This window comes from Pseudoalteromonas sp. SANK 73390 (assembly GCF_054966645.1).
Map to the genome: position 1 here is coordinate 1 of NZ_ARPN01000107.1, position 57671 is coordinate 57671.

The following is a 57671-nucleotide window of genomic DNA, read 5'->3' on the forward strand; positions in this document are numbered from 1 at the left end:
ACTTGGGGCCCTTGCTAACTCAGCTTCAAGACGTGTCGTTTCATCGGCTCTGGGCTTGGTAAAACGCGCCAAACCCAAATAAATAACGGGTGTTAAGAATAAAGTATAAAGCACTGAGATTCCTAACCCTCCAAATACAACCCAACCAATTGCGTTACGCGCCTCAGCGCCAGCGCCCGTGGATAAAATAAGAGGTAACGCACCCAGTAAAGTCGAGAATAATGTCATAGCGATTGGACGAAAACGCACTATAGCAGCTTGTAAAATAGCCGACTCAACATCACTGCCCCGATCTCGTAACTGATCTGCAAATTCTACCAATAAAATTGCATTCTTAGCCAACAGTCCAATCAACATTACCAAGCCAATCTGCGAGTAAATATTTAAGCTCGTGCCAGATAGCTTTAACGCTAAAATTGCAGCCGCTATACCAAATGGTACAGTAAGCATCACAACGACCGCGCTATTGATACTTTCAAACTGAGCAGCTAATACAAGCAGCACAATGACAAATGCAAGCACATAAGTTAACAAAACTTCATAAGCCGTTTCTTGATAAGTGAGCGCTTCGCCTTTAAAAGCTAGATCAATACCTTGTGGTAGCTTTTCATGAGCAACACCTCTAATTATTTCAACCGCTTCACTCATCGCCATGCCTACTGGCAGCTCTAAATCTAATTCAATTGCCCGCCGCTGTGCATAGCGCTCTAGCTCAGCAGCAACACCCTCCTCTGCTAAGCTGGCAATACTTGACAATGGCACTAGCGCACCAGTATCGCTTTTAACATACAAGTTTGCTAAATCAGATGGAGTTTGGATCATATAATTCTGTGCTTGTAGAATAATGGGGATAGATTGATCGCCCACATTTAGATCCGCAATATCATCGCCATTAATTGCCACCCTTAATGTGGTAGCAATGTCGCTCAACTGTACACCTAAATCTTCTGCTCCTCGACGGTCTATGTTAACTCGCAATTGTGGTTGCGAAGGCTGATAAGAAATATTGGCTTTACCAAATTGCGGATAAACCTTTTCAAGCTCGGCACTAAACAACTGAGCCGCCTTAAATATATTTAAATAATTATCGCCCAGCAATGCCAGCTCTATACCGCCTCCTTGCCCTCTTAGGTTCAAACTGTTTGAACCAAACGCTCTCGCTGGAGCACCTGGAACTTGCCCCAAAGGTCCACGTATCTGATTAATAATCTGCTGTTGAGATAGTGCCCGTTCAGACCAGTCTTTTAGTGGTACAGTAATAAATACAATATTTGGATCCCACTGGCCTACAACCGTATAAATGGAGTCTATCTGCTGTTGCTCTACATAAGGTAGTAGCACGTCTTCCATAGCTTTTGCTTGTCGGTCCATAAAGTTCAGCCCTACACCATCAGGGCCCCGAGCGAAGATGCGAATACTGCCTCTATCCTCTTGCGGTAATAACTCACTTTTTATTTGCGTATACAAAACACCTGATGCGGTGGCCAAAATAGCGCATATAAACAGAGTCAACCATGCATGCTTCAAAACCCAGCTAATCATCACACCATAACAATCAACGCATTTGTTACCAAAAGTACTGAATAAATGCGTTCCAGACTTGACTTTTTTAGGCAAACGAGACGTTAGTGCTGGTACCAATGATAGCGCGACGAATGATGAGATGATCACAGCACCAGCGAGTACGCCCCCAAACTCTCGAAATAATCGACCCGCTGTTGATGGCAAAAATGCGATGGGAACAAATACCGCAACTAACACAGCTGTGGTGGCAACTACGGCAAAAAACACTTCTCTTGTTCCTAGCACCGCAGCGGCTCGACTGGCTAAGCCTTGTGCTTTGCGTCGTTGGATATTTTCGCTAACAACAATGGCATCATCCACAATTAGCCCTGTCGCTAAAACCAAGGCAAGTAACGTTAATATATTAATGGAAAAACCAAGTAACCAAATAATAGCGACCGAGCCCATTAACGACATCGGAATAGCTATTGCGGGTACAATTGTCGCCCGCCATGAACCAATAAACACCCATAATGTAATGACCACGAGTAAGATTGTGATAAGCAAAGATTGCAACACTTCATCCACCGAACCTCGAATAAACTGTGCGTCATCTTGGGTGATACTGATGTTCAACTCTGGAAACCGCAATGCTTGGCGTGCAACTAACTTTAATACTTCATCTGAAATTTCGATAGTATTTGAGCGTGCTTGTCGGATCACTTCTAACCCAATTACCGGCTGCCCGTCTAACCGTACCATATTACGTGAGTCTGCTGGGCCAAAGTAAACCGACGCCACATCGCCTATGCGCGTACTTCCTTCAACAATCATCGCACTAACTTGTTCAGCGGTAATAGAAGTAGCATCCGCTCTGACAATAAGCTGTTGATCTTCAGACTTCAAACTCCCTGCTGGCACATCAAAAGGGGCTTGTTCCAATACTTTGGCAACTTGTGCCACTGATAAGCCGTAGCTTGTGAGTTTCAAAGGTTCAAGCGCAACCCGCAACACTCGCTCTCTATCGCCATTGAGCCTAACATCTGCCACACCAGGGATTGTCAAAAATTGCGGCGCTAAATCTCGCTCGACCCGCGCTGTGAGTGATTCCATATCTAAAGTGTCACTACTGACCGTAAGGCTCACCACAGCTTGTGCATCATTGTCCGCTTTAATTATCGACACCCGCTCTACCTCTTGAGGTAACTCACGTTGCACACGACTCACAGCTTCTCGGGTTTCGTTCGCAGCATATTCAATATTGGTACCAGGTCTAAACTCGACCACAATGCGGCTAGAGTTTTCCTCGCTTTGAGCACGAATAGACTGCACACCTGATACTCTCGCCGCAGCTCCTTCGAGCTTGCTTGTAACTTCCGTATCGATTGTTTCTGGTGAACCGCCAGGAAAGGAAGCACTAATAGTTAAGCGTGGCCTGTCAACATCAGGGAGTTCTCTTACTTCAACGCCACCAAGAGCTGCCACACCTGCGATAATAATCAATAAATTCAGTACTACAATAAGCACTGGTCTGCGTATAGCAAGTGAGGGTAAGTCAGATAAGTTGCTACTTGATAAATGTTTATTAGACATTAGTTTACCTTCGCTAATTGCGGACTAACTTCTTGGCCTTCACGCAGGCGTTGCACACCCTCTACAACCAGCATTTGTTGATGTTGTATATCACCATCCACCAGCACTTGGTTGTTTTGACGCTGAATCACTTGCACATTAACACGTTTCGCAACCCCTTGTTTCTCAACCCAAATATAAGGCCCTATTGGGCCCCACATCAATGCTGCTTCAGGAATAGCAGCATAGCGTTGCCCTAAGTTATTTAGTACAACTTTAAAGCTCATGCCTGGTAGGTATATATCTTGCTCATTATTTAGTTCAGCTCGTATTCGAATAGTACGCGTATTCGCGTTCACCCTTGAGTCAATCTGACTAATAGTGGCTTGCAATTGATTTTGATTTTCTTGCCAAGGTGATACTTGTACTTGCGTACTATCTTTGAGCATTTCAAGTGCAAGTTCAGGCGCTTTAAAATCGATATAAAGTATGGACCTATCATCTAAAGAAACTAACTGTGTTTGATTTGTTACCCAGTCACCGACTTCAATATCACTAATTCCAACAACACCTGAAAAAGGCGCAACAACTCGGTGATCTTCAATATCATTTTGTGCTTGAATTAATGCAACTTCAGCCAAGGCAACCTGTGTTTTAGCGTCATCAAGAGCGCTTTGTGTTGTGGCACCATTTTTGATGCTATCTTGTAAGCGTGTTAGTGCTCGTTGCGCGTTTCCTAATTGAATTTTTGTTTGTAATGCTTGAGCTTGCTCTTTTCGATCGTCAAGCTGAAATAGGGTATCGCCTTTGGCTACTTTGTCTCCACTTTTAAAAGATACTTGTGTCACTCTATCTGCAACCGTTGGAAATAAAGTAACTGAGCGCTTTGCTTCTGATGTACCTACAGCAGTTATTTGTTGCTGTGTTGCAGCAAACTGCACAGGGGCTGTGATAACAACAGTAGCTGGACGCTTATCTTGACCCTGTACTGCTGTTGCTATGGCGCTAAGTAAAAGGGCTAATATTAATGAGCGTGACTGCATGTGCTTCCCTAAATGATGATGCTTAAAAATATAATACGTTTAAATGCGGTAGTTTAGATCTGCCACTAGGTAGCTTTATAGCTGAGCAACCTGTTCAAAAACAAATGCTTTTACACTACTTTACATAGCATGTAGGCCTGAAATTTTAATCATAACGCCGCTCTATCACTCACTCGATAAAGTGCTACCATAAAATAAATCACTGTCACTGAGTCAAAAATAGAGCAACCTCACTAAAAGTCACAAAAAAACTGTTCTGCTTTTTTAAGTACTCAGTCACTTAATTACAACGAAAATATAACCGTAAAAGCGTACCAGACAACCAATTAAATCAGTCATTAGTGCTATTTAAAAAACTAATCAATAAGGCAAAGTCAATTCTCAAGACATTTCCTATACCAAACAAATTGGTCATTACTAAATCAACCATTGATAGGTAACAAGCTTGTTACATAAATATGTGATGCAATTTAATCTAACTGTTTAAAGTTTTGCGATATCTGGTACATTAAAGCAAAACTAACATTGCAAGTTTTTGTTAATGTTTTACATTTATATGATGTCGGGTGTTGGAGATGTGCTGTGAAGTTCAAACACAAAATTGTTATTGTATCCTCGTTGGTCTTGTTTGTTGCGCTTAGCGTTTTATCTATTAAACAATACTTTTCTATTAAGCAAAATCTAGAACTTCAAGTCAGTCAAAGTGTCAACGAAATAATTCAGGGGATTAGTAATACAGTTACTGCGCAAATGCAAGGTAGTATGGACTTAGCATCATTAGCAACTTCACTCATTTCAGAAACTGACTCCTTGCAAAGCGCCTACCCTATTTTGTCTCAGCCGAAACTCACTGAACAATTCTTATTAATTGGATATGGCCAAGAGAGTAATGGCAAATATATAGCAAGTGATCCAAATTGGAACCCAGGCCCCACATGGGACCCTCGAAAGCGGCCTTGGTACACCGACGCTAAAAATGCAGGCAAGTTAATCGTCACAGCCCCATATGCCGACTCAGTTAGTAAAGAAATAGTAGTGTCAGTGGGTACACCCGTAAACAAACAAGGTCGCTTTCACGGCGCAATCTTTTATGACGTTAGCTTGGCCAAGCTTGGTGATATGATAAATTCATTTAATTTATTTGATGCTGGTTTCGCATTTATGGTCAGCACAGACGGAACTATTATCTCGCACCCTGATGTTAGTTTAAATGGAGATGAAGCCAGCAAGTTTTTGGGTGATACGGCATTTAGCCAAGATTTACAATACATTACACTCGATAATACCGAGTACTTAATTGATTTTCAAAAAGTTGATGGTTTTGATTGGCTGGTTGGTATTGCGCTGGAAAAAAAGAAAGTGTTTGCTGCTGTATCTGAAGTGACACAAGACTCTATCACATTTACTGCATTGTTCGTCTTTATTAGCGTTGTTGTCCTGTCTTTTGTGATCAATTTATTACTTAAACCACTTTCAGAAATTAATGATGCCATGGCCAATATTGCCAAAGGCAATGCGGATTTAACTGTAAGACTCAATACTAATAGCGACCCTGAGTTTGCTTCATTGGCAGAAAACTTCAACCTGTTCGCCGCGCGCTTACAACAGTTGATCGCTGATATTCAAGTCCTCGGCCACGAAATTCTTGAAGATGCCAAACAAACGTCCTCTGGTGCTAACCAATCTAGTAACGCTATTTCAAGGCAATTAGAGTCTTTAACTTCTTTGGCTACAGCAACAGAGCATATGTCAGAGACAGAACAACGCGTCGCTAACTCAGCGCAAGAGGCCGCTGAAGCAATCCAAAATACAGATAGCGCAGCCGTCGAAGGTCAGAAAATCGTCACGCAAACCACTGATACAATCGCACATCTATCTGAACAAATTTCTACCGCAGTTGAAGTAGTAAATGCTTTGGAAGTATCCACCAGCGGAATAGAGCAAATACTTTCTGTTATTAATGGCATAGCAGAACAAACCAACCTCCTTGCGTTAAATGCCGCTATTGAAGCTGCTCGTGCCGGTGAGTCTGGTCGAGGTTTTGCAGTAGTTGCAGATGAAGTACGAACGCTCGCACAACGTACACAAGAAGCAACGACTGAAATTAAAACTATGATTGACCAATTACAAGCAGGTGCCGTGAACGCGGTACAAGTAATGAAACAAAGTCAGAGTCTGGTTGAAAAAACTGTAGGTAAAGCAGATGAAACTAGCGACTCTCTACAAGCTATTCGTGCCGCTATTGAGCATATCGTGCAACTTAATTTGCAAATTGCTGATATGCTCAATGAACAAAGGCAAGTAGTCAGTGAAGTCAATAATAATGCAATGGAGATCCGCAACATCTCAGACATGGTGTTTAATGAGGCGAAAACGGTTGATCATACAATGAAAAGTCAAGTGGAAAAAATTGCCGAACAAGAAAACATGCTAGAACAATTCAAAGTTTAGTTTCCTTATTTAACGATTAATTCAACAGTCAGGTTTGATAAATGACACACATTCAACCTGACTAATGGAAAACACGCTATAAACTTAAGCATGTTGAAAATCTTAGAAATAGAAATCATCGCAGACATAAACTAGGCTAATAATACTGACTATAAACGTTCCAATTCACAATAGACTTAAAAATAATTTATGAATAGATTTTTAGTTGTTGCATTTTTACTATTGGTTACTTTATTTCCAAGTTACATTTTTGGTCAAATACCCTTACTGGCGAACGAGTACTCAGTTAAAAAACTGACTGCTGAAGACGGTTTCGTTTCTTCAGAAATATACTCCATCATTCAAGATCAACAAGGGTTAATTTGGTTTGGCACTGCTGAAAATGGTGTCATGCGTTTTGATGGCCGTAAAGTCACATTATTTGAATTTGATAGTATGAGCAATAATGGCCTATCCCATAATGATGCAGGCAATCTCCTCTTAGACCATTATGGTAATATTTGGATTGGAACTTGGGGTGGTGGGGCCAACCGTTACAATCCACAAACAGGCCAATTTGAAAACTTTATCAATGACCCAAAACGGCCTAGTTCAATTTCAGCGAACCGTATTCAATCTCTGCATCACGACAAAGAAGGCATAATTTGGTTAGGCTCATATGACCAAGGATTAAATCGCTTTTTGAACAACAATCAATTTGCGCATATCAAAAAAGGTAATACTGACATACCTGGACTTTCTCACAACCGCGTCTGGGACATAGAGAGTCACGACCGAAACTCACTTTGGGTGGCTACCAGTTATGGTCTGAATTTATACAATAAGAAAACAAACGCATTCACTTACTTCTTTCCAGAACCAACTAACAAAACCCCTACAGGTGCCAACGAAATTCGTCATATTTTAAAAAGCCGTGATGGAAAAATTTACATAGGCACTCAACAGGGCCCCTTTCTTTTTGACCCACAAACACAAGAGTTCAGTCCAATTGGCATAGTTAAGAATGAAAACTTAGGCCAAGTTAACTCGATGATAGAAGATCAAGATGGCTTTATTTGGTTTGTTACAAGTAACGGTGTTTTTAGACTCTCAAGCACGAATCAAGAATTGAAACAACTTGACCTAGAGCACAATAACGGATTACGAATTATTTTTGAAGATAATGCTCGTACACTGTGGATAACAAATGAAGTACAAGGTATATATAAACTTGTACGTCATAGAAAATTTAAATCACTCCAACATCCTGAATTAAGTGCACCCAATGGTATTTTATCCGACAAAGACGGAAACTTATTAATTGCGAACTCTAAGTCAGAAATATTCAAATGGCTCGTATCCACACAAAACCTAATTAAGCTATCTGGGGCTATTTTTTCCGAAGAAAATGGCTTTGATAATAACCGATTGTTAGAGCGGCCGGTGCTGTTTTTAACTAATGATAACGTTTTGTGGGTTGGCCAAGACGAAGGACTTGCCAAATTTAACCTTGATACTAATCACGCAAAGATAATTACTTACCCAACTACGAATCCTAATCTCAAAGAGTTTAGAGAGATCAGAGCACTAAATGCAGACAAGCATGGAAAGCTTTGGATAGGTACTTATAAAAATGGCGTTTATATTTATGACCCATTACAAAACTCGTTCCAGCATTTAGGGGCCTCTTATGGACTATCACACCCAGAAGTCCTTGAAATATTTAAAGATAAAAATGAAAATATATGGGTCGGTACTGGTGATGGGATAAACCTGTGGCAAGCGCATACAAAATCTTTTTTAGCATTGAAAAGTAATCGATATAAACAAGACAGCTTGTTAGGCAATATCGTGCAAGATATTCATCAATCTAAAGATGGTAAAATTTGGATTGCAACACAAAAAGGGCTCAATTTATATCAACCTGAAACACAAAGCTTTAAACATATCAGCAAACAAAATGGCTTGCCCACCAACCTTATTCGCGCGGTTTCCGATGACAACGAAGGAGAGTTGTGGTTAACAACAAATAAAGGAATATCTAAATTTTCACCCACCAAAGGAAAATTAAAAACTTTGATAGTCAAGATGGTTTACTCGGCCTAAATTATTATTCTGGTAGTTTAGTTAAGGGCAGCGACAATATATTATTCACAAGCAGCCAAAGGGGCATTGAATATTTCAGTACTCACTCTTTAAGCTCCAACCAAGCCGACCCAAATATTGTCCTAACTGGTTTCAATATTCTGGGCCAACCAGTTAAACTTGATGTGCCCTACTCTTACGTTACTGATATTCAAATTTCTTACTTAGACTATGTATTTTCATTAGAGTTTTCTGTATTGGATTTCATCTCCCCTCAAAAGAATCAATATGCATATAAACTAGAGGGCTATGATGAGCACTGGATAGAGATTGAGAATCGTAATGTAGCAACATTTACAAATTTAGATGGTGGCTCATATCGATTTTTAGTTAAAGCAACAAATAGCAACGGTGAATGGTCAAAAAACATACTTTCCGTAAATTTACATGTTGCTCCTCCATTTTGGCAAACTTGGTGGGCATACTGCTTATATATTTTAGCTTTTACATCTATCATTGCGACTGTGATTTACCTCAGAACTCGATTACAACGGTTAGAAATAACAAGGCAAAAACAATTTGTTTCCCAACTCGAGCAACAAGTGTCACAAAAAACAGCTTCACTGGAAGCTCAAGCAGAAGACTTAGCCGCAGCGCTGGAAAAAGCTGAAGAAGCAACTCAGCTTAAATCTGACTTTTTAGCAAATATGAGCCATGAGATCCGCACCCCAATGAATGGCGTAATCGGTATGCTAGAACTACTCAAAGCAGGCCAACTTAGCGCCGAACAAGCTCATGCCGTCAATGTGGCTAGTACCAGTGCCAGCTCACTCCTAACGCTGATCAACGATATTTTAGACTTTTCAAAAATAGAAGCAGATAAACTTGAAATTGAGTATATCGATTTTGATTTTAGAGAGCTTGTGGAACTACTTGCAGAGTCAATGGCATTAATAGCGCAAAGTAAAGGCGTTGAAATAGTACTTGATTTGGCGGATATTAATACGCCCATAATACGTTCAGACCCTAATAGGATCAGGCAAATTCTGAGTAACTTATTAAGCAATGCCGTCAAATTTACTGAACAAGGCGAAATCGTCATTGTCGCAAAGCTTAAACCAATGAATGATACTGAGCAGTACCTTTTGAGTTGTCAAGTTTTCGATACAGGTATCGGTATCCCCGATAATAAGCTAGGTACTTTGTTTGATACCTTTAGCCAAGTAGATGCTTCAACAACACGCAAGTATGGTGGTACAGGTTTAGGGCTTAGCATCACTAAACGTTTATGTCAGTTACTCAATGGCGATGTAACGGTGTCAAGTGAAGTAGGTGTGGGTAGTTGTTTTACTGTGACATGTGTCGTCAAAATTTCAGAACCTAAAAAGCCATATAATATAGAAAACCTCAGACTAGAAGTGCTCATCATCGACGCCAATCAATCAAGTCGACATGCGCTACGAAAACAACTTAAGCTGTGGGGTGTTTCAGTCACTGAAGCAATTACCTCTAAGGCTGCATCTCAAATACTTAAAGAGCGTAAAATATCAAGCTCAACACCTTTTGATATTGTTTTGCTTGATAGGCACTTAATCGCGTTAGAGAATGACAGCTTTGCGCAAGAGCTTAAAGTGAATAATCCGTTAAGTAAAACTAAGTTAATAGTAATGACTCAAGTTGAAGAATACTATACACAAGGTAAAGCAGTGCCATTAAATATTGCATCCTACCTTTGCAAACCGATAACTCAACTCGCTTTATTGAACGCTTTAGCGGCTGCCTGCCCAAATTTAAAAGCTTTACTTAAACAACATCAGTTAATAAGCAATGATAGTAAAAAATCAACATTGAATACCCTCAGTGCAGATTGGGCCAACGATATCAATGTGCTACTTGTAGAAGACAATAAAATTAATCAACTGGTGGCGTTAAAAGTGCTCAATAATATAGGCGTCGAGGTTAAAGTTGCAGAGAATGGATTGCAAGCAATCGAATTAATTGGTAAATCTGCAGACACAAAACCATTTCATGCGGTACTAATGGATTGCCAAATGCCAATCATGGATGGTTATCAAGCGACTCGTAATATTCGCGATGGGCAGGCTGGACAGAGAAATAAATCTCTACCAATTATAGCTATGACCGCTAATGCTATGCAAGGCGATAGACAAAGATGCCTTGATGCAGGAATGGATGATTACATTACTAAACCTATTTCCGCAAAGCAAATACAAGACAAGTTAAAAGAATGGGTAACAAAGTAGCGTGATGAAATTAGGTGATAATTAGTCCATCCTGAAACCAACTTAATTGTTTGAAGATTTAAACGACCTTACTACCCTGAAATTGTAACTTTTCTGAATCACGCAGCCAAAACATTACAATTTTAGTATAAAAATGAAACCAAAATCGCCCCTCACACACCACAAAAATGATGATATGAAATTGAACTCGTTGATATTTTTCCATCGAGTCTTGAGTGAATGAAACTTGCAAAACTCATTAATTGGCAACGGTTGAGGTCGAATTTAAACAACACTATAGCGATAAAGGCTTCATACCTAAAAGGTCACATGCGCTAAACAGTGCCAAATATTTTATCACCCGCGTCTCCTAAACCAGGCACAATGTAGCCGTGCTCGTTAAGATGACTATCCAGTGAAGCAGTATAAATTTCAATGTCAGGATGCGCATCTAAAGTCGCTTTAACTCCCTCAGGTGCCGCGACTAACACAATTGCTTTAATATGGGTGCAACCCGCGCTTTTTAGCATGTCAATGGTGGCAATCATTGAGCCTCCAGTGGCTAGCATTGGATCTATTACCAAACTTAAGCGTTGCTCAATTTTACCAACTAACTTTTCAAAATATGATACTGGCTCTAGCGTCTCTTCATTTCTTTGTAGTCCCACTACACTCACTTTTGCAGACGGTATTAGCTCCATCACGCCATCCATCATGCCTAATCCAGCGCGTAAAATTGGTACAACGGTTATTTTTTTACCTTGCAATTTATTGACTTCAATATTGCTGCCCTCCCAGCCTTTTATAACACTGGCTTGTAATGGCAAGTCTTTAGTCGCTTCATAAGTAAGTAACGTACCAATTTCACTAACTAACTCACGGAAGCTTTTTGTACTAATTCCATATTCTCGTAGTAATGCTAATTTATGTTGTAACAATGGATGATCAATAACATGTAGTGACATAACAGCGCCCTCTTATAGCTCTTTGAAAAATGTTTCAGGTTTATGGCGTACAGGTTTTGTACAATCAACAGTTGGAGTACCTAAGTAAAGATAACCAATAATTTCATCTTGCTCATTTAAACCTAGTAAAGATTTAACCTTAGGGCTTTGCGCATAATAGCCTGTTCGCCAAACACCTGATAAGCGTTGCGCAAATGCCGCTTGCTGCATGGCAAGGACACTACATGCTGCACTTTGTATTTGCTCAATACGGGGAACTTTTGGATGCTCTTTATAAGGCGATATAGCAATAATGATCATCGGTGCCCGCTGTGGTAACGACTTAGCACGGCTGATCGTGCGTTCACCTTGCTGCTCTTCCACAGCTGCTTGGTGGTATATTTCGCCGAGCTTATCACGAGCCAGCTCATCCACAACAATAAACTGCCACGGGGTTAAGCCACCATGATCAGGCACTTTAAGGGCTGCTTTTTTTATTACTTCTAGCTGCTCCGTTGACGGACCAGGAAAAGATAAGTTACTGTCTGATTGACGTGTAGTGAGTAATTCGATGGCATCCATGTGTATATACCTTTCATTCATTATTTCAATTGTGAATGAGAATACCATCGTAAACGCTTATCATCTATTGTAGATGTGTTTTTTCTTTAACTTTCAACCCTGTGTTTATTTAAATAGCGCTTTAGCCAATGATCAACGCTGACAAATCGCCCCCCTCCTGTAAACAATAGGCTTAATAACATAGCAAAATATATCGCGGCAAATTCAATACCGTTATTTAAAATAACCACACTGCCTTTTTCATATAAATAGTCAGGATAGCCGTGAGTATCGACTAAAGCCTTAATTCTATCTAGGCGCAGTGCTACTTGTTCGCTATTTTCTAAACTTTGCTGTGCTGCAGGAACTCCAAACCAATCAAACACCTGTGCAGCACTCGTTTGCGGATTGCTAGGTGCAACCGAAAACCAACCGTTGTCCCAATGCACCGTCGTTGCTGCAATAAACATGGTAAATAATAAAGGAATTGATACAAGACGAGTAAGAAACCCAATTAGCAGTAACCAACCACCTAAAAACTCACTCCAACCAGCTAAAAAGGCCAATAAATCAGGAAATGGTAGCCCTAACCCCCACTGTTCATTACCAAACCAAGCAACGACATTTTCATCTGCTAGTAGACTACTAGGAAAGCTGACATCACTATTGGCAATATTGAGTTTGTTGTAGCCGGCAATGATCATTACTGGTGCAACAATCAACCTCAAAATTAATGCTGGTGCGCCATCTAAAAAGCGCATTTTGGAAACTATCGAGCTATAAGTTTTATAAAGTGTACAAAGCATGAACGGCCTTTTCTATAAATCAAAAATAATATCAATTACTAGTCTAGACCGCTCTATTGTTTTATTCATTGCAAACTTAATTGCAAAACTTAGTGTTAAATCAATCGCGCAGCTTGTAATGCTTCGTAAATAGCACGTTTGGCATCGATTGCACTGGCTAGTTTCGCACCGCCAATTACATGGTGATGACTAGGCAAACTCTCTTTGTCAAACAGCTGATCATTGGATACCTGGCCAATACACGCGATGACAGTGTCTACATCTAACCATTTCTCCTGACCAGCTTGCTTGATAAGCAAACCTTTATCTGAAAAAGCGATATATTCACACTCTGAAAGTTGCTCAACATCATGTTGCTTGGCAACTTGGCGATGGATCCAGCCTGTTGTTTTACCCAAATCACTACCAAAACGACCGGGGCTACGTTTGAGCATGTAGAGTTTTCGAGGGTCTTTAATCGGGTTAGCATCGCACTCTATTCCCCAGTGGTGTTTAAACTCTTCGATTGACTGCTCAGGCTTTTCAGCCAAAAAAGCGACCATATCGAAGCCTATACCACCAGCACCTAAAATAGCGATTTTATTACCTAGCTCAACTTCCTTGCGGATCACTTCATCGTATGCAAATACGCGTCGACCATCGCTGCATTCAATGTTAGACATTCTAGGGCTCACACCTGTCGAAAACACAACATCGTCATACTGCTGTGACATCGTGTCTTCATATGCTGTATTCAGTTCAATATCTACATTTAAACGTTTTAATTCAGACAAATAATAAGCCAGCGTCTTTTTAAAATCTTCTTTGCCAGGTATTTGCATTGCCAAATTAAACTGACCACCAGGGTGACTATTTTTATCTATTAATTTAACTTCATGCCCTTTATCCGCAAGGTAATAACTTGCAGACAACCCTGCAGGACCGGCTCCAACAACTAGAACGCGTTTTTTCTTAGCTGTTTTTTCAAGTGGGTAATCAAGCTCAAAACCTGCTTGTGGATTAACCAAACAAGTTGCTCTTTTACCCTTAAAAACATGATCTAAGCAACCTTGGTTGCAGCCAATACAGACATTTATTTGTTCACTATGATTGGTGGCATATTTATTAAAAAAGTCAGGATCGGCTAATAACGGGCGTGCCATCGAGATTAAGTCTGCTTCTTGGTTGTGCAAAATATCATTTGCAATATCAGGTGTATTGATACGGTTTACAGCAATAACTGGCACATCAACAACATCTTTGAGGCGTTTAGATGCTTCCTTAAAAGCACCAGGAGGAACCATGCTGGCAATCGTCGGCACTCTCGCCTCATGCCAACCAATACCTGTGTTTAAGATATCAACGCCCGCAGCTACCAGTGCTTTTGCTTGTTGTGTCACTTCCTTAGCCGTCGAGCCATTAGGGATCAAATCCATGACAGATAGCCTAAAAATAATCAAAAACTTATCTGAAACAACCGCACGCACCGCCTTAACAGTCTCAACAGCTAAACGCATACGATTTTCTAAAGTACCACCATATTCATCAGTACGTTTATTAGTATGATTTGCCATAAACTCATTAATCAAATATCCTTCTGAGCCCATGATTTCTACGCCATCATATCCTGCTTTTTGGGCCAGCTTAGCTGAATGAGCAAAGTCTTTAATGGTACTTTTAATCATCCCTACAGACATTGCTTTAGGTTTATATGGATTGATTGGTGCTTTGATTGCACTTGGTGCTACATTAAATGGATGATAAGCGTATCGGCCAGCATGCAACAGTTGCAGGCAAATTTTAGCGCCGTGTTTATGCACGGCCTGAGTATACGCTTTGTGCTTAATTACATCATAAATTGAATTAAAAGAAGATGAGATAGGCGTTAACTTACCACGTAAGTTTGGGCTATAACCGCCTGTTATAAGTAACCCAGTTCCCCCTTTTGCACGTGCTTCATAAAATGCACTTAATCGCTTACGATTATGCCAACCTTCTTCTAAGCCTGTATGCATCGAGCCCATAACCAAACGGTTTCTAAGCTCGGTGTGTTTTAATTCTAATTGTTTTTCTAACATTATTTGCCCCAACTAACTGGTCTAACCTGTGCAACATTAACAATTTTCTATAAATTAGCAAGCATCACCTCAAAGTAAATTAATTGTTGACATAATGGACCAGTTGATCAATTAAATTTCTTTATAGATTTTATGCGCATTTTCCACCCAAAATGGAATGTATAAATACTTCGTTACGTTTTTGTGGTAACACCCAAATACAATCTGAGTTATCATAATTATATATATGGTAGGCAGTTCTTTTTTATGAGGATTAATTTTGAATCTGATTAGTAAATTTTTTAAAGCCTTATGGCATGGCCTGAATTTTTCACGCCGTTTAATTTTAAATTTGATTTTTTTCGTGATAATTGTTGCTGCACTTGTCGCGCTATTTAGTAGTGATGAAAAGATCACCGTTGCCGACAATAGTGTGTTAAAGCTCAATTTAAATGGCTTTTTAGTAGAAGAGCTCACATACATAGACCCTATAGACGCTGCATTTCAAGATATGCGTGATTCAGGTGACCAACCAAAAGAAATATTACTAGATGATGTTTTACAGGTGATCAACCGAGCAACGACAGATGAGAGCATTCAAGTCTTACTTTTGGATATCGGCAATTTATATGGTGGGCACTTAGATAAGCTTGAAGTAATTGCTCAAGCTATTGATGAATTTAAAGCTGCTGGCAAAAAAGTTATTGCGCATAGTGCTTACTATAATCAAACGCAGTACTACTTAGCGGCACATGCTGATACTATCTCACTACACCCATACGGTGGAGTAAAAATAAAAGGTTTCGCATCTTACCCCATGTATTTTAAAGACGCACTGGATAAACTGAAAGTTACCCAGCATATATTTCGCGTTGGGACATATAAGTCAGCCATCGAACCGCTTATTCGTAACGATATGTCTGATGCAGCCAAAGAAGCTAATCGCTTATGGCTTGGTGAACTTTGGCAACAATATAAAGTTCAAGTAAGCGAAGCTCGTCAATTTGGCTTAGACAATTTTGACGAAACACTTGATGCCTATCAGTCTAAAATACAATCTGTGCATGGCGACTTTGCCCAATACGCATTAGCTAATGGTTGGGTTGATGAACTTAAAACTGACCAACAACTTCAAGCTGAACTTATTGAACTCGTTGGTTTGAACGACAGCGGTAAAACATTCAAGCAAGTGTCTTTTTATAAATATTTAGAAATGATCAAACCGCCTGTGCAGTTTGACAATCCAGTGACTGAAAAAGTGGCAGTTATCGTCGCGCGCGGAGCTATTGAGGATGGTAAGCGCAAAGCAGGTACAATTGGGGGGGACTCAACCGCAGCATTACTAAAAAAAGCGCGTCTTGACGATAAAGTAAAAGCTGTAGTGCTTCGTATTGATTCTGGCGGTGGTAGCATGTTTGCGTCAGAAACCATCCGCAATGAAGTACTTGCAATTAAAGCAGCAGGTAAACCTGTTGTTGCCTCCATGGGCTCGGTTGCTGCATCAGGTGGTTATTGGATTGCGGCCTCTGCAAATGAAATTTGGGCTGCCCCAACGACTATTACAGGCTCTATCGGTGTCTTTGGGGCGCTGTTAACTTTAGAGAACTCACTCAAAGAACTTGGCATCTATTCTGATGGTGTGTCAACAACTGAACTTAATGCTATTTCCATAACCCGTGGTATCGACCCTCAACTGGCTGACATCTATCAATTGAGCGTAGAAAACTCATACGACAAGTTTATTTCTATGGTAGCAATGGAAAGAAGTATTGATAAGGCGGCTGTTGACAAAGTGGCTCAAGGGCGTGTGTGGACTGCAACACAAGCTAAAGAATTCGGCTTAATTGACAAGCTTGGCTATAAAGCCGATGCCATAAAAGCTGCGGCTAAACTTGCTAATCTAGACTTTTATGATGTGATAACAATACAGCAAGAGTTATCTGAAAAAGAGCAACTCATACGCGAGGTATTTGGATCCGCTATGGTACAATCTGCTTTGTCTGATATAAAGTTAACTACACCTATTAGTGTATTAACAAATGGCTACCTTGCACCAATCACCTCACAGGTAGAGAAAAACCTATCTATTTTAAACCAATTTAACGACCCAAATGGCACCTATGTACGGTGCTTGGTGTGTGAAGTGAGTTTCTAACTGCCAAAGTGATGCTGCAGTTGATATACTTAGCCCAGAACATATTCTGGGCTTTTTTATGAAAAGAAAAAAAATATACATCGCATATACTGGTGGTACTATCGGTATGAAGCAATCGAGTCGTGGTTATATCCCTGCAGAAGGCTATCTAACCGAAACGGTAAAAAATAATGCTGAGTTTACCCGTGAGGAAATGCCATTATTTGATATTCATGAATATTGTCCGTTAATAGATTCTTCCGATATGTCTCCCCTTCACTGGCAAATGATTGCTAATGATATTCAAGATAAATATGAGCAATATGATGGCTTTGTTGTATTACACGGCACCGATACTATGGCTTATACCGCTTCAGCGCTGTCATTTATGTTTGAGAATCTAACTAAACCAGTAATTGTTACAGGCTCACAAATACCTTTATCTCAACTTCGTTCTGATGGTCAGGTTAACTTATTAAATGCTATGTATTTAGCAGCCAACTACCCTATTGCTGAGGTAAGCCTATTTTTTAATAACAAATTGTTTAGAGGTAATCGTGCTACCAAAGCCCATTCAGATGGGTTTGACGCGTTTGCATCACCGAATTTACAACCACTGGCGCTGTCTGGAATAAATATTCAACTAAAAGAAGGTAAGCTGAGCCCGTATGTAGAACAAGCACTGCAAGTGACTCAGGTTGTTCATCAGCCAATTGGCGTTTTATATTTATATCCTGGGATCAGCAACGACATCATAAATAGTGTAATTACCAGCACAATCAAAGCGCTTATCATACTTAGTTTTGGCGTTGGTAACGCACCACAACAACCTGATTTCCTTGCAATGCTAAAAGCAGCAAGTGATAAAGGTGTTGTGATAATAAACCTAACACAATGCATTAAAGGCCAAGTCAATATGGGTGGGTATGCAACCGGAAATGCACTACTCAATAGCGGTGTATTAAGTGGGTTTGATATGACATTAGAAGCCTGTATTGCAAAACTCCACTATCTATTTAGCCAAAATTTAGAGTTAGAAACCGTCAGGCATTTGATGCAAGACAACTTGCGAGGGGAACTCACACGCTAATTAATCCCAACTTTGGATAAACGAATTTACCCAATAAAGCTATTTTGCTCACTCTTTGCGCTGCTTTCTTTTTAAACCTCTTATCCAAGCCTGAGGTTAAATAAACAGCCGGCTTTAAGCTGACTGTTTATTTTCGCTACTCACTGAGAATACAATCAGCGTACTTTGGACTCCAGCTCGACCAAGTCAGTTAAATGGCATGTTTCGCCACTGTGGGTTTTAATCCCGTGTTCACCAAAGTAGTCGCGTTGTGCTTGAACTAAGTGTCCATTGCTTGGTGTGCTTAACGTTGCAATATAAGTTTGTGTTGAAGCCAGTACTGGGAATGCCAGGCCACTGGCAATCGCGATACCTGTAACTTTACGAAGTGCTGATGCTTCCTTTGTCAACGTATCAATAAACTCAACTCCTTGAGCAATATCATTTAGATAGTCCGCACGAATTATGCAACCAGCTCGCCAAGTCTGTAATGTTTTTGCCAAGTCGACTTTCCATTGATGTGCGCGTGAAGCGCCTTTTATCAACGCAAGACCTTGTCGATAACACAATAAGCTTGCTAAATAGAACGCATCTTTTAGCTCATCCAAGTCAACATCTATCGATATAATCCCTTTGTCTGCATATGTCATTTCTTTGGCAGCATGAGTATCTATCGTATTAGTCAAATGCCTTGCCTGTACTGCCGCAACTAACGACGGCACTGCAATGCCTAATTCAAGTGCATTTTGTGCAGTCCAAAGGCCCGTTCCCTTAGCACCAACTTTGTTATCAATTAAATCCACTAAAGACTCTGCTTGCTCTGTTTCTAAACTAAGGATATGGCTTGAAATAGAGAGTAAATAACTATTTAAAGTACCTTCTGACCATTGCTCAAATATTGCAGCTACTTCTTTAGGACTGCGGCCTGTGCCATGACGTAACAGCTGATACATTTCTGCAATAAGCTGCATTAACGCATATTCAATACCATTGTGGACCATTTTTACGAAGTGGCCGCTAGCAGATTGCCCCACACGAGCAAAACAAGAGTCGCCATTGTAACTTGCTGCAACTTTTTCAAACCATGGCTCGACACGCTCCCAGCCACCTTCTGAACCACTTGCCATCATTGCTGGACCATGACGAGCTCCTTCTGCTCCTCCTGATATTCCCATTGTGGCAAACTCAAATTTATTCTGATATTTAAGTTTTCGTGCAATACCATCTTTGTAATTACTGTTGCCGCAATCAACAATAATATCTTCTTTGGCAACACCCGCTTCAATTAAATCACTACACACCCTATCAACTAGCTCACCAGCGGGAACTAACAGTAAGATAGAACGAGGCGACTCTAAGCGTCTGACCATATCACCGAGATCTGAAACTATGTGTAAACGCTCGGCTAATCCCAAAGATTGAGCACAGCTTATCAGCTCTGCGCCTGCGTCAGGGTTTGTGTCATAGGCAACAAGTGTTAACCCCTTTTCAATAAGGTTCAGTGCAAGGTTTTTCCCCATCACTCCCAAACCAACTAATGCGACTTGCATTTAGTTTCCTCCTCGGTAACTACAATATTGTGAGTATTTGAATTTCTCAGCCATTATACCCCAGCAGCTATCAGATGCTAAGCACAGCGAAACAGCTCAATGCATAGGTGTAAATTTATGCCACTTTAAAAACAAAGATCACTTGTTAATTTACTATAATGACGCATAGCACATACTTACCAAAATAAGTACAAAAAGCGCCCATAAGTAAACTTTTTGGTAACGGTATCAGTGATTGACCCCAGCTGACACCGGTGTCATAATGACGTAATACAGATCATATAATTTAATCTAGTCGTTAAACAGTCTTTTGAGTTAATTCTTTACAAACTAGAGAGTAATTTATAGCAAATATATCTATAAACAGATTTATTAGTGAACGATAATGTTGTAATAGATTAAGTATAAATAACACAGCCCTATGGATATAGGTTTACAGGAGATCCTGATGCTTAGACGCACAAAAATAGTCGCCACACTCGGACCGGCAACTGATAGAGATAATAATTTAGAAAAAATAATCTTAGCTGGCGCCAATGTGGTCAGACTTAACTTCTCCCATGGTGTTGCACAAGATCATAAAGACCGTGCGCAAGCGGTTCGTGAAATAGCACAACGATTAGGTAAACATGTCGCCATTTTAGCTGACTTACAAGGTCCAAAGATTCGTGTCTCTACATTTAAAGAAGGTAAAATAACACTAGATATCGGTGCTAAATTTACCTTAGATGCAAAAATGGAAAAAGGTGAAGGTACAGTCGAGTCGGTTGGTATCGATTACAAAGAGCTCCCACAAGACGTTACCAAAGGTGACCTATTACTGCTTAATGATGGACTAATTCAACTTGTCGTCGACGGCGTTGATGAGCACCTTGTGCATACCACCGTCACTGTTGGAGGCGTACTTTCAAATAATAAAGGTATCAATCGTTTAGGTGGAGGCTTAACGGCTCCTGCATTTACTGATAAAGACAAAGAAGACTTGATCACAGCCGCAGAAATAGATGTGGATTACATTGCAGTCTCATTTCCTCGCAGTGGTGATGATATGCGTTATGTACGCTCTTTAGCTGAACAAGCGGGCTCTAAAGCTCAGTTACTTGCCAAAATTGAACGCGCGGAAGCAGTGGCAACACAAGAAGCTGTAGATGACATTATACTAGCGTCAGATGCTGTTATGGTAGCACGAGGTGACCTCGGTGTTGAGATTGGTGATGCTGCATTAGTAGGCAAACAAAAGCTCATCATTAGACGAGCACGCTCTTTGAACCGTACCGTTGTTACTGCAACACAAATGATGGAATCAATGATTGACAACCCCATGCCAACACGCGCAGAAGTCATGGACGTGGCAAATGCTGTGCTAGATGGTACTGATGCCGTGATGCTATCAGCCGAGACTGCTGCAGGAGACTATCCAGAAGAGACTGTCGCTACGATGGCTCGAGTGTGCTTAGGCGCTGAATCTCAGCCTGAAATTCACGTTTCAAAGCACCGTTTAGATAGCATGTTCTCTGATACATCTGAAACATTGGCATTATCAGCAATGTATGCAGCCAACCACCTAGACAGTGTTAAAGCAATTGTAGCATTAACCGAGTCTGGTAAAACTGCTAAATTAATGTCTCGTATTAGCTCAGGTTTACCTATTTATTCGCTTTCTAGACACAAGTGTACTCTTGGCCAAAGCGCTTTGTATCGTGGTGTCTACCCTGTCTATTTTGATTCAACTAGATGCTCAGAGCAAAGCATGGTTCGCGATGCGCTCAATACCTTAGTTGAAGCAGGTTCTCTAAAGCAAGGTGATACAGTGATCCTCACACACGGTGACGCAATGGAAACCGTAGGTGCTACTAACACCATGAAAATTGTGACCGTTTAAAAACACGTCAAGCAAGCTGGAGTGCACTCTAGCTAGCCAGAGCTGCTTTTACTTTATCACGGTAACTGCGGCTCACTTTAAGCTCTTGACCATTTTCTAATACAAGCAAATACTCTCCACTACTTTGAGTCACTAATTTACTAATCTGCTTAGTATTAACAATCGCTGAGCGGTGAACGCGTACAAATAATGCTGGGTCTAGTTCTTGCTCAAGCTCTTTCATGGTTTTACGCAATATATGAGTTTGTCCATCACTACAATGCAAACACATATAATCACCCGCGGCGTCAACCCACTGAATTGAGGCTGCTGCGACACGAATTATTTCGCCCTGCTCTTTTACCGCTAGCGACTCAGGGTACTTTTTATTTACTAAGGTATCGCCCGTTGCCAACTTTTTTAAAATTTCTTCGCAATTGTTCCCTGTAATTCCAGCTACAAAGCTAGCTAGCTTTTTCTTATGAATATTGTCTTGTTGCGTTTTTAAATAACTTTGCACTTTCTCCACCGCCTTTTCTAGTCTGTTGTCATCAACGGGTTTTAAAATGTAATCCAATGCATGGATCTCAAACGCTTGTACTGCGTACTGATCAAAAGCAGTCACAAATACAATTGCTGGTAATGGCTTTACACTCTCACTCAGTGCTCTTGCCACTTCAAACCCATTCATCCCTGGCATTTGAATATCTAAAAAAACTAAATCTATATCTTGCGTTTGACACACATCAATTGCTTGCTGTCCACCTGCGCATAATTCTACAACTTCAATTTGTGAAAATGATTTCAAACGAACGGCCAAGCCTTTTCTGGCCAACGGTTCATCATCAACAATTAATGCTCTAATTTTGCTCATTACTTCTTAGCCTTTTCAAATGGAACGCGAATATTCACTTTCAAACCACTCGGTTTGTTATCTGATAATACAAATGAATAATTGTTCTCATATAGCGTTTTAAGCCTATCAATTGTGTTGGCTATACCCACACCTTGAGCATTTTGTAACTGCCCATTATATACTTCTGCGCCTGGGCCATTATCACCAACCTCCAGTAATAACTCATTGGCGAAAACTTGCGCTTTTATTTCTAGCTTACCGCCTTCTGTCAAATGAGCAATGGCATATTTGATTGAATTCTCGATTATAGGCTGCAATATCAAACTTGGGACCAGCGCTTGCTTGGCTTCCTCACTCACATCTATATCAATCGATAAGCGTTCATCAAAACGAACTTTCTCAATTTCTAGATAGAGTTGCAGCGCATGTAACTCTTGTTCTAAGGCGACCTTTTTTATTGGATCTGTATTTAAGGTGTAGCGTAAAAAGTCACTCAAACGAGCAACCATTTGATTTGCATCTTTATTTTCTTCAACCAGTATTAAAGTCGATATTGCGTTCAAGGTATTAAAAAGAAAGTGCGGATTAAGTTGATAACGAAGCATTTTTAATTGTGCTTCATGTGCCATCGTATTCGCTTTTAATGCTTTTTGTCTCTCACTTTGCAATAGTTGGTAATATTTAACACCAAAATATAGTCCGCTCCAACATAATATAATGTAGACAGAATCTAGCCCTTGCTGAAGATAATAAAACCACTCTTCTGGTCGGTAACCATGGCGGTATATTTCCCATAAATTAAATTTTTGTACAACCGCCCACAATGTACCAGTAATGTATGATGCGCCAAATACGACCAGAATTAAAACCCAGGGTGCAGCGTTCCATATTTTGCGGTACAAATACCTAAGAGGCACTGTCATCAAACAACCAGCATACGCGTTAAGCACGATCACAAACACGTAGATATCACGCATCTCAAATACTTTTGAGCCAATATAATTAACCAGTGCATAACCAAGCCAACCAGCTATTTGTAATACCCAAAAAAAACGTTGTCGATTATCGACCAATGCTTGCCATTTCAAAAGTTTATTCAACTCCTCATTATACAGTTTGATTATATCTCAGTGCGAGTTATGTGATCACTGTAAATGGTCTTAGTTTTTTTACATTCCAGCGCAAATGAAAAAAGACACCGAAGTGCCTTTTTTAATATTATACCGTATGGGGTTTATGCTAGTTTATCTGAAGCCACTTTATATTTGGGGTCTTCAATTACATTTACTTCTACTAAGTCTTTTGCTTTTTCTAGTAAGTCTCGGCAATCTTGACTCAAATGACGTAAATGAAGCTTTTTACCTGCTTTTGTATAACGCTCAGCAAGGTTATCAATTGCTTCAATTGCACTGTGATCAGCCACACGGCTATGTTTAAATTCAATAATAACATCACTAGGGTCACTATTTACATCAAACAAGTCTGCAAAGTTTTTCACTGAGCCAAAGAATAATGGACCATGTAATTCATACACTTTTGAGCCTTCATCATCAATATAATTACTAGTGTATATGTGTTTTGCATGTTCCCATGCAAATACAAGTGCTGAAACAATCACACCAACACATACCGCAATTGCAAGGTCAGTGATCACTGTTACCCCAGATACGAGTACAATGACAAAGGCATCCGTTTTTGGTACACGATTCATCAATCTAAAGCTTGACCACTCAAACGTACCAAGTACAACCATAAACATAACACCAACCAATGCTGCAAGTGGGATCATTTCAATCAAGCCAGCTGCAAATAAAATAAAGCCCAGTAATAAAAGTGCTGCAGTGATACCTGATAAACGACTACGGCCACCTGAATTAATATTAATCATAGATTGACCAATCATTGCACAGCCACCCATTGCGCCAAACACACCACAGGTCATGTTAGCTGCACCTTGGCCGATACATTCTCGGTTACTATTACCTCGAGTTTCTGTTATTTCGTCAATCAGAGTTAAAGTTAACAATGACTCAATCAAACCTATTGCTGCTAATACTAGAGCATATGGGAAAATGATCGTAAATGTTTCCCAGTTAAACGGTACCATTGGGATATGAAACTGCGGGAAACCACCAGCAATAGTTGCATCTACGTTGCCTGACATATCTTTTAAGTAATCTAATACACTGCGTGTATCTAGATCAAAACCAATTACCAAGCCCGTTACAACTAAAATAGCAGCAAGAGATGAAGGAATAGCGGTTGTTAATTTCGGTAAAAATTGAATGATAAACATAGTTAATGCAACTAAGCCCAACATAATATACATTGGACTGCCTTGCATCCATTGTAACTCACCTTGGCTATCTGCAACTTTAAATTGCCCAAGTTGAGCTAAAAAGATAACAATTGCCAGACCGTTAACAAAGCCCAGCATTACTGGGTGGGGAACCATTCGAATAAACTTACCAAGCTTAAATACTCCAGCAATCACCTGCAGTATCCCCATCAGCAGTACCGTTGCAAACAGGTATTCAACACCATGCTCAACAACTAAGCTCACCATCACCACTGCTAAAGCACCTGTAGCACCAGAGATCATGCCAGGACGGCCGCCAAAAATTGACGTAATCAAACCAACAATAAACGCAGCATATAAGCCGACTAAAGGATCTACTTGCGCAACAAACGCAAATGCAACCGCTTCTGGAACCAAGGCGAGCGCCACAGTTAAACCAGATAAGATGTCATTCTTAGCAGAGCTCGGCGCCTTGCTGATTAAATTAAACATTCACATCCTCTTGTTATTTTTACAACATACAGAAAAGCGCTGGATCTTAACAAAATGCAGCGCCTTTAACAAATTAGATGTCAATATTATAGACTAAGCTGATTAGGACTTTATGACAAATGCTTAGGGTATGTAGAAAGCCTTTAATCTGAACAAAATTCATAGCTTGACGATCTACACTTTAAGTCTTTTATAAAGGAAGTGCCGTTGTTCTTTTCACACAGGTCATTGTTACATTTGAATGCACCTCTTGAACATACTCAAGGTTGAGCAAGTTATCTCTAACAAACAACTCATACCCCTCAATACCCCGTGAGATAATACGTAACATAAAGTCCATTGTGCCTGCCATGGTGTAGCACTCTGTTACTTCATCGTAACTCATTATCAGCTTTTCAAACTCTGCCAAATTGTTACGACCATGATTTGATAAACGAACATGCGCATAAACCAACATATCAAAACCAAGTTGCTTTTCATCCAATAAAGCGACTTTTCCTTTGATATATCCATCTTGTTCTAATTTAGCGATACGACGCCAGCATGGTGATTGTGAGAGTCCAACTTTATCTGCAATTTCCGCAGTGGAAAGACTCGCGTCTTGCTGTAATAGTGCCAATATTTGGCGATCAACTTGATTTAATGACATTGTTTTTTCTTTAAATTTTAGTCAGTGGAAAAAATTATACATGCAGACAACGAATTTGTCCGCCCCTTTAGTTAGCCAAATCGCCCACTCATAAATGGGTTGTGCTGTTTCTCATAACCAATCGTGGTGTTTTCACCATGCCCTGACAATACCAGCGTATCACCTGGCAGTGTAAATAGCTGCTCAAGTATAGACTGCTTAAGCTGAGCTGCGTCCCCTTTGGGGAAATCTGTACGCCCTACCGAACCTTTAAATAAGACATCACCCACCAATACTTGAGATGATGGCTTATGATAAAACACTACATGCCCTGGTGTATGACCTGGGCAGTGTCGAACCTCTAACTCTAGCTCTCCAACGCTAAATTGCTCATCTGCAGTGACCCAGCGGTCGGGGTAAAAAGTGTTTTTTGTTGCAAAGCCAAACATTTTTGATTGCATTGGAAGCGCATCAAACCAAAACTTTTCATCGATGTGAGGCCCAATAATGTCAACGTCGAGTATAGCTTTAAGTTCATCTGCTGCACCCACATGGTCTAAATGACCATGCGTTAACAAAATACATACTATATCTAACTGCTGTTGCTTTATTATCGTTAACAATTTATCAGTATCACCACCTGGGTCAACAACTGCACTTTTACCAGTACTGTTGCAGGTAATAAAACGTGCATTTTGCATAAAAGGTGTAACTGGAACCGTGATTACATGCACCTTACTTCTCCTTAAATGACATGAGAATTGGATACTTTAAGTAAGCTTGGTCATAGTAGGGAGTTTGTGCATATAACCAATCCATACGAGCTGCTGGATCGCTTGCAAACTCCTTATCCTCGCGAATTTTACGATCAAACTCTAACGCCATCGCTGGATTCTCTTTTAACATAGAACGGGCAAAAGGTTCTAATGCATAATTTTCAACATACTCTGTACGTTGAAAAATTGTATTAAACTCACCCCAACTAAAAAATGAATCAGGGGCCTGCGGATGCAATAGGTGAGTTGCAAGTTCACCCTTGGCTTGCGCAGTTGCAACCTCATACCACCCGGTTAAATCTACTGAATTTTTAACATCAAAATTAAAGGTTGCATCAACTCTAAATCGCCCTTCAAAAGGCTGTTTTGCAAAAGTATAATTCGTAACTCTCGCCTGCTTTAACGTGTCACTCTTTGAGTATGTTTCATCAAGCTTCGTTACTTTTATTCCTTGAATTGTCAGTTTCTTTACGATACCTGGATATGCAGGTGGAATATAAAACTTATCAGGCACATCGACTTTAACCGCCACTTCTTTTTGCCAATAAATAGGGAGCGCATCATATTGTTGTAGCTTACCCAAATATTTTGCTTCAGTTTGTCCAGAAATCGCACTTTTAAAATGTTTATAGGCAACCCCTTTAAAGCTAATCAAATCGGGCTGTTTTGCATAGTTTCTTTTTACAACAAGCTGCTGCGGGAGGTGCTTATGCTCTTTAATGACTGCTTTTTCAAGTTCAACATAATGTCTAGATAACGCAGAGATCAACCCATCATAAAAAATATACGTACCCAAAACTCTTTGCTTATAGGGTTTCAAAGAGTGATTTTCTACCAAAATAGTAGGCACAGCGGCTAAATCCCCCCAACCATTTGAAAAACGAGGTGATGCAACCCACCCTGCAATTCCTTTTTTAAAATCACGCTTATCCATTGCAAACACTAAAGGCCCTGGTATATGACCTTGCTTTGCCAGTGTGGTATCTATGACAGGCTTTATTTTTGTTTCAAGTACCTGCGCTATCGCGGGCGACTCACTAGCAAATTCAGGTGTAAAGCCATAAGTAATATCATATTGATAATCAGCACCATCTGTCACATGTACATCTAGGTATAAGTCTGGTTGATATTCTTCGATAACTTTCAAGACGGCACGCACTTCAGGTGTATCAAGTTTCGTGAAATCTCGATTTAAATTTAAGTTATTTGCATTAGTTCGAAACCCCATTTCAATGGGGCCACGCTGGTTAATTCGGTTATATTGACTGCTGCGCTCATGACCATCAACATTTAAAATAGGTATAAATAGAATATTAACTTTGCTCAGTAAATCGCGACGTTTACCTAACGCAATGTCTCTTAACATCATAAAAGCGGCATCTTTACCATCAATTTCACCGGCATGAATACCGGCTTGAATGAGTAAAGTAGGCTTACTGTTATTTTTTAACATAGCAGCTGAAAACTGACTTTGCTCAGATGCTACTAACATCTTTATCGCTCGCCCTGATTGACTAAAACCAATGTCACGTGCTCTGAATTGAGTTGGATTTGCTGCAACCAATCTCTCTACAAACGCTACGGTTTGCTGGTAATTTGGAGACCGCTCCCCTTCACTCAACTCAAAATCAGTTGTTAAAGGACCTGTGGTTTGCAGCAATTGTTCACTTTGTCCTTGCCATGGTATTAATGGTGGTAAATGTCCATTTAATGACAAGCCTGCAGTTAACATAATCATGCTTGCAATCATTTTTATTTCTCAACTTTAAGCGTAGATAGCACAATTATATCAATATTTTAGTTAACATCTTACAATGTGCGGTGATTCAACAAAAATATGCAGCTAATCACATATTGATCACACAAAATTAGGCTAAATAATCTTAGAAGACACAATATGAAAAAAAATATACTCATCACCGGATGTTCAAGCGGCATAGGTTATTACTGTGCTCATGCCTTACAAAATGCTGGGTTTAAGGTTATAGCTTCATGCCGAACACAAGCAGATGTCAATAAACTTAACGACGAGGGGTTACCTTGTATATTGCTTGACTTAAGTGACGAACACAGTATTCAAACAGGCTTCGCCGAAGCACTCACATTGTGTGATGGACAATTAGACGCACTATTTAATAATGGTGCTTATGGTCAACCTGGTGCCGTTGAAGATTTGCCAACTTACATCTTAAAAAAACAATTTGAAGTTAACTTTTTTGCTTGGCATACGTTAACCAACCTTGCAGTTAAACATATGCGTGCACGAGGACATGGCCGCATTATACATAATTCATCAGTACTTGGCCTTGTCGCACTACCTTTTCGTGGTGCTTACAATGCCAGTAAGTTTGCCTTAGAAGGATTAACAGATACAATGCGTATGGAGCTTAACGACACTAATATTCAAATCAGTTTAATTGAGCCCGGCCCAATCACTTCAAGATTCAGAGCAAATGCCAAAGATGCATTTATTGAAAATATTGATATTCAATCAAGCCCACATAAACAAGATTATTTAGCCCAGCTAAAAAGATTAGAGGCTGAAACAGCGCCACAGCCTTTTACACTTGAACCTGAAGCCGTCTACAAAAAACTCTACCATGCATTAACGGCTACGCAAGCAAAGCCAAGATACTATGTGACTTTTCCAACTTATTTTATGGGGTATTTGAAGCGCATACTCAGTACTCGTTGGTTAGACAAGCTGCTAATTAGAAATCGCTGAGCTATTAGGTAATGAAATAATAAGATCAAAAAAAGGAGCCTGAGGCTCCTTTTTTAGGGAATAAGCTTATTAAGCAGCTAGACCATCTTTTGCTTTTGCAACTAATGCTGCGAAAGCAACCTGATCGTATACTGCGATATCAGCTAAGATCTTACGATCGATTTCAACAGATGACTTTTTAAGGCCATTGATGAAACGGCTGTAAGAAAGGCCGTTTTGACGTGAAGCAGCGTTGATACGTGCAATCCATAATTGACGGAAAGTACGTTTCTTAGCGCGACGGTCACGATAAGCGTATTGACCTGCTTTAGTTACTGCTTGGAAAGCTACGCGATAAACACGTGAACGTGCTCCATAGTAACCTTTAGCTTGCTTTAATACTTTTTTGTGACGTGCACGTGCGATAACACCGCGTTTAACTCTTGCCATTTCTGATAACCCCTATTAAGCGAATGGTAACATACGGTCGATAAGACCAATGTCGTTTTTGTGAACCATAGACTTAGCACGTAAGTGTAGTTTACGCTTAGAAGACTTTTTAGTCAGAATGTGACGTAAGTGCGACTGTTTACGCTTATAACCGCCTGAAGCAGTCTTTTTGAAACGCTTAGCGGCGCCTCTGTGTGATTTTAGCTTATAAGCCATTGCAATAACTCCAAATGTATTGCTTTAAACCAATGTAAGTAGGCGGATGTTACCATCACTTTGAGGCCTAAATTACAACCAAATCCGGTGAAGGGTTCCTATAAGGCGTGCCCTTTCTTCAGTACCGGTTAATACAGGTGGCCAAAGACACTTTAAACCTGTATTAAATTCGCGCGTATTATGCCGTCTTTATTACTTTTTAGCAATAGGTGACATCATCATCACCATCTGACGACCTTCAACTCGATTTGGGAATGACTCAACAACTGCTATATCTTCCAAATCAGCTTTAATACGATTAAGTAATTCGATACCAATTTCTTGGTGAGCCATTTCACGACCACGGAAGCGAATCGTGATTTTAGCCTTGTCACCCGCTTCTAAGAACTTTCTTAGGTTACGTAACTTAACTTGGTAATCACCTTCATCAGTGCCAGGACGGAACTTGATCTCTTTAATTTGGATCTGCTTTTGCTTTTTCTTTTGTTCTTTTTGCAACTTTGCTTTTTCAAAAACAAACTTACCGTAGTCCATCACCTTACAGACAGGCGGTTCAGCATTAGGACTAATCTCAACTAGATCCACGCCGGCTTCATCAGCAATCGCTTGAGCTTCTTTTAACGACATAATGCTCGGTTCCTGGCCTTCTAGGCCAGATAAGCGAACTTCTTTCGCAGTTATTTCTTCATTGATACGATTTTTTTGAGCTGTAGTTTGCCCTTTTTTTCCGCCTCTAATGGTACGTTCCTCCAAGAAAATCAAAATAGTTGCGTGTGTCAGTTGTATTATTTATGCCACACGCAGGTTTGTTATTGTCGATATTTAATTTCTTCGCTGATTTTAGCGATAAAATCTTCGACTGAGAATTTGCCTAGGTCTTCACCTTTACGCGTTCTCACTGCTACTTCCTGTTGTTCAACTTCTTTATCTCCAACAACAAGTAGGTATGGTATACGTTTTAAAGTATGCTCACGAATTTTAAAGCCTATCTTCTCATTTCTCAAGTCAGCACAGGCTCTAATTCCAAGTTTATTTAATTTTTTTACTATTTCATGCACATAATTAGCCTGTTTGTCGGTGATATTCATGATCACGACTTGCTTAGGCGCTAACCAGGTTGGGAATAAGCCAGCATACTCTTCAGTTAAAATGCCAATAAAACGCTCAATTGAACCTAATATTGCACGGTGGATCATAACTGGTGTTTTACGCTCGTTGTTTTCTGCCACATAAGTAGCACCTAAACGACCTGGTAAAGCAAAATCTAATTGTACTGTACCACACTGCCATGCACGTTCTAAGCAATCATACAAAGTAAATTCAATTTTAGGACCATAGAACGCCCCTTCACCCGGTAAATACTCAAATTCAATATCATTAATTTTTAATGCTTCAGCAAGCGCTAATTCAGCCTTGTCCCACATTTGGTCTTCACCGATACGCTTCTCTGGACGAGTCGAAAGCTTAACAACAATCTTTTCAAAGCCAAATGTTTCGTAAGTATCATACACCATCTTAATACATGCCGAAACTTCATCCATGATTTGCTCTTCAGTACAAAAAACATGCGCATCATCTTGAGTAAAACCACGTACGCGCATCAAACCATGTAATGCACCAGATGGTTCATTACGGTGACAACAACCAAACTCAGCCATACGCAGTGGTAAGTCACGATAAGACTTTAAACCTTGGTTAAAAATCTGAACATGCCCAGGGCAGTTCATTGGCTTAATCGCATACTCTCGTTTTTCAGACTCTGTGGTAAACATTGCCTCTGAGTATTTATCCCAGTGACCTGATTTTTCCCACAAAGCACGATCCATCATCATCGGACCTTTGACTTCTTCGTAGCTATATTCACGTAGCTTTTCACGTACGAATTCTTCTAGCTCGCGATAAATACTCCAGCCATCATTATGCCAAAACACCATACCTGGGGCTTCTTCTTGCCAGTGCCAAAGGTCAAGTGCTTTGCCAATTTTTCGGTGATCACGTTTTTCAGCTTCTTCAAGGCGTTTTAAATACGCTTTTAATTGCTTTTTATCAGCCCAAGCTGTGCCATATATACGCTGCAACATCTTGTTTTCTGAATTGCCACGCCAGTAAGCACCAGCCACCTTCATGATTTTAAAATGTTGACAGAATTTCATGTTTGGTACATGAGGGCCACGACACATATCAACATATTCTTCATGATGATAAAGACCTGGATTATCATCTTTATCAATATTTTCGTCCAAGATTTCTATCTTGTAGGTTTCGCCTCTTGCTGCAAAAGCGTCACGCGCTTCTTGCCAAGAAACGGTTTTCTTAACAACGTCATAATTCGTTTTTGCAAGTTCAAGCATGCGCTTTTCAATAGCGTCTAAGTCTTCTTGTGTTAATGAGTGTTCCAAATCGACATCATAATAAAAACCATTGTCGATTGTTGGCCCAATGGCCATTTTTACATCTGGGAATAATTGCTTAATAGCATGTCCGATTAGGTGAGCACACGAGTGGCGGATGATTTCTAAACCATCGTCATCTTTTACTGTAATAATTTCTAAACGAGCATCTTCATTAATCACATCGCATGCATCAACACGCACACCATTTACCCTACCGGCTATGGTTGCTTTAGCAAGACCAGGTCCGATATCTTGAGCGACTTGTAGAGTTGATACTGGGTTTTCAAAGACACGCTGACTACCGTCAGGAAGCGTAATAATTGGCATGATAAATCCTATTTACAGTGGTGACACCTACGATGCATCACATGTACAAATTAATTAATTTTAAAATGAGTGCCCAACAACGCTTTTACGAATAAGCATTGGCGCCGGCAGCGATTTAGCATACCGTGTGCTTGAGGACTTTCAAACCGAGTGGTATTTTGACCGTGAGCGTGACGAAATTCAAGTCAAAGACTAAAATTGATCAATAAATTGTTAAATTTATACACGTTTGAGCACTCAAAAAAGGGGAATACATGACTGACCTGACTCGCTACTGCTTTGCTTCTTTAAATTTATTAAATTTTGCAAGTCCCCCATTTTCGTTCTATCAACTGCACGAACACTATAATGAAACACAATGGCAGTCAAAAACCCAATTTATCACTGGGCTTATTGAACATATCAATCCCACCTTTATTGTCTTTCAAGAAGTATTTAGCATTGATGCATTAAAGAACTTATGTGATGATTTAGGCTTAAGTTACTTCGCTACTGTTGATACACCTAAAGCGGATGCTGTCTTCTCAAATGTACTGTTTAACCCTGTTGTTGCGATAGCCTCAAAAGTGCCGTTTGGGCAAGTGAGCGCATTTGAACCTTGCCCTGAACTGTTAGAGTATTTAAATAATCAACACCAATTTCGTTTTAATCGCACCCCTATAAAGTGTACACTTGAACTGGCAGGTTTTGGTTTAATAACCTGCTACGCGGTGCATTTCAAATCACAGCGAGTTCACTCTATGGCACATATGATTGGTGACTCACAACAGGATGACCCCCTTTTAACACTCTTACACAAAACTGTGGGAACAATGCAGTCACAAATTTCTCGCTCTTTAGAAGCCTCAATTATTTATTATGATGCACTTAAAACTCAGCGTGAGCAAAATTGTGCCACCCTTGTGATGGGGGACTTTAATGATAACCTTTGTAGCCCAGCCCTATCCTTCATGACTCGCTCCTTTCCCCCGCAAGTTAATATTCATGAGCGTTTTGACAGTGTTGGACTGTTTGACAGTTTTACCTTTGCTGATAATACACATCAGTTTGAACAAAAACCTGCAAGTCATTACTATCAGGGCCAAGGTAATGTACTTGACTATATTTTAGCATCACAGCAGTTTAACCCTAATAGTAGCAATCCTTTGATAAAATCACTGACATATCATAATTTTGATGCCCATCTGGATCCAAAAAGAGATGAAGAGGATATCCGCTATTCAGATCACGCAGCCATCGCAATAGAGATTAAGGTGTAAGCTTTTGCTTTATGGATGAGGTTGCTATAATCCGTCGATAATTAAATAGATTGGAAACTAATAATGAGAACATGTGGCGTTGAGATCACAGGCAGTGACATACTTTTGTGTCTGCTAACTAAAAAAGACGACGTATTTGATATACGTGACGTGCGTCAAACCCGCTTTACTCTTACGAATGTTGGTCTAGACACCGAACAAATGCGTAAGTTTCAATTCGATTTTGCAAAGCTTATGACTGATTATCAGGTTGATTCTGTTGCAATAAGGCAACGAGCACCCAAAGGCAAATTTGCAGGCAGTGCGGCCGGTTTTAAAATGGAAGCTGCAATACAATTAATCGAAGGGTTAGATGTTCGCTTACTTTCAACGACTGAAGTTAAAGAGCAGCTTAAGCGCAACCCATTACCGATTGACTTTGAAGATACTGGTCTCAAAAAATATCAAGAAAATGCCTTTGTAAATGCTTTTGTGTATATCATGAAAAAAACCTACCGACCTGATGAATAAATAACCTAGGTTTAAATAGCTTTTATAAAAAGCCCGATTTAAGTCGGGCTTTTTATATCATAATGATCAACTGCAAATGCGTAGCATACCTTGACTAAAAAAAGCGCAGCCGCTGTTTTATACCACCACATCGACGCCAAACCTACAATTAATACGAGTCCAATACTAACCAATATCATAGCAAGAAACCGCTGTATTCTTTTGTCAAATAGTGCATTCAAAATACACGCAGATATTATCACATAGCTCCAAATATAAACCGCTTGTATTAAAGGTTGCTCAAATAACACAGCTACCACAATTAGGTGAATGTGAATCGCTATAAAAACCCACCGGGATCGTGCTCGACAAGCATAATAATGATTAGTACCTCGGGTAAAATTAGCCGCAGTACCAGCAACTATATCAATTATAACGAGTCCGCCTAGCACATACTGCCACCACATATAAGATTGTTCGGACATTTGATAATGCATCAAAATAAAAACCAGCACTGAGCCTAGCAGTGTAAATGCAGTTATACCGAAAAGCGCTAATTTACTTTGCTGTTCGCCTAAAATGTCATGTAATGATTGCGGTATGTCCATATAGCCTGCTTCCTTTTTAACCTCTGCTCTGGATAAGCGAATTTGTCCAATAAAACTATTTAACGCATTCGCCTTTAATATTTTTCCAAGTCATATAACCTTTCACCCAATACCTCAAAGTGTTGTTCTAAATGAGATTTTGCGTCATCAAGCGCTTTGTTATAAATCTGCTTACCAATTTGTTCGATAAAAAAATCCACCATAAAGGCCGCATCAAACTGTTCAAGTTCGAGACCAAAACTATCCACACAATATTGCTGTGCCTTTAATATTAATTCATCATGCTGATGTGATGACAGCTTAATTTTTTGGCTCATGATCAGGTTCCAAATGATATAACTTGTCAGTAACAGCCTTTAAATCCACGTGCTCAATGAAGTCATCACTGAGTGTTAAAATTGCGTTTAAATTATTCGTCAATTTGTCTGTTTGTAAGTCACCGGGTTTAAGTGCCGTTTGTAATAAGTGTAACGCCATATCTGCTAACAGAAGGCGTTGTTTTTCGGGCCAGCTTTCATCATTACTATTGGCTGGATGTTTCAATACAGCCTGCTCCACATCATCATGAATGCTCCAACTTAAGGTTAAAATATCTTGTCTTTGTTGCTTGTCCATATCCCTACTCACTTATTAATTGATCACAGCTACTTTGAATAAAATACACACGTTATGCAATGGCAAATAATTCAATTTGCTTAATGTGTTTACTAAAACTCCATTTTAAAGCTTGGGGTTTTTAGGGTAGTAATATTGGGCTTGTTGCTCGCATAGGTTAAATTCTCGAGTATTTTTATAAGGCAACTTCATAAAGCCAGCTACACCAACATCGTCTATGCTCATCGCATATTGCATAATACGGCTAAGTAACGCTTTGAATTGCTGCTCTTTACTTACATCAAGTAAACGGTAATAATGATGGATCTTCAAGCGCCCTTCAAGCGACTCAAAAATAATGCAACCGGTGTGGTGAATTTGGTTAAGCTCAAATACACATTTGATAATGCTTTTGGGCAGTTGCAGTTGCTCGTCAGGATCTTTTCCATCTTCAAAGTAACTATGCGGACGAGTCAATTCGTTACTAGATACATCAACCACGGAATAACTCAGCTGTGGGAGTTTATCAAAAACAAATGCGCCAGTTTCATCTCTTTCAAGCTGAATAGTTTGGCGTGCATCAAATAGGCAACATTTAAATAAACCTTTTTGAGTGATTCCTTGCGCTAACATCACCGTTGCATTAATGGCATCTGTTAACGCGGTCTGCATATCACTATCATGTAGAATTAAGCTTGATTCAATATACAGCGAAGTTTCTTTCCAATGAAAGCTCAAGCCCCCCACTACTGGATATTTTGCTAAACGACTTATGGATGCTAAAAAGGCTTTCTCAACGTCACCCGTATCAAATAAAAACTCTTTATAATATCTATCTAGTTGAGCATCGTTAACATCATGAAGTTGTTGCCTGTGATCTGCCCGGCGTAAAAACTCCTTCCGAGAGCTATAAACTACAGTATCTGGCTGCTCATTGGTATTACTTACCCAAAATGGAATATTTGCTTTGTTTTCTTTGCGCTTAAAACGAGGTAAGTATGTACGCGCCATAGCTGGCATATTACGCATAAAGTAATCACCGGCTTGGTCACGTGTGTGCTTATCTTTACTCAACATGCCATCAATTACCGCTGCAAACTCTTTCGGTAAACCCAGACTCTTAGCTGGAATAACCTTTGCGCCAAAACGGCATGATTGAGCACTGGCGAGCGCATAAATGGTTGACGCAACACCTTGCTCATCAAATCGTGGCGATGATTGCGCGCCAGACATTTGCTCATCACCAATAAAGTACACATCACCCATTCTGGCATTTGTACTGGCCATATCTGAAGACATTAAGTCCATAATATTGCTTGCTACAGGTTCGCCATGTTCGTCAATTTGCGCATAAACGGAGCTGCCCCAATCCACCAATGAAAATTTTTTGACTTGCTCGTCCCAAACAATATTTGAGGGTTTAATATCACCATGAACTATCGGTTGTGGCGACATACCGTTGCGATGTGCTCTTAAGTCTCTCAACATATTACGAAGTTTCAGCGCCAGCGCCACTAGCTCATCAGCGTAAAAACGTCCTCTTTTTAGTGAGACTTTTTCTAAATCCTCTCCGGGTGCTCTCGCCATCATTAAAATACCTTGCTTTTTTACCCGTTCAAAAGCAAAAAATTTCGGCACCATTGGATTGTGAATTTGCGATAACATGTATGCTTCATCTTCGAGCCTGTCACGCACAGCTTGTGGTAAAGTGATCCGTGAAAACTTAAACACCCATTGCTGGGAATCTGGGCTGACTCCCGCAAAAACAAAGCCAAACGCTCCAGAGCCAATTATTTCAACATCTGAATAGCCCAACATAGATAATTGCTTTTTACAAATACTAAGCCATTGGCGATGTTTTTTAGCATCATGATGCGATAGTAAATAGATAGATTGCTGTTCATTAACATAAAAATTATGGATGGACTTAGTACTTTGCTTATCTGCGACTTGGTTTTTCATGTTGTCTTTCACTGACGAAAAAGGCCGAATGGTTCGGCCTTTTAAATTACTTGCTTAAGCGTTTTCGCTTTTTGCCCATGAGTCCCTTAAGCCAACGGTTTGGTTAAATACCAACTCGGTTGCTTTGTTATCACGACAATAATACCCCATTCTCTCAAACTGAAAGCCTTGCTGAGCAGCTGCGTTTGCTAACGATGGCTCCAATTTCGCATTGCTGATCACAACCAATGACTCAGGATTAAGCGTCTGCGTAAAATCTTCAGCTGCCGCTGGATTTGGCACATTAAATAAACGGTCATATTGGCGAACCTCAGCCTCAACGCAATGTGTTGCCGACACCCAATGGATAACACCTTTAACCTTGCGACCATCACTTGGGTTTTTACCTAAAGTCTCAGCATCATAGCTGCAATAAATAGTTGTGATGTTACCATCAGCGTCTTCGTCAAAACGCTCAGCTTTGATCACATAAGCATTGCGTAAACGTACTTCTTTACCCAAAACTAAACGTTTAAACTTCTTATTCGCTTCAACTCGAAAATCTTCACGTTCAATATAAAGTTCTCTAGTAAAAGGAACCTCACGGGAACCCATAGCTTCATCTGAAGGGTGGTTCGGTGCAGTAAGTTGCTCAACTTTATTTGCGTCAAAGTTCTCAATAACCACTTTGATTGGGTCAAGTACTGCCATAGCACGTGGTGCATTTTCATTTAAGTCGTCACGAATACATGCCTCTAACATGCCCATTTCAACCATATTGTCTTGTTTAGTAACCCCGATACGTTTACAAAACTCTCTTATAGACTCTGGGGTATAACCTCTGCGGCGTAACCCTGCAATAGTTGGCATACGAGGATCATCCCATCCTTGTACCTGGCCATTAACTACAAGATCGTTTAGCTTACGCTTTGACATTACTGTATATTCTAAATTTAAGCGTGAAAACTCAATTTGCTGCGGGTGACACTCAAGACTAATATTATCAAGTACCCAGTCATATAAACGGCGATTATCTTGAAACTCTAGTGTACACAACGAGTGCGTGATCCCTTCCAATGCGTCTGAAATACAGTGTGTAAAATCATACATTGGATAAATACACCACTTGTCGGCAGTTTGGTGATGATGAACAAAGCGAATACGGTAAATGATTGGGTCACGAAGCACCATAAACGAACTGGCCATGTCAATTTTAGCACGTAGTACGCACTCACCCTCTTTGAATTCACCTTTGCGCATTCTTTCAAATAAGGCTAAGTTTTCTTCTGGTGAAGTATGTCTGTAAGGACTATCTTTACCCGGCTCAGTCAAAGAACCTCTATATTCACGCGCCTGCTCCGGTGACAAAAAGCATACATAAGCCAAGCCTTTTTCAATCAACTCAACAGCGAAGCCATGCAATTGGTCAAAATAATTTGACGAGTAACAAATCTCGTCATCCCATTTAAAACCTAACCAGCTAACGTCTTCTTGAATAGACTGAACGTAATTAATGTCTTCTTTTTCTGGATTAGTGTCATCAAAACGTAAGTTGCAAAGACCTTGGTAGTCTTGTGCAATACCAAAGTTAAGACAAATTGATTTAGCATGTCCTATATGTAAAAAACCATTTGGCTCTGGCGGAAAACGCGTGTGCGTTTGCTGATGCTTACCGCTTGCCAAATCAGCATCGATAATCGTTCTAATAAAATTTGTTGGGCGATTTTCTGTTTCCGCCATGCTCATGCATTCCTCTGAAATTGGTACTGAATAACCTCAGCATTATTACAAAATACACTGGGAACTTACAGTAAATCCTGTTCAACACTGAAAGAATTATTTAAATGAGGTATAGATATCATCACTGGTCTTAAAATTTCATGACAGTTTTTGTTCTATCGCAATAAAAAAGCAATAAAACTGCTTTATAGTGCGCTCATACAGTGATGTAATCCAAGGACAATTAATAAATGGCTTCAATGACACTCAACCGCGTTTATATTCCAACTAATGCGCGCAACAATCAGTATATCCTCGCAGAATTCAAACCAACAGAGCAGTTTTATAACTGTTTTGAGGACTTGCAAAGCTGCTACGAGCGCCTAGCTCGTCAATTGTTTGCACAATGCGATGAGTATGAACTTCATAATGTGCATCTCATTGCTAATGACAAATTACCGATTGTACGTTTTCATGAAGAATCATATTGTTTGCAAACACAAAAACAAATGCTGTTTTTTTATAACCCTAAATATCACGAGGCCCATAAATCTTATTGGGATGAAAACGTAAAAGCACGCAAGATTTCTCTTCTTTTTTTAGCCACTGGCAGTGATATTCGCGCAAATGCAGCAAACTTTCATATTAAGGTAAAACGCACTCTAGAAGCACTACTTGAAACCAACCAAAGCATTGGCGCTAACGCGTTAAGGGTACGCGATCACCAACACTTAACCTATGATATTTTTGCTAAAGCTAAAGGTAACAAAGAAAGTTATGGTTATAAATTAAGAAGCTTATACCCAAGATATCAGGCACGTAATTGCACTTTACCCGACACACATTCTGAAATGACATATGCTACTTTCAGCTTACCTGTTACGCGCGCTCTTAAAACTGAATATCAACATCTATTAAAACACAACGATTACAGTCAATTCTATAAAACCATAGAGGATGCTTTTTTATCTAGCTGCGCTGAAAAACAGCTTTCGCTGTGCGCGTTTGTTGCAGATGGACGTTTGCCATTAGTACGAAATAGTCAAATAGATAAAAATGCTGCAAATATAGAATTACAAAAGCTCAGCTTTGATATTGAAAGTGACCAAGTGCAAAACGCTTCTATTTGGGAAGGTGATAAACTAGTTGATACAATGAATTTTGTCATCGTAGCGCACACATCACATAAGAAGGATATGGGCTATGGTCGATTTATGAGTAATGTTGAAAGCGTGATCCGTGCCTTTGCGGATAAATTACATATAAATCCGAGTAAACAAGATATTAATATACGTTTTTTTCAACATATCAGTTACCAGTATTAAAATCTGATAGGTGTTAATCTTGGCTATTATCAAATGTTTGGATTGGCACCTTAACTTTAACTTCTATACCTTGGTCCAGCTCTGACGTACAGCGGATCTCTCCCTTTAAAAGCTGTGTCACTAAATTATAAACAATGTGCATGCCTAGCCCACATCCACCTTGGCTGCGCTTTGATGTCACAAAGGGGTCAAATACTGATTTAAGCATAGTATCTGACATCCCTACTCCATTATCCTGATAATGAAAGTACCAATAATTTTCATCCTGCTGAAGCTGCACTATCACCTGCCCTGTTGATAATTTTTCAAATCCATGAATAACAGAATTATTGAGTAAATTTGTTAAGATCTGATATACCGCGCCAGCATAGGTATGTATGTTGATGTCATCATTACCCAAAACTTGGATCTCGATATTTTTACCCTTTGTTAAAGGCTCAAGCGACGTAAAAATATCTTGCACATACGCTTTCAAATTTATTGCCCGACAAACTTCACTTGATTGGTCAACTGCTACTTGTTTAAAGTTACCTATTAGATTTTGTGCTCTATCAAGGTTTCTAAATATCAATTGATACCCTTCACCTTGCTCCTCTAATGCTTTATTGAGATCCTTTTGACTTAACGTTTTACTTTTTAATTTATTGGCAACCTTTTTCATACTTTCTTCATTATACGTCAAGGCTGTAAGCGCAACGCCCAACGGCGTATTTATTTCATGGGCGACGCCTGCGACAAGACCTCCCAGCGATGCCATTTTTTCACTTTCAATTAACTCATCTTGAGTCTGTTTTAACTCCATCATAGCTTGTTCTAGCTTTTGGTTTTTTTTGTAAAGTTCATCAGTGCGCATGGCAACTTTTATTTCTAACTGTTCATTAAGTGCTTGTAACGCATTTTCATGTGCTTTGAGCTGTGCGATGTCTTTTAGTGCACCAGCGATGCGAATAGCTTGGCCTCCATTTCCGCGTTTAACAACCTTGCCACGGTCTAATACCCAGCTCCAATTACCATCCAAGTCTTTAACACGAATAGCTATCTCATAACTTTGTGCATCCCCTCGGATGCAAGACTCCACCTTGGTTTTTAAATACGTACAGTCTTCAGGATGAACAAACTGACCAATATCTGCTAAGGTCATTCGTGTTTGAGTAATACCATAATCAACACGAGGAGATACACTATGGCGGTATATGGTGTGGTTCATTAAATGCCAATCCCACAACTCATCACCACTAGCCCAAAGAGATAACTCTAAACGCTGCTGTAATTCCTGCATTTTTTTATTTGCTCGAACTACCTGCTGATAACGGCGTTGTCGCACACGCATGATTAACAACACAATAAGAAGTATAGTGAGTCCATAAGTTGCTTTTGAATAACTATTCCACCACCAAGGAGCCTTCACCTTAATAACAAAACGATGTTTGGGAGATTGGATATTAAATCGGTTTACCGTGTATGCTTCAATCACATATTCCCCGGGTTCCAAACGTAATAAATTAACTTGCCTAACACCAGATGCTAACTTCAACCACTTATCACTTAAGCCCAAAACACGATAATAAAACTGCTGCTGCTCAGAGCCATAATCAAGACTTGAATACTGTAAAGAGACAATGTCTTCATCATGATTTAACACGAGCTCTTTTGCTAATTCAGGAGATGTACGTAGGTGACCACTAGGGCTAGGTAACAATACCCGCCCCAACAATTCAATATGACTTATAAGCAGTGGTTTTTCACTCTTATCAATATTTACTTTCTGCGGATAAAATTGATTAAAGCCTTTAGCCCCACCAACAAAAACTCGTCCATCAGGCGCTAACCATGCAGCATTATAATTAAATTCATTGTCTTGAATGCCATCAATTGGAGAGAAATTATGAATTGCAAAATTGGCCGTGTGAATCTGACTTAACCCGCCACTACTGCCTACCCACATATGATCATAACCATCGTATACTAAAGCCCATATAGCAGTATTAGCCAGCCCATTCGTATGCGTAATTGTACGTTCAACTTCAAAATCAGCATTAACAATAGATATGCCTAATTCACTGGCTACCCAAGTATTTTCATATTGGTCTTGCTCCAACATAAACACCAGATCTGAACTCAGCCCGTGCTGAGTAGTAATATTACGTAACCTGCCACCTTTGAACTGAAAGAGCCCATTGCCGATTGATCCAAACCACAAAGCACCGGCAACATTGCGCATGGATGAAACATGACTAGGGGCTTGAATTGATGGGTGAAAATATGGCTCTAGCTTATTTTTTCCTTCGACATATTTGAGCAAACCTGACGTTCGAGAACTTATTAATAAATCGCCTTTGTACTCAAGCATACTATTAAAGGTAAGCTCAGGCCCATTACCAAAATCTGGTTTAAGGTGCTCTAATCGAGCATTTTCAAAATCATACTTAATAACTCCATTACCTCTGGTTGTGACCCACAACTGCTCTTCTATAATTGCTACTTTAGTAATAAAGCTGTTGTCTAATACATCCAACGAGGGATAGATTTTGTTTGCAGCGATAAATCCCTGCCCATCAAATATAAATAGCCCGCTTGATGTGCCAAACCACAGTCTGTCTTGCTTATCAATAGCAAAACTTCGTATATCCGAACTCAATAAAGGAGATTGGGTATAACTGTGTTGGCTGACATGGCCAAAAGACTCACTTAACTGGCTTAAAAAGTGCAACCCCCTTGTTTCAGTTCCAAGCCAGAGATCCTGATTTGCGTCTCTCATCACCGTAATAACATTGTTATCCAGTAATCCATTAGTTTGCATACTGCGCTTGTACCAATGATTGAGAAGTTGTCCCTGCCTATCTAACAGGTATAAGCCATTATTAGTTGCTACAAGTACTTCATCGGCATTCACAATCACATTATGTAATGTGATATTTGTATCGTTGGTAAAACTTCTCGACCACAATACACGCTCATACAAGGTGTCATAGTTAACCAGTTTTTGCATTTTGCTTATAAGAACGATGCGCTGGGCTGAAAAACTCATTTTTTCATATTCCCCACCAAGCAGTAATATGGCTTCGGAAGATTGCTTTGTATATTTCATTAACCCTTGATCACTCAAGAAATAATATGCATCATTGCGTTCAATTACATTGCGAATGAAGCGCCCTGGCAAAATCACTTTACTAGGCTTTAAGGTCGTTTGACTTACTTGATAAACATCGCTATCTTCCAAAGAAACAACCACATTAGGGCCATTGCAATCTAAAGAGATAACTCTATCTGATGCAACTTCTGGGTATTGCTCAGATAAGAATGAGGTAAAATGCCCATGGGTGCTGTGATAAACACTCAGACCTGTGCGAGTACCGACCCACACTTTATCTGCACTGATGCATAAGTCAGTGACAAAGCCTCCAGCAAGGCTATTTGGGTCTTGTTGTCTTGGTTTAAATTGTTTAAATTCATGGCCATCAAAGCGATTGAGCCCAGCCTGAGTACCAACCCATACATATCCATATTGATCTTGTGCTAATGCTGTAACGGTAACTTGACTTAAGCCATTATTATAATCGTAATGGCGCATGATTTGAGCCGTATCTGAAAACTGCGGTACTGCATAGGCAAAGTTAATTACCAATACTAAGCATAAACACCATTTAAGTTGCATACATTGCCGAATAAAAAGGGCTTTAGATAAAATATAGCAAAGAGTTGGCGGTTATAAAGTGGCAATACTTTTACAGGGACAGCGAACGTTTATGGTGGCAAGAGTACAAATTGAATGACAGCGCTGTTAAATCGACATGAGAACATGTAAAGCACACTAATCAGTTTCTAGAGAGAACTCTTGTACCCTACCATCATGATGTAGCAATTGATATCGAACTAATTCCGCTTGCTCTAACGTGATCAAACTTATAGCGCTATCAGATACTAAATAGGGTTTATTGCTCGACGAACCAAGCAGTGGGTGTTTGTTCACTTCCATATGCCAACGCTTGGTAAAGTAATTTAGTGGGCTCCATGGTGCGTACAACATGGAGTCTAATTTATCTAAACACTTGATTAATTTTTTCGGAAACTCATTCTTGATACCCGACGCAGTTAGTTGCCAAATTCGATTATGATGTTTACCAAACCTACTTTGTACCGAAAAACAAAACGAATAATGGACATCGCCCGATAATATAATCGTTTCTTTTGGCGTATCAGAGCGTCTAAATATCTCTAATAACTTACGAGCAGAGCCTTCATGTGCCATCCAGTTTTCAACATCGACTAATAATGGCTGACCAAAAAAATTAAATACCGATTGAATAGCTTCGATAGATTTAACCCCAAATACAGGCGCTGGAGACACTAAAATGACGGCACTGTGATCCAGTAGTGTGTCTTCTAATTCCATGAGCATTTCCCAATCTAATAATCCACTGGGCTCATTAAAGTTTTGCTCATTACGCCAACGGTGAGTACGCGTATCCATAACCACTACTTTCGGCACTGTTTCTAAGCAGTAATGCCAATTTTTAAACCTATTGAGCGCTTTATCTAAGGCTTTAAACTGCCATGTATTGCCCTCTAAGCTTCTTTCAAATTCAGCGCTTAAAGCACCACTATGACGCATCGCATCATTACCCAAGCCTTGAAATAACCAATAGCTTAGTAACCCACTATTAATGATCCGCCGACTACTTTGATGTGCCGCTATGGCTTGTTCCCAGCGTGCAGTCAAGTTCCAGTCATCTGTAACATCATGATCGTCAAACATCATCAAGGTCGAGATATTGGCAAACAGCCTCTGCGCTTTGGGTAAGTCATCAACATATTGCGTTATAGTTTGCAGTTGAGTATCAAAAGACTTTTTAAACTTAGGGTTTATACCTTGATAAGTTAGCTTATGCGGGTCGATTAATTGCCAGCAAACTGCACTAAAATTAAGTAAGTAGCATGCAACAAACTCTTGGAAGTAGACTAAATGATTTCCTGCACTCATGCTTGTAAAATGTGCTTCACCACGTTTAAACCAGTAACTAAAGCTATATTTAGGACATTGCTGCCATGGTGTTTTTGGTAAAAAATTATGCCGATTATAAAGTTGTTGTTGCATGTCATGTGGTAATTGTGCAACGTGGGCTTGTTCTTTGTATATACCCAGTACCTCAACTAGCTGTGCTATTGCCAGCAACATTGGCCCTGCAACATCATCCGCATAAATTTGATCGCCGGACATCAAAAGTAAGTTTGGGGCTGCCTCCCCCGCTGCTTTTTTATTTTCAAGCAAGGCGTCTGCGGCTGCTAAACTATCTCGGCTTGAATGATGTGGGTTTCGGCAAGACCCATGCAATATTTGCTGTAATTGCTTGGGCACAATACATTGAGCTGATGCCTGTGATGGATAGCAAAAGGCTTCTAAGTCATAACGCAAGTCATCCAAGAACAGCTGATAGTCAAGCGTAATATCTGCTGCAAACAATCCAGACACAGGGCGCACTAGCAGCAAATGAACGAAACAATGCTCGCCTAAGCGAAATGTTTTTTGCTCACTAACACATTGATAGTCAGCAATTTCAATTGTAACTGTATACGACTGGCTTGTTACCAATTGAAAACAAATTTGGCCCTGTTCAGCTCGTCTGAGCATCGGGCCAAGTAATAATTGTGGTAATGCGCTAGCTTGCTGTAACATCTGAGCGACGTGCCAAGCTAAATAAGTTGTAAAAGTTGTTTGTCGTTGCTTTGGCTAATGCTTCATAGCCAATTCCTTTCAAATCCGCGATATAATAAGCTACATCCTGCACATACGCAGGTTGATTAGTTTTGCCTCTATGTGGAACAGGTGCCAAATAAGGGGAATCTGTTTCGATAAGTAAGCGATCTAACGGAATTTTTTTAACCACTTCTTTTAACTCAACCGCATTTTTAAATGTAACAATCCCAGAAATAGAAATATAAAAGCCTAAGTCTAACGCTTGTTTGGCCATCGCCCAATCCTCTGTAAAACAGTGTAAAACACCTCCACAGTTTTGTGCATTATTTGCCTTCATTAAGTCAATGGTATCCGCTTTGGCATCTCGAGTATGAATGATCAATGGCTTGTTAAGCTCATTTGCAACCTCAATATGCCCGACAAAACTATCCTGTTGAACTTTATGCGTGTCTTTTGAGTAATAATAATCAAGCCCAGTTTCACCAATTGCAACTACTTTAGAATGTTCCGCCAATGATGCCAACTTGGCTTTATCAAGCACATCTTTTTGGTCTAAAGGATGAACACCGCATGATGCTGATACATCATTATAATGAGAAATAGCATCAAGCATATTAGGAAACTGCTCTAATGTAACGCTGACACACAAAAAATGCTCTACTTGTTTAGCTCGTGCTGCCGTCAAAATTTCAGGTAACTTTTGCCCTAACTTATCGAAGTCGAGCCTATCTAAATGACAATGTGAATCTACAATCATAACTACTCTTACATGGTGTAGGTGGGTTTATCAGAGTTTAGGGCCGTGCCTAACTGCTTAATAATTCTATCGTTGACTCTGTCAAGGTCCTCAACAAAGCTCACACCAATCCCTGGTGGGTTAGAGTTTTGAGCACCTTGTGGAGTTATCCACACCACTTTGCCAACTATTTCATGATCTTCAATCTCATCAGGCAAAGTGACACGCAGCTTTACGCTTTGCCCTAGCTCAAAACGCGCATTACTTTTAACAAATAAACCACCATGCTTTAAGGCAGCCATATAACAACGATATAATTCATCTAACTCTTGAAGGTCTATAAGCAGTTCTTGCACTGGCTATCCTATTACACTGTATTTTTTAATGTATTAACTAACTTATTGAGCCCCAGTGATTGGTTTAAACCCAATATTTGTTGTGTATCAGACATATATTGATCGAGCGCTACCTGCGCTTGACTGTAAGCTTGATAAGACAAATCATCTAACAGCTTTGCTTTTAGCTGTTGCTGAATAAACAAGCATAAAACGTTCACTAATTCAGGCGACTCACTCAGTATTGCCTGTACCTGTGAGAAATTATGACTTGCTTTTATATCACATGCAAACTTGTATAACGTATCTATTTGTCCAAACTGTTCATCTAAATACCACTGCTGTATTTTCAAAGGCTGCTGATAAAAATATTTAAACCACGAATAACTTACATCCGATGGTAATTGTGTCTCTATCCAGTTCATTGCTGAGCTGCTATCACTCACTGCAACTTTAACCTTGCTACACCGACTTAAAATTGTCGCTGATAGTTGGCTAATATCATCACAAGTAAGTAATAGGTAACGCCCAACATTTGGTTCTTCAAGGGTTTTCAAAAGTGCATTGGCAGCAGAGTGAGTCATTTTCTGTGCATTAATTATAATTGCAACTTTGCTGCCCCCTTGTTGTGCTGAGTGATACACAAAGTTTGCTAAATCACGAATTGCATCTACCGATATACTTTGCCCTTGTGGTGCTATTACTAATAAATCTGGATGTGTATTTGCACTAAGCAAAACACAACTTTTACAATTTCCACAAGCACTTAGACTTTGTTCATGTTCACATAGCAAAGCTTTAGACAACTGTTCCGCCAGCGATTGTTTACCTACTCCCGCTAAACCATGTAATAATTGCGCATGGTGAAACCGCTGTTGCTGCTGACTTTTAAACAATCGCTGCCAAAGCGTCGTTTGCCACTCATACATTAGCCGAAAACTCTTTTATAAAACTGTGCCAAAGCAGCCACAATATCTACGTGCACTTTGTCTATTGTCTGATCAGCATTGACTATCACACAATGCTCATCTTGTTTTGCCAACTCTAAATATCGTGCTCTTGTGCGCTCAAAAAAGCTTAACGCTTCGAGCTCAATTCTATCCAGCTCCCCACGGCCTTTCGCACGCGCAAGCCCTACAGCAGGTGGTATATCTAAATAAACAGTCAGGTCTGGCTTAAGTCCATTTAACACTATGTTAGATAATGAGCATAACGTACTTTCTGGCAAACCACGACCGCCCCCTTGATATGCTTGGGATGACATATCGTGTCTATCCGCAAGTACCCACTGACCCTGCTCTAGTGATGGCCTTATAACATTGTGAAGTAGCTGAGAACGGGCTGCATACATCAATAACAATTCAGTTTCACTGGCCACTTGCTCTGTATGCTGCTGTTTAATCAAATCGCGTAATGATTCAGCTAATGGCGTTCCTCCTGGTTCTCGAGTTTGCACAAAGTTTATATCATGTTGCTTTAAAAATTGCTGGCAAATTGCCATCGCAGTTGACTTACCTGCGCCTTCTAAGCCCTCAATTACAATAAATTTAGCTGTCATTACTTCTCTTTAAAATATATTTTTGAACGGCTTGATTATGTTCACGCAAGCTCTTAGAAAACTGATGTTGACCATTACCTTTAGACACAAAATAGTAGTATGGCGTTTGCGCAGGCTGAGTAGCTGCATAAACGGCATCAGTGGATGGCATAGCAATAGGGGTTGGCGGTAATCCATTTATTCTATAGGTATTATACGGCGTATATTGCTTCAAATCACTGCGCTTGATATCACCATCAAACTTTTGACCTAAGCCATAAATGACTGTCGGATCTGTTTGTAACCGCATGTTACGATTTAAGCGGTTAACGAATACTGATGCAATGGTTGAACGCTCTGGTTCATAACCTGTTTCTTTTTCAATGATCGACGCCAAAATTAACACTTGATATGGATCGTCCAATGGCAGTTCATCAATACGTTGCTGCCAAGCATCAGTTAACACTAATTGCATTCGCTCTGCGGCTCTATTGAGTAGAGCTGATGCTTTAGTGTAAGCCTCATAATAATAGGTTTCAGGCAGCAACCACCCCTCGGGATTACCATCCACTTTTAACTCCGCCAATAACTGCGGCTCATCTTTTGGATAATCAATGAATAAGCTCTTGCTCAGTTTATTTAAGACACTATTATATGTTTCTCCCGCAATAATCGTAAAACTAAATTGCTTTTGCTCGCCTCTATGTATCTTAGCTACTGCATCGAGTACACTCAAATTAGCTAATTCATAAACACCCGCTTTGAGCTGAAATTGTTCTGGGACCAATTTAGAATACACTTGATATTTAAAACACGAATCTATAAAACCATGTGCTTGCCAGTCATAGCATAAGTGATTGAAGCCAACACCTGACTTGACCTCATAGAATTCACCATCAAACTTAAAAGGCGCGTTTTGAATACCTTGAAACTGATGGATGATAAAAGCCACTCCCACACAATTCAACAAAGCAAACATCAATAGTATTTTTTTTATCATAACATCCCTGACTCTAATTGAGTTTGCAGCAGTTTCGCAAGCGATAAATCAAACTCATTTGTCCCTAACGACCTAACAAATGCGCAACCTAGTAGGCTATTACACACAAATAAGGCATCCATTTCTAGTATTTCCTCAACCTTTATCCGCCTTTGCTCAATCTTGTTGTGCTTCGAAAGGTGTTGCAAATATACGCCTGAAATACCACATTTGTTCAAAATAGGCGTGAATGCCCTACCCGCTTTAACAGCAATAAGATTACCCACACTGGTTTCAACTACGTCGCTGTTAATATCACAAACGAGTACGTCATCACACGGGTATTTTTCAGCATCTTGTTTTATCAAGACCTGCTCCAAACGATTGAGCGTTTTTAAACCTGCAAGCAACGGTTGATGGCCCAGTTGAATAGCACTATATTGAAGTGCTAGACCTCGTTGTAATAATTCAGGGTAATGAGTCGGATAGTGTGATGTTTGTAAAATAACGTGCGGATGAGCCTGCTTCGGCGGCAAATAACCTCTGCCGCCAACACCTCGCGTTATAATAACTTTCAAAACGCCATACTCTAATTTTTGACTTTCAACTTTACAGCGTTCATTTAACGTTTGCCAATCAAGCGAAGGGAACTGTAAGCGCTGTTGACATTCTTTCAAACGATTTAAATGCCGGTCCCAAAGTAATATTTGCCCACCCTGTACTTGTGCGGTGGTAAAAAAACCATCACCGTATAACAAACCTCGATCGTAATCAGAGACTGAATTTGCTTCAATAATTTCCATTTATCACCCACAAAAAAGCCCGGCATTGCCAGGCTCTTCATATTATGCCAATTCGCCATTATACCTTTTTAAATAACAACGAGCCATTGGTTCCACCGAAACCAAATGAGTTACACAATGCATATTCGAGTTTTGCATCTCTGGCGATATGAGGTACATAGTCTAAATCACACCCTTCATCTGGGTTATCTAGGTTAATTGTTGGTGTTACTTGTTGATTAACCAAAGATAAAGCAGTGATGATAGACTCAACAGAACCCGCAGCACCAAGCAGGTGTCCCATCATAGACTTAGAAGAACTCACCATAACGTTATGTGCAGCATCACCAAATATCGTTTTTACTGCTTGCGTTTCAGCTTTATCACCAGCGTTTGTAGAAGTACCATGTGCATTAATATAGCCCACTTGATCAGCATTAATTCCTGCATCATTTAATGCATTCGTCATTGCCAATGCCGCACCTGCACCATCTTCTGGTGGCGAAGTCATATGATATGCATCGCCACTCATACCAAAGCCAACTAGCTCAGCATAGATTTTTGCACCGCGCGCTTTAGCATGCTCATACTCCTCAAGTACCATGACACCAGCACCATCAGCGAGTACGAAACCATCTCGGTCTTTATCCCAAGGGCGAGAAGCCGCTTGTGGGTCGTCATTACGTGACGACAATGCACGTGCTGCACAAAATCCACCCATCCCAATAGGAGTAGACGCCTTTTCTGCACCACCAGCAACCATCGCATCGGCATCACCATATGCAATCATGCGTGCAGCATGACCAATATTGTGTAAACCCGTTGTACATGCGGTAACGATTGAAATATTTGGGCCACGTAGATTATGCATAATCGACAAATGACCCGAAATCATATTAATAATGGTTGAAGGTACGTAGAACGGTGATAGTTTACGAGGGCCACTATTAAGCAATTTAATGTGGTTTTCTTCGATGAGTGTTAAGCCACCAATGCCAGAGCCAACGGCCACGCCAACTCGATGCGCATTATCATCAGTCACTTCAAGACCAGAATCTTGAATTGCTTGCACACCCGCAGCTATACCATACTGGATAAATAGATCCATTTTTTTGGCTTCTTTCTTCGCCATGTATTGTGTGGCATCAAAATCGTTGACTAAGCCTGCAAATTTGGTTGAAAAGGATGATGTATCAAAGTGAGTGATGTTTTCGATGCCGCTACGGCCATCTAATAAGCCCTGCCAGGTTGATGCTACATCATTACCCAGCGGCGTCAACATACCCAAGCCAGTTACTACGACTCGACGTTTAGCCACGGTTTCCTCCAAAAAGGAATTAGTATTTTATGAGGGGATAAAAACTAGGGGCAACGAGCGCTGCCCCGAGTGTTCGCTAATTACTCAGCGTGAGCAGTTACGTAATCGATCGCTGCTTGAACAGTAGTGATCTTCTCTGCTTCTTCATCAGGGATCTCAGTATCGAACTCTTCTTCAAGAGCCATTACAAGCTCAACAGTGTCAAGTGAATCAGCACCTAAATCATCTACAAAAGACGCTTCTGATTTAACTTCTTCTTCTTTAACACCTAGTTGCTCGATAATGATTTTTTTTACGCGTTCTTGAATATCGCTCATTCTTCTTTCCTTTATTAAAACGCATTTGCGTTATTTTCAGATTGCGGCGTAGTTTACGGCGCATAATCCTGTGATTCAAGGATTTGCTCAGAATTTTTTATCTGGTCAAACCTCTCTACTCATATTTTCTACTTTTATCGCTTATTTTAATAGCAATTTCAAGTCTGTTTGCTGCAAGATCATAAAAAATTAAAACTAAAATTATCTACTTTGCAACTTTATACCATGTACATCGCGCCATTTACGTGCAATGTTTCACCAGATATGTATGCAGCAGCATCAGAGGCTAAATAACATACGGCTGCAGCAATTTCTTCAGGTTGACCTAAGCGTCCAGCCGGAACATTTGCAAGCGTAGCTGCTTTTTGTTCATCTGTTAACTCGTTCGTCATGTCTGTTTGGATAAACCCTGGCGCAATAACGTTAACAGTAATACCGCGAGAAGCAACCTCACGTGCTAAAGATTTTGAGAATCCAATAACACCTGCTTTTGCAGCAGCATAATTAGCCTGCCCTGCGTTACCCATAGTACCAACTACAGAACCAATGTTAATAATGCGACCCGATTTTTTCTTCATCATTGGACGCAAAACCGCTTTTGACAGTCGATAAATAGAACTTAAGTTAGTATCGATAATATCGTCCCACTCACTTTCTTTCATACGCATTAATAAATTATCGCGAGTAATACCTGCATTATTAACGAGGACATCTACATCACCGAGATCCGCCTTGATAGCCGCAAGTGTACTGGCGATAGAATCAACATCAGTAACGTTAAGTGCATAACCTTTACCATTAGCACCTAAATATTCACTAATTTTCTCAGCGCCTGATTCGCTGGTTGCTGTGCCAGCAACCTTGGCACCTTGTGCAACCAATTGATTAGCAACGGCTTTACCTATACCGCGACTAGCCCCAGTTACCAAAATAACTTTACCTTCTAATGAAAATAATTTACTCATCGTCTTTGTTCTTCTCTCATTATTGTGCCGCCGCTATCGATGTAGTGTCATTAACTGCACTACAAGCAACAGATTTATCAATTCGTTTAACTAGGCCAGTAATAACTTTACCTGGTCCAAACTCATATGCTTGTGTTATACCTTGCTTTGCCAATAGTTGAACTGTCTCCGTCCAACGAACTGGACTATATAGTTGCCGTACTAGTGCATCCTTTATTTCTTGTTCTGATACTGAAACGGTTACATCCACATTATTAATAACTTCTGTCGATGCATTGTCGAATTCTAAATCAGCTAGATCTGCCGCTAGCTTTTGTGCCGCTGGCTTCATTAATGCACAATGAGAGGGCACACTTACGGCCAATGGCAATGCACGTTTTGCTCCTGCTTCTTTACACGCTAGTGAAGCACGCTCAACTGCTTCTTTGTGACCTGCAATAACAACTTGACCAGGAGAGTTGTAATTAACTGGCGACACTATCTGCTCAAGCGCCGAATTAACGCATGCAATCTCAATGGCAGCATCATCTAAACCAATGATCGCCGCCATAGAGCCAACACCTGCAGGCACAGCTTCTTGCATATATAAACCGCGCTTTTCAACCAGCTTTACTGCTTCACTTAATGGTAATACCTCTGCGCAAACTAAAGCCGAGTATTCACCTAAACTATGGCCTGCCATAATGACGTCTTTACCTTGATTACTTTCAAGCCAATGCCTGTAAATTGCAACACTTGCAGTTAATAAAGCAGGTTGCGTTCGGTGTGTTTGATTAAGCTCTTCTTCTGGCCCCTGTAGCACCATGGATGCAAGGTCATATCCCAATGCAGCAGAAGCTTCAGCAAATGTGTGCTTCACAACCTTTGATGACTCTAACAGTTCTGACAGCATACCTACGGCTTGAGAGCCTTGACCGGGGAATAAAAGTGCAATTCTTTGTGACATTTATAGTGCTCTTCTAGTAATAGTTACGCCACGTGAATTCTAAACAAAAATAAATCATTTGCTGAATGACGATGACGGATGTTCTGATTTTGATGCTATGTGCGCAAAAGTAGCTTGAATTTTTTCTGGAATACGGCGCTCTACTTCTTGGGCTGCTTCCTCAATCGCAGCAAGAAATGCTTTATTTGAAGCATTTCCATGGCTTTTCACAACAATACCCCGCAATCCTACCAGACTAGCGCCGTTATACTGGTCGGGGTTCACCCTTTTATAGAGTTTTTTTATTATAGGGCGTAAAACAAATGCGATTACACGATAAAAAGCATGTTTTTTTAGTGCTTTTGTAAACTTATGCATAATAAGTTTAGCAATGCCTTCACATGTTTTGAGCGCGACGTTACCAACAAACCCTTCACACACTATCACGTCGGCTTTTCCAGAAAACATATCACTGCCTTCACAGTAACCTTGATAATTAATGTGCTCACAATTTTTCATCAATTGCGCTGCCTGTTTAATACCATCATGCCCTTTTATATCTTCTGAACCAATATTGAGTAAATACACTTTAGGCTGGGCTAAATCTAACGCTTGACCTGCAACAATGGACCCCATAATGCCAAATTCAAATAACGTTTGGCCATCACAGTGAACATTAGCGCCTAAATCTAACAGATACACAGGTTGTTTTTTTTCTGTGGGAACGGCAGAGATCAGTGCAGGACGTTTAATACCAGGCAGCATTTTTAATACATAATGCGCCATAAAAAACAACGCGCCGGTATTGCCAGAACTAACACAAGCTTGTGCCTCACCAGATTTGACTAAATCCAGTGCGATACGCATTGACGAGGCTTTTTTATTTCTTAAGGCATGCGCTGGTTCACAGCTATTAGTAACGACTTCAGTGCAGTGTTTAATGACTAATCTAGGGTGATTAAGTGAGTCGAGCTTACTAAGGCCATCGCTGATAACGGCTTCGTTACCGCAAAGGAGCAGCACCAGATTACAATGCTTATTCACAGCAGTGACTGCTGCAGAGATAGATGAACGGGGGCCGTAATCGCCCCCCATCATATCTAACGCTATGGTTAGATGAGTTAGCATAAAGTAATCTCTTAGTTAGAAATTACTTTAACGCCTTTGTAGTAACCATCTGCAGTCACATGGTGACGACGATGAGTCTCACCTGAAACTTGATCTACAGTTAAAGCTGGTCCACTGATAGCATCGTGTGAACGACGCATACCACGTCTTGCGCGAGACTTTTTGCTTTTTTGTACTGCCATTAGCCTTCTCCTAAGAATCTTTCTTAAGTTGTTTTAAAATTTCAAATGGATTTGGTTTGCTCTCTTGCGACTCTATATCCCCGAAGCTGGCAGGCTTCTCAGAATAGGCGCATGATGCTTCGTCATGGGTAGGAACTATAGGAATAGCCAAAATCGTTTCGTCTTCAATAAGTTGACGAAGATTGATTTCACCTTCTTCATTTAGCTCTGCCATATCGTAGCAATCGGGGAGATCATCTGACTCTGAACCTAATCCAACAGGAGTATAAGCAAAGTCTTGTACCAAATCCAACCCTAATTCATCATTACATCGCTGACAAATAACAGTCAGGTGTGCGCGAATAGTTCCGCTAACAACAACTAACCCTTGTTCATCATTTTTGCAATGAATGTTTACCGCTATATCACCTGATTGATCTTGTACAACTTGCTCTAAACGAGAAAGTTCTTCAAGCTGAACAGTTCCGTCATAACTTAAACGACGCTGAGCGGCTCTACAAGGTTCAAGGGTGATGGGAATTTTCACCTTTTGCATAGGGGCTGCATCATATAGATAGTTAGTGGTTTAGTCAAAATAAATATCAAACTTTCCTTTGTTTTTCGCGTTATTGCGTCCTATCCTAGCAACACGTTTAAATTGACCTACGAGTATTAATGAAAATACCCTTTATTTTAGCCTCAAGTTCTGTATTTAGGCAGTCTATTTTTAAAAAACTTAACTTACCCTTTGAAAGCTTCTCACCGGATATTGATGAAAGCCCATTAAAGAATGAAACCGCAGAACAACTTGTTATAAGGCTCAGTGAGTGCAAAGCTCGTAGCGCTTTAAAACACTTTAACAGTGGTTTAGTCATTGGCTCAGACCAAGTAGCACTACACAACGGTCAAATATTAGGAAAACCGCATAACAAAAAGAATGCAATCAAACAGTTAAGTACATTTAGCTCAGACAAGGTCACTTTTTTAACGGGATTATGTCTGTTTGACATCAAGAATAATAAGTCCAAAACCATTGTTGAGCCATTCTCGGTGTATTTTAAAACCCTGACTTTGTCACAAATCGAAGCCTATTGTGATGCTGAGAAGCCTTATCAATGTGCTGGCAGCTTTAAAAGTGAGGGGTTAGGTATTTGCTTGTTTGATAAACTTGAGGGAGACGACCCAAATAGCCTTATCGGCCTCCCTTTGATTCGACTGAATGAATTACTCGCAGAGCATGGAATCGATGTGCTTGCTCTGCAGGAATAATTCTAACTGCTGGTAATTCTCACAAATAGTCCGTGCACTGCTTTGTTGTAACTGCTCTGCACTGGCTGCACCACAACTCATCGCAATAGCATCAACACCCGCATTTTCTGCCATTTTCATGTCTAATAATGAATCACCTATCATCACCGCATCTTCAATAGCTATATTAAGCTCATCAAGGATCTGGTTGATCATATCAGGACTGGGTTTGGAGTTCGCTTCATCTGCAGTGCGTGTTGTCACAAAATATTGACCTAAACCCGTTTGCAACAACATTCGTTCTAAGCCTGCGCGACTTTTACCGGTAGCGACAGCAAGTAATATGCCTTGTGATTTTAACTGATGAATATAGTTATGCGCGTTATCAAATAGCGGCGTGGCAGTATTATCGCCATGCACATACTGATGCTGATATGCCTTTATTAGCGCAGCCCAATGCTGATTGTCATCAGGAAACAAAGTCGCGACTGCGGTATCTAGCGATAAACCTATAATAGCAGCTGCATTATCATTGCAAGGCACCGAAACACCCACTTTTTCAGCAGCTAATTTTAAGGTATTAACAATTTTTGGCACTGAATCCATTATCGTGCCGTCCCAATCAAAAATGA

49 protein-coding genes (1 of these 49 running past the window's edge) are annotated in these 57671 nt (G+C 40.1%); 11 read left to right on the plus strand and 38 right to left on the minus strand.

Annotated features, from left to right (window positions below; all coding sequences use genetic code 11):
- Positions 1 to 3096 (minus strand): efflux RND transporter permease subunit (locus tag SANK73390_RS13425; protein ID WP_462766520.1); only part of this gene is annotated, 3096 nt, incomplete at its 3' end.
- Entirely contained in the window at positions 3096 to 4118 is a 1023-nt protein-coding gene (locus tag SANK73390_RS13430; protein ID WP_462766522.1) for an efflux RND transporter periplasmic adaptor subunit, read from the minus strand. The genes SANK73390_RS13425 and SANK73390_RS13430, both read right to left, overlap by 1 nt.
- A gap of 582 nt (positions 4119 to 4700) precedes the next feature.
- Here SANK73390_RS13430 and SANK73390_RS13435 point away from each other — a divergent pair.
- The 3 genes from SANK73390_RS13435 to SANK73390_RS13445 all read left to right on the plus strand — a co-directional run bounded on the left by SANK73390_RS13435 (position 4701) and on the right by SANK73390_RS13445 (position 10897).
- Positions 4701 to 6569, plus strand: coding sequence for a methyl-accepting chemotaxis protein (locus SANK73390_RS13435; RefSeq protein WP_462766523.1), 1869 nt, complete (start codon positions 4701 to 4703; stop codon positions 6567 to 6569).
- Positions 6570 to 6758: 189 nt separating this feature from the next.
- Complete coding sequence (locus tag SANK73390_RS13440; protein WP_462766524.1) at positions 6759 to 8654, plus strand: ligand-binding sensor domain-containing protein; 1896 nt, start codon at positions 6759 to 6761, stop codon at positions 8652 to 8654.
- A 164-nt stretch (positions 8655 to 8818) separates the two neighbouring features.
- On the plus strand, positions 8819 to 10897 hold the full coding sequence (locus tag SANK73390_RS13445) for a response regulator (RefSeq protein ID WP_462766525.1): 2079 nt from the start codon (positions 8819 to 8821) through the stop codon (positions 10895 to 10897).
- A gap of 314 nt (positions 10898 to 11211) precedes the next feature.
- On the opposite strand, the gene upp is transcribed toward SANK73390_RS13445, so the two are convergent.
- The 4 genes from upp to SANK73390_RS13465 all read right to left on the minus strand — a co-directional run bounded on the left by upp (position 11212) and on the right by SANK73390_RS13465 (position 15244).
- Positions 11212 to 11841, minus strand: coding sequence for a uracil phosphoribosyltransferase (gene upp, locus SANK73390_RS13450; protein ID WP_261592409.1), 630 nt, complete (start codon positions 11839 to 11841; stop codon positions 11212 to 11214).
- A 12-nt stretch (positions 11842 to 11853) separates the two neighbouring features.
- The gene (locus SANK73390_RS13455; RefSeq protein ID WP_462766526.1) at positions 11854 to 12402 is read right to left on the minus strand and encodes an NAD(P)H nitroreductase; all 549 of its coding nucleotides are present in this window, start codon (positions 12400 to 12402) and stop codon (positions 11854 to 11856) included.
- Positions 12403 to 12488: 86 nt separating this feature from the next.
- Positions 12489 to 13142 (minus strand): HvfX family Cu-binding RiPP maturation protein, encoded by a 654-nt coding sequence (locus SANK73390_RS13460; protein WP_462766528.1) that lies wholly within the window; start codon positions 13140 to 13142, stop codon positions 12489 to 12491.
- A 140-nt stretch (positions 13143 to 13282) separates the two neighbouring features.
- Positions 13283 to 15244: an FAD-dependent oxidoreductase gene (locus SANK73390_RS13465; protein ID WP_462766530.1), complete on the minus strand. Its 1962-nt coding sequence runs from the start codon at positions 15242 to 15244 to the stop codon at positions 13283 to 13285.
- A gap of 265 nt (positions 15245 to 15509) precedes the next feature.
- On the opposite strand from SANK73390_RS13465, the gene sppA reads away from it, so the two are divergent.
- On the plus strand, positions 15510 to 17378 hold the full coding sequence (gene sppA / locus SANK73390_RS13470) for a signal peptide peptidase SppA (protein WP_462766572.1): 1869 nt from the start codon (positions 15510 to 15512) through the stop codon (positions 17376 to 17378).
- Between the two features lie 58 nt (positions 17379 to 17436).
- On the plus strand, positions 17437 to 18447 hold the full coding sequence (gene ansA / locus SANK73390_RS13475) for an asparaginase (RefSeq protein ID WP_462766532.1): 1011 nt from the start codon (positions 17437 to 17439) through the stop codon (positions 18445 to 18447).
- A 155-nt stretch (positions 18448 to 18602) separates the two neighbouring features.
- On the opposite strand, the gene gndA is transcribed toward ansA, so the two are convergent.
- The gene (gene gndA / locus SANK73390_RS13480; protein ID WP_462766533.1) at positions 18603 to 19976 is read right to left on the minus strand and encodes an NADP-dependent phosphogluconate dehydrogenase; all 1374 of its coding nucleotides are present in this window, start codon (positions 19974 to 19976) and stop codon (positions 18603 to 18605) included.
- A gap of 448 nt (positions 19977 to 20424) precedes the next feature.
- Between gndA and pyk the strand changes: the two genes are divergently transcribed.
- A complete protein-coding gene (gene pyk / locus SANK73390_RS13485; protein ID WP_462766535.1) occupies positions 20425 to 21858 on the plus strand; it encodes a pyruvate kinase in 1434 nt (477 codons plus the stop codon).
- 28 nt (positions 21859 to 21886) lie between these two features.
- Here the strand turns inward: pyk and SANK73390_RS13490 are convergent, their stop codons facing one another.
- The 6 genes from SANK73390_RS13490 to SANK73390_RS13515 all read right to left on the minus strand — a co-directional run bounded on the left by SANK73390_RS13490 (position 21887) and on the right by SANK73390_RS13515 (position 28638).
- Positions 21887 to 22711: a LytR/AlgR family response regulator transcription factor gene (locus tag SANK73390_RS13490; protein WP_462766536.1), complete on the minus strand. Its 825-nt coding sequence runs from the start codon at positions 22709 to 22711 to the stop codon at positions 21887 to 21889.
- Positions 22711 to 23781: a sensor histidine kinase gene (locus tag SANK73390_RS13495; RefSeq protein WP_261592401.1), complete on the minus strand. Its 1071-nt coding sequence runs from the start codon at positions 23779 to 23781 to the stop codon at positions 22711 to 22713. Before SANK73390_RS13495 ends, SANK73390_RS13490 begins: the two co-directional genes overlap by 1 nt.
- 146 nt (positions 23782 to 23927) lie before the next feature.
- Positions 23928 to 25484 (minus strand): SulP family inorganic anion transporter, encoded by a 1557-nt coding sequence (locus SANK73390_RS13500; RefSeq protein WP_462766537.1) that lies wholly within the window; start codon positions 25482 to 25484, stop codon positions 23928 to 23930.
- Positions 25485 to 25674: 190 nt separating this feature from the next.
- On the minus strand, positions 25675 to 26133 hold the full coding sequence (locus tag SANK73390_RS13505) for an Lrp/AsnC family transcriptional regulator (RefSeq protein ID WP_070985187.1): 459 nt from the start codon (positions 26131 to 26133) through the stop codon (positions 25675 to 25677).
- Between the two features lie 71 nt (positions 26134 to 26204).
- Positions 26205 to 26846, minus strand: a complete 642-nt coding sequence (locus SANK73390_RS13510) for an MBL fold metallo-hydrolase (protein ID WP_462766540.1) — start codon at positions 26844 to 26846, stop codon at positions 26205 to 26207.
- 1 nt (position 26847) lies between these two features.
- Entirely contained in the window at positions 26848 to 28638 is a 1791-nt protein-coding gene (locus tag SANK73390_RS13515) for a M14 family metallopeptidase (RefSeq protein ID WP_462766542.1), read from the minus strand.
- A gap of 147 nt (positions 28639 to 28785) precedes the next feature.
- On the opposite strand from SANK73390_RS13515, the gene SANK73390_RS13520 reads away from it, so the two are divergent.
- Positions 28786 to 29613, plus strand: a complete 828-nt coding sequence (locus SANK73390_RS13520; protein WP_462766544.1) for an SDR family oxidoreductase — start codon at positions 28786 to 28788, stop codon at positions 29611 to 29613.
- A 69-nt stretch (positions 29614 to 29682) separates the two neighbouring features.
- On the opposite strand, the gene rplT is transcribed toward SANK73390_RS13520, so the two are convergent.
- The 4 genes from rplT to thrS all read right to left on the minus strand — a co-directional run bounded on the left by rplT (position 29683) and on the right by thrS (position 32978).
- Positions 29683 to 30042, minus strand: a complete 360-nt coding sequence (gene rplT, locus SANK73390_RS13525) for a 50S ribosomal protein L20 (protein ID WP_261592396.1) — start codon at positions 30040 to 30042, stop codon at positions 29683 to 29685.
- Between the two features lie 15 nt (positions 30043 to 30057).
- Entirely contained in the window at positions 30058 to 30258 is a 201-nt protein-coding gene (gene rpmI, locus SANK73390_RS13530; RefSeq protein WP_070985175.1) for a 50S ribosomal protein L35, read from the minus strand.
- Between the two features lie 192 nt (positions 30259 to 30450).
- Positions 30451 to 31011, minus strand: a complete 561-nt coding sequence (gene infC, locus SANK73390_RS13535; protein WP_462766574.1) for a translation initiation factor IF-3 — start codon at positions 31009 to 31011, stop codon at positions 30451 to 30453.
- Between the two features lie 56 nt (positions 31012 to 31067).
- Positions 31068 to 32978: a threonine--tRNA ligase gene (thrS, locus tag SANK73390_RS13540; protein WP_462766547.1), complete on the minus strand. Its 1911-nt coding sequence runs from the start codon at positions 32976 to 32978 to the stop codon at positions 31068 to 31070.
- 254 nt (positions 32979 to 33232) lie between these two features.
- Between thrS and SANK73390_RS13545 the strand changes: the two genes are divergently transcribed.
- Positions 33233 to 34237 carry an endonuclease/exonuclease/phosphatase family protein gene (locus SANK73390_RS13545; protein ID WP_462766549.1) on the plus strand — a complete coding sequence of 335 codons (1005 nt, stop codon included), beginning with the start codon at positions 33233 to 33235 and terminating at the stop codon, positions 34235 to 34237.
- Positions 34238 to 34300: 63 nt separating this feature from the next.
- The gene (locus tag SANK73390_RS13550) at positions 34301 to 34747 is read left to right on the plus strand and encodes a DUF3010 family protein (protein ID WP_261592393.1); all 447 of its coding nucleotides are present in this window, start codon (positions 34301 to 34303) and stop codon (positions 34745 to 34747) included.
- A gap of 38 nt (positions 34748 to 34785) precedes the next feature.
- Here SANK73390_RS13550 and SANK73390_RS13555 read toward each other — a convergent pair whose 3' ends face one another.
- The 5 genes from SANK73390_RS13555 to glnS form a co-directional block, all read right to left on the minus strand.
- Complete coding sequence (locus SANK73390_RS13555; protein WP_462766550.1) at positions 34786 to 35334, minus strand: hypothetical protein; 549 nt, start codon at positions 35332 to 35334, stop codon at positions 34786 to 34788.
- 74 nt (positions 35335 to 35408) lie between these two features.
- Complete coding sequence (locus SANK73390_RS13560; RefSeq protein ID WP_462766551.1) at positions 35409 to 35651, minus strand: DUF2164 domain-containing protein; 243 nt, start codon at positions 35649 to 35651, stop codon at positions 35409 to 35411.
- Positions 35635 to 35949 (minus strand): hypothetical protein, encoded by a 315-nt coding sequence (locus SANK73390_RS13565; protein ID WP_462766552.1) that lies wholly within the window; start codon positions 35947 to 35949, stop codon positions 35635 to 35637. The genes SANK73390_RS13560 and SANK73390_RS13565 overlap by 17 nt, the downstream gene beginning before the upstream one ends.
- 105 nt (positions 35950 to 36054) lie before the next feature.
- Positions 36055 to 37890 carry a protein kinase domain-containing protein gene (locus SANK73390_RS13570; RefSeq protein WP_462766553.1) on the minus strand — a complete coding sequence of 612 codons (1836 nt, stop codon included), beginning with the start codon at positions 37888 to 37890 and terminating at the stop codon, positions 36055 to 36057.
- A 54-nt stretch (positions 37891 to 37944) separates the two neighbouring features.
- The gene (glnS, locus tag SANK73390_RS13575) at positions 37945 to 39609 is read right to left on the minus strand and encodes a glutamine--tRNA ligase (RefSeq protein ID WP_462766555.1); all 1665 of its coding nucleotides are present in this window, start codon (positions 39607 to 39609) and stop codon (positions 37945 to 37947) included.
- A 230-nt stretch (positions 39610 to 39839) separates the two neighbouring features.
- Here glnS and SANK73390_RS13580 point away from each other — a divergent pair, with 230 nt between their 5' ends.
- Positions 39840 to 40913: a DUF3083 family protein gene (locus SANK73390_RS13580; protein WP_462766557.1), complete on the plus strand. Its 1074-nt coding sequence runs from the start codon at positions 39840 to 39842 to the stop codon at positions 40911 to 40913.
- Positions 40914 to 40926: 13 nt separating this feature from the next.
- Here SANK73390_RS13580 and SANK73390_RS13585 read toward each other — a convergent pair whose 3' ends face one another.
- The 15 genes from SANK73390_RS13585 to yceD all read right to left on the minus strand — a co-directional run bounded on the left by SANK73390_RS13585 (position 40927) and on the right by yceD (position 56347).
- Entirely contained in the window at positions 40927 to 44568 is a 3642-nt protein-coding gene (locus SANK73390_RS13585; RefSeq protein WP_462766558.1) for a sensor histidine kinase, read from the minus strand.
- Between the two features lie 156 nt (positions 44569 to 44724).
- Entirely contained in the window at positions 44725 to 46587 is a 1863-nt protein-coding gene (locus SANK73390_RS13590) for an alkaline phosphatase D family protein (protein ID WP_462766559.1), read from the minus strand.
- Positions 46571 to 47365, minus strand: coding sequence for a TatD family hydrolase (locus SANK73390_RS13595; RefSeq protein WP_462766560.1), 795 nt, complete (start codon positions 47363 to 47365; stop codon positions 46571 to 46573). Before SANK73390_RS13595 ends, SANK73390_RS13590 begins: the two co-directional genes overlap by 17 nt.
- 8 nt (positions 47366 to 47373) lie before the next feature.
- Positions 47374 to 47700: a PilZ domain-containing protein gene (locus SANK73390_RS13600; RefSeq protein ID WP_462766561.1), complete on the minus strand. Its 327-nt coding sequence runs from the start codon at positions 47698 to 47700 to the stop codon at positions 47374 to 47376.
- An 11-nt stretch (positions 47701 to 47711) separates the two neighbouring features.
- A complete protein-coding gene (holB, locus tag SANK73390_RS13605; protein WP_462766562.1) occupies positions 47712 to 48608 on the minus strand; it encodes a DNA polymerase III subunit delta' in 897 nt (298 codons plus the stop codon).
- Entirely contained in the window at positions 48608 to 49237 is a 630-nt protein-coding gene (tmk, locus tag SANK73390_RS13610) for a dTMP kinase (RefSeq protein ID WP_462766563.1), read from the minus strand. Before tmk ends, holB begins: the two co-directional genes overlap by 1 nt.
- Positions 49227 to 50213, minus strand: coding sequence for an endolytic transglycosylase MltG (gene mltG, locus SANK73390_RS13615; protein WP_462766576.1), 987 nt, complete (start codon positions 50211 to 50213; stop codon positions 49227 to 49229). Before mltG ends, tmk begins: the two co-directional genes overlap by 11 nt.
- Positions 50213 to 50998, minus strand: coding sequence for an aminodeoxychorismate lyase (gene pabC, locus SANK73390_RS13620; RefSeq protein ID WP_462766564.1), 786 nt, complete (start codon positions 50996 to 50998; stop codon positions 50213 to 50215). Before pabC ends, mltG begins: the two co-directional genes overlap by 1 nt.
- 58 nt (positions 50999 to 51056) lie before the next feature.
- Entirely contained in the window at positions 51057 to 52295 is a 1239-nt protein-coding gene (gene fabF, locus SANK73390_RS13625; RefSeq protein WP_261592378.1) for a beta-ketoacyl-ACP synthase II, read from the minus strand.
- A gap of 80 nt (positions 52296 to 52375) precedes the next feature.
- Positions 52376 to 52612 (minus strand): acyl carrier protein, encoded by a 237-nt coding sequence (acpP, locus tag SANK73390_RS13630; protein ID WP_070985135.1) that lies wholly within the window; start codon positions 52610 to 52612, stop codon positions 52376 to 52378.
- Positions 52613 to 52830: 218 nt separating this feature from the next.
- Positions 52831 to 53577: a 3-oxoacyl-ACP reductase FabG gene (gene fabG / locus SANK73390_RS13635; protein ID WP_261592376.1), complete on the minus strand. Its 747-nt coding sequence runs from the start codon at positions 53575 to 53577 to the stop codon at positions 52831 to 52833.
- Between the two features lie 19 nt (positions 53578 to 53596).
- Positions 53597 to 54523, minus strand: a complete 927-nt coding sequence (fabD, locus tag SANK73390_RS13640; RefSeq protein ID WP_462766565.1) for an ACP S-malonyltransferase — start codon at positions 54521 to 54523, stop codon at positions 53597 to 53599.
- Positions 54524 to 54577: 54 nt separating this feature from the next.
- Positions 54578 to 55630: a phosphate acyltransferase PlsX gene (plsX, locus tag SANK73390_RS13645; RefSeq protein ID WP_462766566.1), complete on the minus strand. Its 1053-nt coding sequence runs from the start codon at positions 55628 to 55630 to the stop codon at positions 54578 to 54580.
- A gap of 11 nt (positions 55631 to 55641) precedes the next feature.
- A complete protein-coding gene (gene rpmF / locus SANK73390_RS13650; RefSeq protein ID WP_070985127.1) occupies positions 55642 to 55812 on the minus strand; it encodes a 50S ribosomal protein L32 in 171 nt (56 codons plus the stop codon).
- 10 nt (positions 55813 to 55822) lie between these two features.
- The gene (gene yceD / locus SANK73390_RS13655) at positions 55823 to 56347 is read right to left on the minus strand and encodes a 23S rRNA accumulation protein YceD (protein WP_462766567.1); all 525 of its coding nucleotides are present in this window, start codon (positions 56345 to 56347) and stop codon (positions 55823 to 55825) included.
- Between the two features lie 119 nt (positions 56348 to 56466).
- Between yceD and SANK73390_RS13660 the strand changes: the two genes are divergently transcribed.
- Positions 56467 to 57060, plus strand: coding sequence for a Maf family protein (locus SANK73390_RS13660; protein WP_261592372.1), 594 nt, complete (start codon positions 56467 to 56469; stop codon positions 57058 to 57060).
- Here the strand turns inward: SANK73390_RS13660 and SANK73390_RS13665 are convergent.
- Positions 57016 to 57671: the 3' portion of an HAD-IIIA family hydrolase gene (locus SANK73390_RS13665; RefSeq protein WP_462766569.1), read on the minus strand. It continues 16 nt past the right edge of the window; the window shows 656 of its 672 coding nt (coding positions 17–672); its start codon lies off the right edge, out of view; it ends in the stop codon at positions 57016 to 57018. The two genes, SANK73390_RS13660 and SANK73390_RS13665, sit on opposite strands and share 45 nt — an antisense overlap.

Excerpts from the sequence above, each read along its gene's own strand:
- SANK73390_RS13460 (WP_462766528.1), bottom strand. The coding sequence starts at position 13,142 with ATGCGCTTTTTAGATGGCGCACCAGCATTAATTTTGAGGTTGATTGTT.
- upp (WP_261592409.1), bottom strand. The coding sequence starts at position 11,841 with ATGTCACTACATGTTATTGATCATCCATTGTTACAACATAAATTAGCA.
- thrS (WP_462766547.1), bottom strand. The coding sequence starts at position 32,978 with ATGCCAATTATTACGCTTCCTGACGGTAGTCAGCGTGTCTTTGAAAAC.
- rplT (WP_261592396.1), bottom strand. The coding sequence starts at position 30,042 with ATGGCAAGAGTTAAACGCGGTGTTATCGCACGTGCACGTCACAAAAAA.
- SANK73390_RS13570 (WP_462766553.1), bottom strand. The coding sequence starts at position 37,890 with ATGAAAAACCAAGTCGCAGATAAGCAAAGTACTAAGTCCATCCATAAT.
- yceD (WP_462766567.1), bottom strand. The coding sequence starts at position 56,347 with ATGCAAAAGGTGAAAATTCCCATCACCCTTGAACCTTGTAGAGCCGCT.
- ansA (WP_462766532.1), top strand. The coding sequence starts at position 17,437 with ATGAAAAGAAAAAAAATATACATCGCATATACTGGTGGTACTATCGGT.
- SANK73390_RS13560 (WP_462766551.1), bottom strand. The coding sequence starts at position 35,651 with ATGAGCCAAAAAATTAAGCTGTCATCACATCAGCATGATGAATTAATA.
- glnS (WP_462766555.1), bottom strand. The coding sequence starts at position 39,609 with ATGGCGGAAACAGAAAATCGCCCAACAAATTTTATTAGAACGATTATC.
- SANK73390_RS13595 (WP_462766560.1), bottom strand. The coding sequence starts at position 47,365 with ATGATTGTAGATTCACATTGTCATTTAGATAGGCTCGACTTCGATAAG.
- SANK73390_RS13500 (WP_462766537.1), bottom strand. The coding sequence starts at position 25,484 with ATGTTTAATTTAATCAGCAAGGCGCCGAGCTCTGCTAAGAATGACATC.
- plsX (WP_462766566.1), bottom strand. The coding sequence starts at position 55,630 with ATGCTAACTCATCTAACCATAGCGTTAGATATGATGGGGGGCGATTAC.
- SANK73390_RS13590 (WP_462766559.1), bottom strand. The coding sequence starts at position 46,587 with ATGTTACAGCAAGCTAGCGCATTACCACAATTATTACTTGGCCCGATG.
- acpP (WP_070985135.1), bottom strand. The coding sequence starts at position 52,612 with ATGAGCGATATTCAAGAACGCGTAAAAAAAATCATTATCGAGCAACTA.
- fabD (WP_462766565.1), bottom strand. The coding sequence starts at position 54,523 with ATGTCACAAAGAATTGCACTTTTATTCCCCGGTCAAGGCTCTCAAGCC.
- rpmF (WP_070985127.1), bottom strand. The coding sequence starts at position 55,812 with ATGGCAGTACAAAAAAGCAAAAAGTCTCGCGCAAGACGTGGTATGCGT.
- SANK73390_RS13505 (WP_070985187.1), bottom strand. The coding sequence starts at position 26,133 with ATGTCATTAAATCAAGTTGATCGCCAAATATTGGCACTATTACAGCAA.
- gndA (WP_462766533.1), bottom strand. The coding sequence starts at position 19,976 with ATGCAAGTCGCATTAGTTGGTTTGGGAGTGATGGGGAAAAACCTTGCA.
- rpmI (WP_070985175.1), bottom strand. The coding sequence starts at position 30,258 with ATGGCTTATAAGCTAAAATCACACAGAGGCGCCGCTAAGCGTTTCAAA.
- pyk (WP_462766535.1), top strand. The coding sequence starts at position 20,425 with ATGCTTAGACGCACAAAAATAGTCGCCACACTCGGACCGGCAACTGAT.
- tmk (WP_462766563.1), bottom strand. The coding sequence starts at position 49,237 with ATGACAGCTAAATTTATTGTAATTGAGGGCTTAGAAGGCGCAGGTAAG.
- SANK73390_RS13545 (WP_462766549.1), top strand. The coding sequence starts at position 33,233 with ATGACTGACCTGACTCGCTACTGCTTTGCTTCTTTAAATTTATTAAAT.
- holB (WP_462766562.1), bottom strand. The coding sequence starts at position 48,608 with ATGTATGAGTGGCAAACGACGCTTTGGCAGCGATTGTTTAAAAGTCAG.
- SANK73390_RS13565 (WP_462766552.1), bottom strand. The coding sequence starts at position 35,949 with ATGGACAAGCAACAAAGACAAGATATTTTAACCTTAAGTTGGAGCATT.
- SANK73390_RS13585 (WP_462766558.1), bottom strand. The coding sequence starts at position 44,568 with ATGCAACTTAAATGGTGTTTATGCTTAGTATTGGTAATTAACTTTGCC.
- SANK73390_RS13580 (WP_462766557.1), top strand. The coding sequence starts at position 39,840 with ATGGCTTCAATGACACTCAACCGCGTTTATATTCCAACTAATGCGCGC.
- SANK73390_RS13550 (WP_261592393.1), top strand. The coding sequence starts at position 34,301 with ATGAGAACATGTGGCGTTGAGATCACAGGCAGTGACATACTTTTGTGT.
- fabG (WP_261592376.1), bottom strand. The coding sequence starts at position 53,577 with ATGAGTAAATTATTTTCATTAGAAGGTAAAGTTATTTTGGTAACTGGG.
- SANK73390_RS13490 (WP_462766536.1), bottom strand. The coding sequence starts at position 22,711 with ATGAGCAAAATTAGAGCATTAATTGTTGATGATGAACCGTTGGCCAGA.
- SANK73390_RS13430 (WP_462766522.1), bottom strand. The coding sequence starts at position 4,118 with ATGCAGTCACGCTCATTAATATTAGCCCTTTTACTTAGCGCCATAGCA.
- SANK73390_RS13465 (WP_462766530.1), bottom strand. The coding sequence starts at position 15,244 with ATGTTAGAAAAACAATTAGAATTAAAACACACCGAGCTTAGAAACCGT.
- SANK73390_RS13440 (WP_462766524.1), top strand. The coding sequence starts at position 6,759 with ATGAATAGATTTTTAGTTGTTGCATTTTTACTATTGGTTACTTTATTT.
- pabC (WP_462766564.1), bottom strand. The coding sequence starts at position 50,998 with ATGGAAATTATTGAAGCAAATTCAGTCTCTGATTACGATCGAGGTTTG.
- SANK73390_RS13660 (WP_261592372.1), top strand. The coding sequence starts at position 56,467 with ATGAAAATACCCTTTATTTTAGCCTCAAGTTCTGTATTTAGGCAGTCT.
- SANK73390_RS13455 (WP_462766526.1), bottom strand. The coding sequence starts at position 12,402 with ATGGATGCCATCGAATTACTCACTACACGTCAATCAGACAGTAACTTA.
- SANK73390_RS13520 (WP_462766544.1), top strand. The coding sequence starts at position 28,786 with ATGAAAAAAAATATACTCATCACCGGATGTTCAAGCGGCATAGGTTAT.
- SANK73390_RS13555 (WP_462766550.1), bottom strand. The coding sequence starts at position 35,334 with ATGGACATACCGCAATCATTACATGACATTTTAGGCGAACAGCAAAGT.
- SANK73390_RS13515 (WP_462766542.1), bottom strand. The coding sequence starts at position 28,638 with ATGATTGCAAGCATGATTATGTTAACTGCAGGCTTGTCATTAAATGGA.